This is a genomic window from Rhizobium sp. FKY42 (assembly GCF_005222835.1).
GTDB lineage: Bacteria > Pseudomonadota > Alphaproteobacteria > Rhizobiales > Rhizobiaceae > Neorhizobium.
Genome location: NZ_STGA01000006.1, coordinates 1 through 56436 on the forward strand (window position 1 = coordinate 1; position 56436 = coordinate 56436).

Annotated in this window: 57 protein-coding genes and 1 tRNA gene (1 of these 58 only partly in view); 22 read left to right on the top strand and 36 right to left on the bottom strand. The window is 58.2% G+C overall.

Annotated features, from left to right (window positions below):
* Positions 1-258: 258 nt before the first annotated feature.
* Positions 259-2199 (top strand): M23 family metallopeptidase, encoded by a 1941-nt coding sequence (locus E8M78_RS03225; RefSeq protein ID WP_137133695.1) that lies wholly within the window; start codon positions 259-261, stop codon positions 2197-2199.
* 57 nt (positions 2200-2256) lie between these two features.
* Here E8M78_RS03225 and clpB read toward each other — a convergent pair whose 3' ends face one another.
* The 7 genes from clpB to E8M78_RS03260 form a co-directional block, all read right to left on the bottom strand.
* Complete coding sequence (clpB, locus tag E8M78_RS03230; RefSeq protein WP_137133696.1) at positions 2257-4857, bottom strand: ATP-dependent chaperone ClpB; 2601 nt, start codon at positions 4855-4857, stop codon at positions 2257-2259.
* A gap of 244 nt (positions 4858-5101) precedes the next feature.
* Positions 5102-5935 carry a DUF4167 domain-containing protein gene (locus E8M78_RS03235; RefSeq protein WP_137133697.1) on the bottom strand — a complete coding sequence of 278 codons (834 nt, stop codon included), beginning with the start codon at positions 5933-5935 and terminating at the stop codon, positions 5102-5104.
* A gap of 304 nt (positions 5936-6239) precedes the next feature.
* Positions 6240-7115 carry a peptide chain release factor N(5)-glutamine methyltransferase gene (prmC, locus tag E8M78_RS03240; RefSeq protein WP_137133698.1) on the bottom strand — a complete coding sequence of 292 codons (876 nt, stop codon included), beginning with the start codon at positions 7113-7115 and terminating at the stop codon, positions 6240-6242.
* A 2-nt stretch (positions 7116-7117) separates the two neighbouring features.
* Positions 7118-8197 (bottom strand): peptide chain release factor 1, encoded by a 1080-nt coding sequence (gene prfA, locus E8M78_RS03245; protein ID WP_137133699.1) that lies wholly within the window; start codon positions 8195-8197, stop codon positions 7118-7120.
* A 27-nt stretch (positions 8198-8224) separates the two neighbouring features.
* Positions 8225-10495, bottom strand: a complete 2271-nt coding sequence (gene ptsP, locus E8M78_RS03250) for a phosphoenolpyruvate--protein phosphotransferase (RefSeq protein ID WP_137133833.1) — start codon at positions 10493-10495, stop codon at positions 8225-8227.
* Between the two features lie 88 nt (positions 10496-10583).
* Positions 10584-11858 carry an aspartate kinase gene (locus E8M78_RS03255; protein ID WP_062556004.1) on the bottom strand — a complete coding sequence of 425 codons (1275 nt, stop codon included), beginning with the start codon at positions 11856-11858 and terminating at the stop codon, positions 10584-10586.
* Positions 11859-12077: 219 nt separating this feature from the next.
* Positions 12078-12812 carry an SH3 domain-containing protein gene (locus tag E8M78_RS03260; protein ID WP_170973306.1) on the bottom strand — a complete coding sequence of 245 codons (735 nt, stop codon included), beginning with the start codon at positions 12810-12812 and terminating at the stop codon, positions 12078-12080.
* Positions 12813-13043: 231 nt separating this feature from the next.
* On the opposite strand from E8M78_RS03260, the gene ubiG reads away from it, so the two are divergent.
* Positions 13044-13793 (top strand): bifunctional 2-polyprenyl-6-hydroxyphenol methylase/3-demethylubiquinol 3-O-methyltransferase UbiG, encoded by a 750-nt coding sequence (gene ubiG, locus E8M78_RS03265; protein ID WP_137133700.1) that lies wholly within the window; start codon positions 13044-13046, stop codon positions 13791-13793.
* Between the two features lie 3 nt (positions 13794-13796).
* On the opposite strand, the gene E8M78_RS03270 is transcribed toward ubiG, so the two are convergent.
* From E8M78_RS03270 to E8M78_RS03285, 4 genes are read right to left on the bottom strand one after another with little or no spacing between them, the layout of a single operon-like run.
* A complete protein-coding gene (locus E8M78_RS03270; RefSeq protein ID WP_137133701.1) occupies positions 13797-14225 on the bottom strand; it encodes a DUF1178 family protein in 429 nt (142 codons plus the stop codon).
* Positions 14222-15073, bottom strand: coding sequence for a carbon-nitrogen hydrolase family protein (locus E8M78_RS03275; RefSeq protein ID WP_137133702.1), 852 nt, complete (start codon positions 15071-15073; stop codon positions 14222-14224). The genes E8M78_RS03270 and E8M78_RS03275 overlap by 4 nt, the downstream gene beginning before the upstream one ends.
* A gap of 11 nt (positions 15074-15084) precedes the next feature.
* Positions 15085-15342, bottom strand: a complete 258-nt coding sequence (grxC, locus tag E8M78_RS03280) for a glutaredoxin 3 (RefSeq protein WP_062556275.1) — start codon at positions 15340-15342, stop codon at positions 15085-15087.
* A 38-nt stretch (positions 15343-15380) separates the two neighbouring features.
* A complete protein-coding gene (locus tag E8M78_RS03285; protein WP_137133703.1) occupies positions 15381-16157 on the bottom strand; it encodes a ComF family protein in 777 nt (258 codons plus the stop codon).
* A gap of 193 nt (positions 16158-16350) precedes the next feature.
* Between E8M78_RS03285 and E8M78_RS03290 the strand changes: the two genes are divergently transcribed.
* Positions 16351-17220, top strand: a complete 870-nt coding sequence (locus E8M78_RS03290; RefSeq protein ID WP_137133835.1) for a methyltransferase domain-containing protein — start codon at positions 16351-16353, stop codon at positions 17218-17220.
* Positions 17221-17246: 26 nt separating this feature from the next.
* On the opposite strand, the gene E8M78_RS03295 is transcribed toward E8M78_RS03290, so the two are convergent.
* The 6 genes from E8M78_RS03295 to E8M78_RS03320 all read right to left on the bottom strand — a co-directional run bounded on the left by E8M78_RS03295 (position 17247) and on the right by E8M78_RS03320 (position 21348).
* Positions 17247-17429 (bottom strand): Flp family type IVb pilin, encoded by a 183-nt coding sequence (locus E8M78_RS03295; RefSeq protein ID WP_205910215.1) that lies wholly within the window; start codon positions 17427-17429, stop codon positions 17247-17249.
* A 75-nt stretch (positions 17430-17504) separates the two neighbouring features.
* Positions 17505-17846 (bottom strand): hypothetical protein, encoded by a 342-nt coding sequence (locus E8M78_RS03300; RefSeq protein ID WP_062556009.1) that lies wholly within the window; start codon positions 17844-17846, stop codon positions 17505-17507.
* Between the two features lie 137 nt (positions 17847-17983).
* On the bottom strand, positions 17984-18397 hold the full coding sequence (gene mutT, locus E8M78_RS03305; protein ID WP_137133704.1) for an 8-oxo-dGTP diphosphatase MutT: 414 nt from the start codon (positions 18395-18397) through the stop codon (positions 17984-17986).
* Entirely contained in the window at positions 18394-19203 is an 810-nt protein-coding gene (locus E8M78_RS03310) for a GNAT family N-acetyltransferase (RefSeq protein WP_137133705.1), read from the bottom strand. Before E8M78_RS03310 ends, mutT begins: the two co-directional genes overlap by 4 nt.
* Entirely contained in the window at positions 19184-20425 is a 1242-nt protein-coding gene (argJ, locus tag E8M78_RS03315) for a bifunctional glutamate N-acetyltransferase/amino-acid acetyltransferase ArgJ (RefSeq protein ID WP_137133706.1), read from the bottom strand. The genes E8M78_RS03310 and argJ overlap by 20 nt, the downstream gene beginning before the upstream one ends.
* A gap of 80 nt (positions 20426-20505) precedes the next feature.
* On the bottom strand, positions 20506-21348 hold the full coding sequence (locus E8M78_RS03320; protein WP_137133837.1) for a peptidylprolyl isomerase: 843 nt from the start codon (positions 21346-21348) through the stop codon (positions 20506-20508).
* 264 nt (positions 21349-21612) lie between these two features.
* Between E8M78_RS03320 and secA the strand changes: the two genes are divergently transcribed.
* From secA to E8M78_RS03335, 3 genes are all read left to right on the top strand, one after another.
* Positions 21613-24330, top strand: a complete 2718-nt coding sequence (gene secA / locus E8M78_RS03325; RefSeq protein WP_137133707.1) for a preprotein translocase subunit SecA — start codon at positions 21613-21615, stop codon at positions 24328-24330.
* A gap of 215 nt (positions 24331-24545) precedes the next feature.
* Complete coding sequence (locus E8M78_RS03330; RefSeq protein WP_137133708.1) at positions 24546-25967, top strand: lipopolysaccharide biosynthesis protein; 1422 nt, start codon at positions 24546-24548, stop codon at positions 25965-25967.
* Entirely contained in the window at positions 25960-27228 is a 1269-nt protein-coding gene (locus E8M78_RS03335; protein ID WP_137133709.1) for a GNAT family N-acetyltransferase, read from the top strand. Before E8M78_RS03330 ends, E8M78_RS03335 begins: the two co-directional genes overlap by 8 nt.
* A 100-nt stretch (positions 27229-27328) precedes the next feature.
* Here the strand turns inward: E8M78_RS03335 and E8M78_RS03340 are convergent.
* Positions 27329-27413, bottom strand: a tRNA-Leu gene (locus E8M78_RS03340).
* A gap of 197 nt (positions 27414-27610) precedes the next feature.
* Here E8M78_RS03340 and E8M78_RS03345 point away from each other — a divergent pair.
* The gene (locus E8M78_RS03345; RefSeq protein WP_137133710.1) at positions 27611-28129 is read left to right on the top strand and encodes a disulfide bond formation protein B; all 519 of its coding nucleotides are present in this window, start codon (positions 27611-27613) and stop codon (positions 28127-28129) included.
* A 16-nt stretch (positions 28130-28145) separates the two neighbouring features.
* On the opposite strand, the gene E8M78_RS03350 is transcribed toward E8M78_RS03345, so the two are convergent.
* Entirely contained in the window at positions 28146-28703 is a 558-nt protein-coding gene (locus E8M78_RS03350; RefSeq protein WP_062556015.1) for an HNH endonuclease, read from the bottom strand.
* A 99-nt stretch (positions 28704-28802) separates the two neighbouring features.
* The gene (locus E8M78_RS03355) at positions 28803-29456 is read right to left on the bottom strand and encodes a DNA-3-methyladenine glycosylase (RefSeq protein WP_137133711.1); all 654 of its coding nucleotides are present in this window, start codon (positions 29454-29456) and stop codon (positions 28803-28805) included.
* Between the two features lie 33 nt (positions 29457-29489).
* Between E8M78_RS03355 and gluQRS the strand changes: the two genes are divergently transcribed.
* Complete coding sequence (gene gluQRS / locus E8M78_RS03360) at positions 29490-30392, top strand: tRNA glutamyl-Q(34) synthetase GluQRS (RefSeq protein ID WP_137133712.1); 903 nt, start codon at positions 29490-29492, stop codon at positions 30390-30392.
* On the opposite strand, the gene E8M78_RS03365 is transcribed toward gluQRS, so the two are convergent.
* Positions 30333-31286 carry a YihY/virulence factor BrkB family protein gene (locus E8M78_RS03365; protein ID WP_137133713.1) on the bottom strand — a complete coding sequence of 318 codons (954 nt, stop codon included), beginning with the start codon at positions 31284-31286 and terminating at the stop codon, positions 30333-30335. The two genes, gluQRS and E8M78_RS03365, sit on opposite strands and share 60 nt — an antisense overlap.
* 65 nt (positions 31287-31351) lie before the next feature.
* On the opposite strand from E8M78_RS03365, the gene E8M78_RS03370 reads away from it, so the two are divergent.
* The 5 genes from E8M78_RS03370 to E8M78_RS03390 all read left to right on the top strand — a co-directional run bounded on the left by E8M78_RS03370 (position 31352) and on the right by E8M78_RS03390 (position 35005).
* On the top strand, positions 31352-32185 hold the full coding sequence (locus E8M78_RS03370) for an SDR family oxidoreductase (protein WP_137133714.1): 834 nt from the start codon (positions 31352-31354) through the stop codon (positions 32183-32185).
* A 146-nt stretch (positions 32186-32331) separates the two neighbouring features.
* Entirely contained in the window at positions 32332-32529 is a 198-nt protein-coding gene (locus tag E8M78_RS03375; RefSeq protein WP_137133715.1) for a twin transmembrane helix small protein, read from the top strand.
* A 2-nt stretch (positions 32530-32531) separates the two neighbouring features.
* On the top strand, positions 32532-33110 hold the full coding sequence (locus E8M78_RS03380) for a cob(I)yrinic acid a,c-diamide adenosyltransferase (RefSeq protein WP_137133716.1): 579 nt from the start codon (positions 32532-32534) through the stop codon (positions 33108-33110).
* A gap of 195 nt (positions 33111-33305) precedes the next feature.
* Positions 33306-34055: an electron transfer flavoprotein subunit beta/FixA family protein gene (locus tag E8M78_RS03385; RefSeq protein WP_137133717.1), complete on the top strand. Its 750-nt coding sequence runs from the start codon at positions 33306-33308 to the stop codon at positions 34053-34055.
* Positions 34056-34075: 20 nt separating this feature from the next.
* The gene (locus tag E8M78_RS03390; protein ID WP_137133718.1) at positions 34076-35005 is read left to right on the top strand and encodes an electron transfer flavoprotein subunit alpha/FixB family protein; all 930 of its coding nucleotides are present in this window, start codon (positions 34076-34078) and stop codon (positions 35003-35005) included.
* A 75-nt stretch (positions 35006-35080) separates the two neighbouring features.
* Here E8M78_RS03390 and E8M78_RS03395 read toward each other — a convergent pair whose 3' ends face one another.
* The 4 genes from E8M78_RS03395 to ftsE form a co-directional block, all read right to left on the bottom strand.
* Positions 35081-35875 (bottom strand): 1-acyl-sn-glycerol-3-phosphate acyltransferase, encoded by a 795-nt coding sequence (locus tag E8M78_RS03395; protein ID WP_137133719.1) that lies wholly within the window; start codon positions 35873-35875, stop codon positions 35081-35083.
* Between the two features lie 94 nt (positions 35876-35969).
* On the bottom strand, positions 35970-36665 hold the full coding sequence (locus E8M78_RS03400; protein ID WP_137133720.1) for a YdcF family protein: 696 nt from the start codon (positions 36663-36665) through the stop codon (positions 35970-35972).
* Between the two features lie 91 nt (positions 36666-36756).
* Positions 36757-37707 (bottom strand): ABC transporter permease, encoded by a 951-nt coding sequence (locus E8M78_RS03405; protein ID WP_137133838.1) that lies wholly within the window; start codon positions 37705-37707, stop codon positions 36757-36759.
* A gap of 100 nt (positions 37708-37807) precedes the next feature.
* Complete coding sequence (ftsE, locus tag E8M78_RS03410; RefSeq protein ID WP_062556281.1) at positions 37808-38467, bottom strand: cell division ATP-binding protein FtsE; 660 nt, start codon at positions 38465-38467, stop codon at positions 37808-37810.
* 213 nt (positions 38468-38680) lie between these two features.
* Between ftsE and E8M78_RS03415 the strand changes: the two genes are divergently transcribed.
* The 3 genes from E8M78_RS03415 (at position 38681) to E8M78_RS03425 (ending at position 40600) form a co-directional block, all read left to right on the top strand.
* Positions 38681-39412, top strand: a complete 732-nt coding sequence (locus E8M78_RS03415) for a hypothetical protein (protein ID WP_137133721.1) — start codon at positions 38681-38683, stop codon at positions 39410-39412.
* Between the two features lie 144 nt (positions 39413-39556).
* Entirely contained in the window at positions 39557-40102 is a 546-nt protein-coding gene (gene hpt / locus E8M78_RS03420; RefSeq protein WP_137133722.1) for a hypoxanthine phosphoribosyltransferase, read from the top strand.
* A gap of 123 nt (positions 40103-40225) precedes the next feature.
* Complete coding sequence (locus E8M78_RS03425) at positions 40226-40600, top strand: response regulator (RefSeq protein ID WP_062556026.1); 375 nt, start codon at positions 40226-40228, stop codon at positions 40598-40600.
* A 57-nt stretch (positions 40601-40657) separates the two neighbouring features.
* Here E8M78_RS03425 and E8M78_RS03430 read toward each other — a convergent pair whose 3' ends face one another.
* From E8M78_RS03430 to argH, 4 genes are all read right to left on the bottom strand, one after another.
* Entirely contained in the window at positions 40658-43363 is a 2706-nt protein-coding gene (locus E8M78_RS03430; protein ID WP_137133723.1) for a TIGR02302 family protein, read from the bottom strand.
* 173 nt (positions 43364-43536) lie between these two features.
* Positions 43537-44805 carry a diaminopimelate decarboxylase gene (gene lysA, locus E8M78_RS03435; protein ID WP_137133724.1) on the bottom strand — a complete coding sequence of 423 codons (1269 nt, stop codon included), beginning with the start codon at positions 44803-44805 and terminating at the stop codon, positions 43537-43539.
* A 15-nt stretch (positions 44806-44820) separates the two neighbouring features.
* The gene (locus tag E8M78_RS03440) at positions 44821-45018 is read right to left on the bottom strand and encodes a hypothetical protein (RefSeq protein WP_137133725.1); all 198 of its coding nucleotides are present in this window, start codon (positions 45016-45018) and stop codon (positions 44821-44823) included.
* 90 nt (positions 45019-45108) lie between these two features.
* Positions 45109-46512 carry an argininosuccinate lyase gene (gene argH / locus E8M78_RS03445; RefSeq protein ID WP_137133726.1) on the bottom strand — a complete coding sequence of 468 codons (1404 nt, stop codon included), beginning with the start codon at positions 46510-46512 and terminating at the stop codon, positions 45109-45111.
* A gap of 23 nt (positions 46513-46535) precedes the next feature.
* Between argH and E8M78_RS03450 the strand changes: the two genes are divergently transcribed.
* Positions 46536-47195, top strand: coding sequence for a TlpA disulfide reductase family protein (locus E8M78_RS03450; RefSeq protein ID WP_137133727.1), 660 nt, complete (start codon positions 46536-46538; stop codon positions 47193-47195).
* Between the two features lie 25 nt (positions 47196-47220).
* On the opposite strand, the gene E8M78_RS03455 is transcribed toward E8M78_RS03450, so the two are convergent.
* Together E8M78_RS03455 and E8M78_RS03460 are read right to left on the bottom strand one after the other, a co-directional pair.
* Positions 47221-48093, bottom strand: a complete 873-nt coding sequence (locus tag E8M78_RS03455; RefSeq protein WP_137133728.1) for a 3-hydroxybutyryl-CoA dehydrogenase — start codon at positions 48091-48093, stop codon at positions 47221-47223.
* Between the two features lie 176 nt (positions 48094-48269).
* On the bottom strand, positions 48270-48815 hold the full coding sequence (locus tag E8M78_RS03460) for a gamma-glutamylcyclotransferase (protein WP_137133729.1): 546 nt from the start codon (positions 48813-48815) through the stop codon (positions 48270-48272).
* Positions 48816-48865: 50 nt separating this feature from the next.
* On the opposite strand from E8M78_RS03460, the gene E8M78_RS03465 reads away from it, so the two are divergent.
* Positions 48866-49870, top strand: a complete 1005-nt coding sequence (locus E8M78_RS03465) for a DUF2125 domain-containing protein (protein ID WP_137133730.1) — start codon at positions 48866-48868, stop codon at positions 49868-49870.
* Positions 49871-49885: 15 nt separating this feature from the next.
* Here the strand turns inward: E8M78_RS03465 and E8M78_RS03470 are convergent, their stop codons facing one another.
* From E8M78_RS03470 to E8M78_RS03480, 3 genes are all read right to left on the bottom strand, one after another.
* Positions 49886-50815, bottom strand: coding sequence for a prephenate/arogenate dehydrogenase family protein (locus tag E8M78_RS03470; RefSeq protein WP_137133731.1), 930 nt, complete (start codon positions 50813-50815; stop codon positions 49886-49888).
* Positions 50812-51918 (bottom strand): histidinol-phosphate transaminase, encoded by a 1107-nt coding sequence (hisC, locus tag E8M78_RS03475; RefSeq protein WP_137133732.1) that lies wholly within the window; start codon positions 51916-51918, stop codon positions 50812-50814. Before hisC ends, E8M78_RS03470 begins: the two co-directional genes overlap by 4 nt.
* An 86-nt stretch (positions 51919-52004) precedes the next feature.
* Complete coding sequence (locus E8M78_RS03480) at positions 52005-52748, bottom strand: class I SAM-dependent methyltransferase (RefSeq protein ID WP_137133733.1); 744 nt, start codon at positions 52746-52748, stop codon at positions 52005-52007.
* A gap of 88 nt (positions 52749-52836) precedes the next feature.
* On the opposite strand from E8M78_RS03480, the gene gloB reads away from it, so the two are divergent.
* Both gloB and E8M78_RS03490 read left to right on the top strand, forming a co-directional pair.
* Complete coding sequence (gene gloB, locus E8M78_RS03485; RefSeq protein WP_137133734.1) at positions 52837-53610, top strand: hydroxyacylglutathione hydrolase; 774 nt, start codon at positions 52837-52839, stop codon at positions 53608-53610.
* Positions 53607-54029, top strand: a complete 423-nt coding sequence (locus E8M78_RS03490) for a cupin domain-containing protein (RefSeq protein ID WP_137133735.1) — start codon at positions 53607-53609, stop codon at positions 54027-54029. Before gloB ends, E8M78_RS03490 begins: the two co-directional genes overlap by 4 nt.
* A gap of 3 nt (positions 54030-54032) precedes the next feature.
* Here E8M78_RS03490 and E8M78_RS03495 read toward each other — a convergent pair whose 3' ends face one another.
* Complete coding sequence (locus E8M78_RS03495; protein WP_137133736.1) at positions 54033-54917, bottom strand: EamA family transporter; 885 nt, start codon at positions 54915-54917, stop codon at positions 54033-54035.
* A gap of 39 nt (positions 54918-54956) precedes the next feature.
* Positions 54957-55733 carry a DUF3108 domain-containing protein gene (locus tag E8M78_RS03500; protein ID WP_137133737.1) on the bottom strand — a complete coding sequence of 259 codons (777 nt, stop codon included), beginning with the start codon at positions 55731-55733 and terminating at the stop codon, positions 54957-54959.
* Positions 55734-55983: 250 nt separating this feature from the next.
* Here E8M78_RS03500 and rpmB point away from each other — a divergent pair, with 250 nt between their 5' ends.
* Both rpmB and E8M78_RS03510 read left to right on the top strand, forming a co-directional pair.
* Positions 55984-56274, top strand: a complete 291-nt coding sequence (rpmB, locus tag E8M78_RS03505) for a 50S ribosomal protein L28 (protein ID WP_062556041.1) — start codon at positions 55984-55986, stop codon at positions 56272-56274.
* Between the two features lie 116 nt (positions 56275-56390).
* Positions 56391-56436: the 5' end (the start) of a queuosine precursor transporter gene (locus E8M78_RS03510; protein WP_137133738.1), read on the top strand. 590 nt of this gene lie beyond the right edge of the window; the window shows 46 of its 636 coding nt (coding positions 1-46); the start codon lies at positions 56391-56393; the stop codon falls past the right edge of the window.

The window sequence follows — 56436 nt, forward strand, 5'->3', positions numbered from 1 at the left end:
AATATAATCAATATTTTCGCAAACCAACCAAAATACACACAAAAGGACAACGCCAAACCCTGAAAAAAGGGATACGAATAGGCCAGAGCGACCCTTCCACACCTTTAATCATCGTGTTGCCCGCGAATTTTCACAATCGATCTCTAGAGCAAGCCTTCAAGATCTGTTCCTGGGTGGTTTTGACATGCCGCCTCGAATTTGGCACACCGTAGGGAAATGACCGCGTTAGACGGTTGGAAACGGGGATGGCTTCACGACATGGTTCCGCCACGCAACATGGTCTCTTCGCTCGGCAACGAGGAACCGATACTGGCGGACGGTCGTCGTTCTCCCGACAGGCGCGAGATATCACTTCGGTGGCTCTCCGGTACGTTCCTCACCGGGATTACCTCTTCAGTACTCATGGGGGTTGCTCTGTTCGCAGCGCTGGATGGGCGTCAACGTCTGGCAATCCCGGCGGAGGCTTTCGCCTCCATTCCATCTCACCCCAACGATACGGTCTCGCGTGGCAAGCGCCTTTTCGCCGGCAATGTCATCGCCATGCCGACAGACCGCAAGGTGATGGAAGTCTCTACCATGGTGAAGGAGGGGAACCGCGAGGTGGTTCGCAGGCAACCCTTCTCACATGTGCGAATGACGCTCGCTGCGAACCATGTCACCCAGGAAAGTTACCCTAACTTTGATCCGCTAACGATCTTTTCCACAGGCGAATCCCAGACGGATCCGGGCGGACCGTCCACGGGCGTTATCTATGGCGCGCAAGTCGAGTCAGAAATCAGCCTGCAGACGGTTGCCTTTCCGACAACAAAGGCTCCTCTGGATTATGCGCCCGGAATGACCGTCGACGAAGTCGAGGAGAACGTCCGCTCCAATGGCTCCCTTCTGACGGATGGCAGCAGTCAGATCGCGGCGATGTATTATGTCGATCCGCAACGCTTCGACGGTGACGACGAAGACGATGTTCTCTCACTTGGCTCGCAGATTTCTGCGCGTATCCTCGAAGAGAACATGACTGTGTCCGTGCCGGAGCCTGTGACACCAAAAACGCGCGATTATGCAGACGACGTGATACCGATCCGCAGGAATACAACGATTACAGATGCTCTTGTGGCCGTGGGTTATCCCAAGGATAAATCCAGCGAGATCGGTCGGGAGCTCTCCTCGCGACTGGTCAGTCCCAATCTCGAACAGGGCGATGTCCTGCGCGTCGGTCTTATCCAGGAAGGAGAGATGGTGTCGGTCATTCGCGTCAGCGTCTACCGCCAGAACGGTCATCTCGCGACCATCGCACTTGATGACCGGGGTGCCTACAAGACCGGCCTCGAGCCAAGCCATCTGGATGCCGTGGACACGGCCTTCTCAAATGACAAGCCGGTCATTCTTGCCGGTCGCGACCTCCCGAGCGTCTATGATGGGATCTACAAGGCTGCGCTTTCATACGGGATGACGCAGGACATGACATCGCTGATGGTCAAGCTGCTCGCAAGCACCATAGATCTCCAGGCGCAATTGAAGCCGAGCGACACGATCGAGGCATTTTTCTCTGCCGCGAACGACAAGGGTGCCGCCGGCCCGAAGTCGGAGCTTCTCTACGTCAATGCCAGGTTCGGGGACACGACGACACGCTTCTACCGTTTCCAGAATCCCGATGACAATTCGGTGGATTATTTCGATCAGGACGGCAAGAGCATCCGGCAGTTCCTCCTTCGCAACCCCGTTCCAAACGGTCGTCTGACCTCCGGCTTCGGCATGCGGCGACACCCCATTCTCGGCTACTCGCGCATGCATACCGGGACGGACTGGGCTGCCTCTCGTGGAACGCCGATCATTGCGACGGGTAACGGCGTGGTTGAAAAGGCTGGCTGGGCTTCCGGTTACGGTAACCAGACGATCATCCGTCATGCCAACGGCTATGAGACCTCCTACAATCATCAGAGCGCTATTGCCAAGGGTGTCCGCGAGGGTGCCAGGATAACGCAAGGCCAGGTCATAGGCTATGTGGGCTCAACCGGCTCATCCACAGGTGCGCATCTGCATTACGAGCTGATCGTCAACGGGACAAAGGTGGATGCGATGAAAGTGCGCCTGCCCGGTGGCAAGTCGCTCAGCGGCACCGCGCTTGCCAAGTTCGAGGACGAACGCAAACGGATCGACGCGCTTCTGGCATCCAACACCGGCGAAATGGTCGCAAGCCGGTAAAACGTGTTTGGTTGTAGAATGTGAAATGGCGGCCGAAGCCGCCATTTCAATGTTGTATCACGCTGCTTCAGCGACGTCCTTCCTGACATAGAAGAGCAATCGGTCAGACCCTGCAGAAACCTTGACGGTCGCGCCGTCCACGATTTGCCCGCCCAGGATTTGCTCCGCCAGTGGGTCTTGGAGATACTTCTGAATGACCCGCTTCAACGGACGTGCACCGTAAACCGGATCATATCCCTTGTCGGCCAGCCATTCACGGGCATCGTCGCCAAGCTCGATTGCGATCTTGCGATCCGCCAAAAGCGACAGCAGCCGCTTCATCTGGATATCCACAATCGCGCCCATTTCGTTGCGACGCAGGCGATGGAACAGAATGATCTCGTCCACGCGGTTCAGGAACTCGGGGCGGAAGGACGCCTTGACGACATCCATCACCTGATCCCGAACGCTATCGACATCCTGATTCTCACCAAGGCTTGTGAGGTACTCGGCGCCAAGGTTCGACGTCATGATGATGATCGTGTTCTTGAAGTCGACCGTTCGGCCCTGTCCATCAGTCAGGCGGCCATCATCCAGAACCTGAAGCAGCACGTTGAACACGTCTGGATGGGCCTTCTCGATCTCATCGAACAGGACCACCTGATAGGGCTTGCGGCGAATTGCTTCCGTCAGTGCGCCGCCCTCATCATAGCCGACATAGCCGGGAGGAGCGCCAATCAGCCGGGATACGGAGTGCTTCTCCATATATTCCGACATGTCGAGGCGAACCATGGCGGTTTCGTCATCGAACAGAAAACGCGCAAGTGATTTGGTCAGTTCTGTTTTGCCCACGCCTGTCGGGCCTAAGAAGATGAACGAACCAATCGGCCTGTTTGGATCCTGAAGCCCCGCGCGCGAACGGCGAACAGCGCGGGAAACAGCCTGTACGGCATCACCCTGCCCGACGACGGATTTCGCCAGCTCATCCTCCATGCGAAGCAGCTTGTCACGCTCTCCTTCCAGCATCTTGTCGACCGGAATACCCGTCCAGCGCGACACCACATGGGCAATCGCATCCGGCGTCACGACCTCCTGAACCATGGACGTACCAGCAGAATCGCGGTCTTCCGCCTCCTTCAAAGCCTTTTCAAGGTTGGGGATGACGCCATAAGTCAGCTCTCCTGCACGCTGATATTCACCCTTGCGCTGGGCAATGGCGAGTTCATTGCGAACCTCATCCAGCTGGCGCTTCAGATCGGCCGCCAGACCAAGCTTCTGCTTTTCAGACTGCCAGCGGGCGGTCAGCGCATCGGCCTGCTCTTCCAGTGCGGTCAGTTCGGTTTCAAGCCGCTTTAGACGGTCTGCAGACGACTGGTCGGTTTCCTTCTTCAGGGCTTCCCGCTCGATCTTGAGCTGAATGATACGGCGATCAAGCTCATCAAGCTCTTCCGGCTTGGAATCAACCTGCATCCGCAGGCGTGATGCCGCCTCATCCATCAAGTCGATGGCCTTGTCCGGCAGAAAACGGTCGGTGATGTAACGGTTTGAAAGTGTCGCAGCAGACACCAGTGCCGAATCGGAGATCCGGACCTTGTGGTGCTGCTCGTATTTTTCCTTCAATCCGCGCAGAATCGAGATTGTATCTTCAACCGTCGGCTCATCGACCACGACGGGCTGGAAACGACGGGCAAGCGCCGGATCCTTTTCCACGTGCTTGCGATATTCATCAAGCGTCGTCGCACCAACACAATGCAACTCACCACGGGCCAGCGCAGGCTTCAGCAGGTTCGAGGCGTCCATGGCACCATCGGCCTTGCCGGCGCCGACAAGCGTATGCATCTCATCGATGAAAAGGATGATCTCGCCATTTTCAGCCTGAACTTCGTTCAGAACACTCTTAAGGCGCTCTTCGAACTCCCCGCGATACTTGGCGCCCGCGATCAGGGCACCCATATCGAGCGCCATCAACCGCTTGTCCTTCAGGCTTTCGGGAACATCACCGTTGATGATGCGCAACGCAAGACCTTCCGCGATCGCCGTTTTACCGACGCCCGGTTCACCGATCAGAACGGGATTGTTTTTCGTACGGCGCGACAGAACCTGGATCGTGCGACGGATTTCATCGTCGCGTCCGATCACCGGATCAAGCCGGCCATCGCGCGCCTCGGCCGTCAGGTCACGGGCGAATTTTTTCAGGGCGTCAAACCCCTGCTCCGCATTAGCCGAGTCAGCAGTGCGCCCTTTGCGTATATCATTGATGACCTGGTTGAGCGCTTGAGCAGAAACCCCAGCCTTCTTGAGGGTGGCGGAGGTCGATGCAGTACCTTCGATGGTAAGCGCAAGCAGCAGGCGCTCCACGGTCACGAAGCTGTCGCCAGCCTTCTTGGCAACATCTTCTGCTGTCGAGAAAACACGAGCAAGCGGCTGCGAGAGATAGACCTGGCCGTTACCGCCGGAAACCTTCGGCAGCTTGGCGAGCGCCGCATCATTGGCCAGCCGTGCTTCCTTCGCGTTTCCGCCAGCGCGCTCGATAAGAGAGGATGCCATGCCTTGGTCATCGTCGAGCAACACCTTGAGCACATGCTCCGGGGTGAATTGCTGATGGCCTTCCGAAAGAGCATGCGTCTGGGCTGACTGAAGAAAACCGCGAACGCGCTCGGAATATTTTTCGATATTCATATGTGAACCTCCGTAGATCGCCCTGCCCTTATAAGGCACAGGCCGATGGTTGGGTTTGAGCTCCCTCAAAGGCGAGCCTGTCCTGTGCGGTCTTGTCCGCACAGGGCTTCGATGAAGATATGGGAGGATTTTTTTCGAGTTTAAAGACGTCTCAAATGAAAAACCCCGGCTTTCGCCAGGGTTCCTCAAAAATCAAATTCCGCACGCCAATCACTTGGACAGCGACGCGTTACCGCCTGTAGCCTTATTCAGAGGCTACGTCTTCAAGCGCCGGTGCATCGGAAGCTGCAGCTTCTGCACCTTCCTCGCCTTCCGCCGTGCGGCGTGGACGACGTGGACGGGTGCCCGGGGTGCGACGACGGGTCTGGCGCTGCGGCTGAGCAGTGGCACCTTCTTCTTCCAAGGCGACCTCGGCCGGCACACCTTCGATGACTGGCTGCGGGCCAGTACCATCGACAACGGCGTTCTCATCGAGTATCGGCGCAGAAGCGGCCTGAACGGGAACACGTCTTGGTTCGCGCGGCTCTCTCTGTTCACGAGGCTCGCGAGGCTCTCTACCCTCACGCGGTTCTCTTGCCTCACGAGGCTCTCTGCCTTCGCGTGGCTCTCTTTGCTCACGCGGCTGCTGGTCACGTTGTTCGCGCTGCTCGCGAGGTTGCGGCTGAGGGGCGCTCATCTGCGGCTGGCTACCGCCGTTATCGTCAAGATCGCCGCCGTCTGTATCGTCCTGCTCACGCTCATTGTAATCGTGGCGATCATCACGCTGATAGCGTTCCTGCATCTGGGCCTGAGCCGCAGCAATGATACGATTGTAGTGTTCGGCGTGCTGCAAATAGTTTTCAGCCATGACGCGGTCGCCAGCGCTCTGGGCATCGCGAGCCAATGTCGCGTATTTTTCGGCAACATGCTGAGCCGTACCACGAATTTTTATATCTGGGCCTGAACTGTCATAGGTCCGGGTCAGTGGGTTGGAACCCTTGCGGTTGAAATTATTACCGCCGCCGCCGCCACCGCCGCCATTCTGGTTGTTATTATTACCACGCCCCCGACCACGCTTATTCTGCTGTCCTGGCCTCATCGATTTTTCACCTGAATTCTTTGTGCTTTGCTGATTAAGGGCCACGCGGCTGCCCGTTCTTTCGGTGCAGTCTTCACGTGCCGCAAGCAAGCGGATCAATCCGTCCTGCTGCTGGTGGAAGTCAGTTTATCTGATGCACGCACCAGGTCTTGTTCAACCTCGGAAGCTCTCCGAGGAGAGCAGTTTGCGGTTGAGCTCAAATTGAACGAATATCCGCTCACTCCCAGCCGCCTAATGCGTGCGTGCAAACTAGCCCGCTTCTTGTCCAATTCCAAGCCTTTTCTTTCGCGACTGCAACAACCTGCTAAACCGTGGCAGAATCATCGCTTTTCCGCACAAAAACAAGAACGCGGTCATTTCCGCCGTAGTCTCGCACGGCGCATTCCAAAGTATATCCACAGCTGATGAAGATGGCTGTCACCGTTTGCTTTTGATCATAGCCAATTTCGACCGCTATAATTCCACCATGCTCAAGGTGGTCTCCGGCCGCGTTTGCAATGTTCCGATAGGCATCAAGCCCATCTTTGCCACCATCGAGCGCGAGGTGGGGATCGAACATCCGCACCTCTGGTTCCAACTGCGGAATAACGCCTGTTTCGATATATGGCGGATTCGACACGATTATGTCGAACCGGCCAGTAACATGCTCGCACCACCAACTTTCCAGCGTCGAGAAACGTTGGCCCACCCCATTGAGGTCGGCATTGACCTTCGCTGTTTCAAGGGCGTCCGTCGATATATCGACACCCAAGCCTGTGAATTGCGGCAGTTCGTGCAGCAATGCAAGCGCAATGGCGCCCGTTCCCGTACCGAGATCCAGAAGCCGGGGAGCAGATACTCGTTGTGCGATTTCCTGACCGAATGGGAGAAGAGCCTCTACCAGAATTTCTGTATCAGGGCGCGGCTCCAGTGTGCCAGGAGACAATTTCAGCTTTATATCTCTAAACTCTCGTTCGCCCAGAATGCGATGCACAGGCTCGCGCCCTAGGCGCCGCTGGATCGCGCCTTCAATACGCGCAACGTCTTCAGCTGCAATGTCCTGATCCCCGTTGATCAGCAGATCCTTCGTTTCCAACCCCAGCAGACTGAGCACCAGCAAGCGTGCATCGAAAGCAGCGTCAGCAATTCCGGCCTCGGCTAGGCTGGCCTTGCAATGCGCTACAAGCTGCGCGAGCCGCATCGTCAACCCTGCTCGCCCAGTTGAGCCAGCTGACCTGCCTGGTAATCGGAGATCAGGGCGTCAACCATCTCGTCTATATCACCCTCGATCATCCGATCCAGCTTATAGAGCGTCAGGTTGATACGGTGATCGGTCACCCGGCCCTGCGGGAAATTATAGGTGCGGATACGCTCCGAACGGTCTCCCGATCCCACCTGGCTCTTGCGGTCTGCGGAGCGTTCGCTGTCCGCCTTCTGCCTCTCTATATCATAGAGCCGGGACCGCAGCACCTGCATGGCCTTGGCCCGGTTCTGGTGCTGTGACTTTTCGGAACTGGTCACGATCAGGCCGGTCGGCAGATGGGTGATTCGCACCGCGGAGTCGGTCGTGTTGACATGCTGTCCGCCTGCGCCGGAGGAGCGCATCGTATCAATCCGGATGTCTTCAGGCCTAATTTCGATGTCGATCTCTTCCGCTTCAGGCAAAACGGCAACCGTTGCTGCGGAGGTGTGAATTCGGCCACTGGCCTCGGTTTCAGGAACGCGCTGAACCCGATGCACACCTGATTCGAACTTCAGCTTTGCAAAGGCGCCGCGACCGGACACCGTCGCGATGATTTCCTTGTAACCACCGGCCTCGCCTTCGCTTGCAGAGAGAACTTCGACTTTCCAGCCCTTTGTGGAGGAAAAGCGCTCGTACATTCGAAAGAGATCGCCTGCAAAAAGTGCTGCTTCCGAGCCTCCGGTTCCTGCCCGAATTTCGAGGATCGCGCTCTTTTCATCCGCCGCATCTTTGGGCAGCAGCAGGATCTGCATCTGCTGCTCCAACGCCTCCACCTTTTCCTGGGCTTCCGGCAGTTCCAACTCGGCCAGTTCACGCATTTCGCGATCCGTCGCCTTGTCGGCCAGGAGAGCACGAAGATCCCCTTCTTCGGCAACGGCTTTCTGGTATTCGCGGATTTTCGTCACCACGGGCTGCAACTCGGAATATTCCGAGGCCAGCTTGACATAGACATCGGCAGCAGGGCCTTCCGCCATGCGTGCCTCAATCTCACCAAAGCGGCGCTCCAGCTCGCGCATCTTGTGGACAGGAAGCTTCGCCACCCTACTCAACTCCAGTCATGTCTGTGATCACGACAACGGAATATTGTGGGAAGCCGCAAAGCTCACCAGCAGTTCCCGTATCGACGTGTTGGAACGGTGATCGTCCAGCACATGGTTCAATTGTTCCGCCAGGAGATCGACGTCAAGCCCCAGCAGCATGGCCTTGACCGGACCGATGGAGGTCGGCGTCATGGAAACGGAGCGGAAACCGATTCCCAGAAGCGCCATGGCGGACAAAGGTTTGCCAGCCATTTCACCGCATAGGGTCAACGGCGTCTTGTTGCGATCCGCCGCCCGTACGATGTCACGCAGGATGCGCAGGAACGGCTTTCCAAGAATATCGAAGCGATCGGACACACGGGCATTGCCGCGATCCGCCGCCATCGAGAACTGGAACAGATCGTTGGAACCGACAGAAACGAAATCCACCTCTGTCATCAACTCGTCCAGCTGCCACATCAGAGCCGGCACTTCGAGCATGGCGCCGAACTGCAACTTGCGGGGCAGGCTGTGGCCAAATTTCGAGAGATGCTGGACTTCCTTCTGCATCAGGTCGCGCACAGCCCGGATTTCGGAGACTTCCGTTACCATGGGCAGCATCATCTTGAGCTCTGCGCCAGCAGACGCCCGCAGCAGCGCGCGCAACTGGGTGCGCAGAAGACCGGGTCGATCCAGCGACAACCGGATGGCGCGCCATCCCAGAGCCGGGTTCTCTTCGTCCTGCGCACGGAAATAGGAAACAACCTTGTCTCCGCCAATGTCCAGCGTCCGGAATGTGACGGGATGCCCCGCCGACTGGCGCAGCACATTGCGGTAGAAGGCTTCCTGCTCTTCCAGCTTCGGCATCTGCGAAGCGATCATGAACTGAAGTTCAGTCCGGAACAGACCGATACCATCAGCCCCTGATTCAGCCAGTTGCGGCAGGTCGACAAGCAGGCCTGCATTCATCAGGAGGCTGATGCGCTTTCCGTCACGCGTGACGGGATCCACATCGCGCAACGCCCGGAATTGCTCCTGGCGACGCGCCCGCAGACGAACCTTTTCCTCGTAGGCCTTTACGAGGTCCGTCACCGGACGCAGATGGACCTGACCTTCGTCTCCGTCGATAATGATCGAATCGCCGTTTTCCGCCAGCGCCACAACACCGGCGGCCTGACCGATAACGGGAATGCCCATCGCTCGGGCAACAATCACCACATGGCTTGTGACCGCGCCATCTTCCAGCACGAGGCCACGCAAATTGGCGCGTGGATAATCCAGAAGCTCGGCGGCTCCCATCGCGCGGGCGAAGACGATCGCATCGCTGGGGAAGCTTTGATCCATGGCGCGTCCCGAAAAGCCGGTGAGCTGACGCAGCAGACGGTTCGCGAGATCGTCGAAATCGTGCATCCGTTCGCGCAGATACGGGTCCGTCAGGCGCATCATCCGCGCCTTGGTGTCGCTCTGTACCTTTTCGACGGCTGCTTCAGCCGTCAAACCGTTGCGGATGGCTTCTTCCATCCGTCGAACCCAGCCCTGATCGTGCGCGAACATACGATAGGTCTCAAGGACCTCGCGGTGTTCACCCTCTTGCGCCACTTCGCGGCGCGACAGCATGTCATCAATGGATAGCCGGAGCGAACCGATGGCTTCCGCCAGACGGCTGATTTCCTTGTCGGCGTCCTCGTTCAGGAGATTGGTAACGACAACGCGCGGCTCATGCAGAACGACATGACCGAGACCGATACCTTCGTTGTAACCATCGGCATCGATCGTGATGGCACGGGTGAGATCCAGCTCAAGACCCGGCTGGGTGATCTTTTTCAGTTCTCCGGTCGCAATCATCTCGGCGATCACCATTGCGGTGGTTTCCATCGCCTCTACCTCGTCTTCGCGGTAGTTGCGCTGCGCCTTGTTCTGAACGACGAGAACGCCCAAAGTGCGACCGGCCCGAAGGATCGGCACACCGAGGAAAGAATGGTAGATTTCCTCTCCCGTTTCAGGGAGATAACGGAAGGCAGGATGGGCCTGCGCATCCGAAAGGTTGAGAGGCTGGGCTGATGCAGCGATGGTGCCGACAAGACCCTGCCCCATTTTCAGTTGGGCAAGGTGGACGGCATCCTTGTTGAGACCTTCCGTTGCGTACAGCTCCAGCACGCCATCGGAACGCAGCACATAGACCGAACACACTTCGGCCACCATGTTACTGGCAATCTGGCGAACAATCCGGTCGAGCCGCTCCTGCGGCTCGAGCGGTTCTGCCATCAATTCCCGCAGTCTTTTAAGCAGGACGCGCGGGCCCGCCGACAGGTCTCTCATCGGCATCTTTACTCCCGAATCTCTCATTTACTCTATCCGGAAGATCATGCGCCGCCCGCACGGACGACGCAACCGCGCCGGTTCGATATCAACTCTTATCGAGACCGTAAGCAGAATGCAAAGTGCGAACCGCAAGTTCCGAGTAGGCGCCGTCGATCAGGATCGAGATCTTGATCTCGGATGTGGTGATCGCACGGATGTTGATGCTCTTCTCGGCGAGCGCCTTGAAGGCTGTTGCGGCAACACCGGCATGGCTGCGCATGCCGATACCAACGACAGAAACCTTGCACAGGCCGGTTTCATTCTGCACGACGTCGAAGCCGATCTTGTCCTTGTTGGAATGCAGAACCTGCATTGCCTTTTCAACGTCACCAAACGGTACGGTGAAAGTCATGTCGGTCTTCGAACCGTCTTCAGAGATGTTCTGGACGATCATGTCGACATTGATGTGCGCTTCAGCCAGCGGACCAAAGATAGCGGCTGATACGCCTGGGCGGTCCGCTACGCGGCGCAACGAAATCTGCGCTTCATCCTTGGCATAGGCGATGCCGGTAACGACTTCCTGTTCCACGATCTCTTCCTCGTCGCAAATCAAAGTGCCGGGCGGATTGATGAGGTCACCCATGCCCGGCGCATCGGGATCCTCGAAACTGGAGCGAACAAAAGTGCGCACTTTATGCACCATGGCGAGCTCGACAGAGCGAACCTGCAAGACCTTTGCGCCGAGGGAGGCCATTTCCAGCATTTCCTCGAACGAAATCTTCTTCATACGCCGCGCCTTGGGCACGATGCGCGGATCCGTGGTGTAAACGCCATCGACGTCCGTGTAGATGTCGCAGCGATCAGCCTTCACGGCCGCAGCGATGGCGACGGCCGACGTATCGGACCCTCCACGGCCGAGCGTCGCGATGCGATTGTCCGGGCCGAGGCCCTGGAAGCCGGCGACCACCGCCACCTGGCCCTCGCCCATGCGGCGGATGATATCGGAACCATCGATATCGAGAATGCGGGCGGCGCCATGCGCATTATCGGTCCTGATCGGGATCTGCCAACCCTGCCAGGAGCGGGCATTGATGCCCATGGACTGGAGCGCAATCGCCAGAAGACCGGACGTCACCTGCTCGCCAGAGGCCACGACGGCGTCGTATTCGCGCGCATCGTAGAATGGCGAAGAGGCACCGGCCACCTTCGGCGTATCCTGTACCCAGCCCACAAGTTCGTTTGTCTTGCCCGACATTGCGGAGACGACGACAGCCACTTCATGGCCTGCGTCGACTTCGCGCTTTACATGGCGCGCAACGTTGTGGATGCGCTCGAGATTGGCGACCGAGGTGCCGCCGAACTTCATGACAATGCGTGCCATCGCTGATCAAAACCACCTTTGCGCGCCGTTGGGAGCGGGCGCGACTTGAACCCCGTTGGCGCTGGCCTTGGCGGCCAGAGCTTGCGGCGTCGTCTTAGCGAAAAGGTTAGTTAGGCGCAACGGAAAAGCGATTCGTTGCGGCAGGTCGCTCGCGTGCGAAAGAAATGACAAAGGTGGGGTTGTGTGGGCCGAATTTTCGTCAGCCCACACAGTCTACAATCAGTTGCCCGGAATTTCGCACGGGTTGCTCGGCGTGCAGCCTCGGAAGCCGCCGCGGAACTGACGACCGGGATCAGCCTCCTCGACCTGCGGCTGCGGCATGGGGCGAGGACGCTCGAACTCGCCTGGGCGGTTCTCACCCTGACGGTTGTCCCAACGCGGATCCCGACGTTCCGGCTCGCGATTATCCCAGCGCGGGTCACGACGATCGCCATTGTCATAGCGGTTCCGGTCTTCGTAGCGATACCGATCACGGTCACGGTTCCAGTCCGGTTCCGGCCTGCGGTCGCTCCAGCCGGGTGGCGGCGGAGGTGGCAGATCGCGGCGATAATCCCAGCTGCGCCAGCGATCCCGCTCGCGGTAGAAATCACGATCGCGATAGTAGCGTCCCCAATAGGTATCCACATCAAAGGTGATGGTAGGAATGCCCAGCGAACGATAATAGTTCGGTGCGACATAGACGCGGTTTTGACGGAACGTTGCCTGGATGTAGTTTCCGGAAACCCAGCCGCGGCCACGCGCAAACGTCACGTCGCACCAGTTGACGGTATTCAGGCAGCCATTGATGACGATAGGAGCACCGACCGGGATGACCACCACAGCCGGATAGCGCGTGCTGGGTCCGGACCGCATGTTAACATTGGCCGTGGCAAAACCATTGGTCGCGGCGGATGCGACTGCCGGAACCGCGCATAGACCCACGACTGCCAAAGCCTTAAAAATATGACGTCTCACAGGTTTCCTCCTCGGGAAATCTTGTTTTCGCTTGTTCAACGTCCCTTCTGCGCTCACAAAACCATGCCGATTCTGGTTTTTTTAAGTCGTGCAGCAAGAGAAGAGAACTCAACCGGGCTCATTCCATCATCAAGAGATGTGCCTGATCAGCCTCTGCGACAAGACGGCAGGCTTGACAAGTGAACCGCTCCAACCGACTTGACGTAAAATCAAAGATCAAGGAGCTGAACAATGTCCGATACCGCGACCACAATTGATCAAGGTGAAGTGGATCGTTTCTCCGCCATGGCGGCAGAATGGTGGAATCCTACCGGCAAGTTCAAGCCGCTCCACAAGTTCAATCCGGTTCGACTAAGCTATATTCGCGACCGCGTTTGCGAGAACTTCGGTCGCGATCCCAAAAGCAGCCGTCCCTTCGAAGGTCTCCGCTTTCTGGATATCGGGTGTGGCGGCGGCCTCCTGTCAGAACCCATGGCACGTATGGGCGCTACCGTCGTCGGAGCAGATCCCTCGGAGAAGAATGTCCGGATCGCCCAGACGCATGCAGCCGAAAGCGGGGTTTCCGTCGATTACCGTGCGGTAACCGCCGAGCAGCTGGCGGAAGCTGGCGAAAGCTTCGATGTCGTGCTCAATATGGAAGTCGTCGAGCACGTTGCGGACGTGAACCTGTTCATCAGCACTTGCGCTTCCATGGTACGTCCGGGCGGGCTAATGTTCATCGCCACCATCAACCGTACCTTCAAGGCCAATGCGCTGGCGATTTTCGCGGCGGAAAATATCCTCCGTTGGCTGCCGAAAGGTACACATTCCTACGACAAGCTGGTGAAGCCGGAAGAAATCGAACGTCCTCTCACTGCCAGCGGCATGGATGTCATCCATCGCACCGGCATCTTCTATAATGTTCTTCAAGACCGCTGGAATTTGTCGCGAGACATGGATGTGAACTATATGCTGCTCACCAAACGGTCGCCGACGGCATAAGGCCTAATTGGCATCCTCCGGCAGCACCGGTAGCGGCGCGACCTCGATGCCCTCGTCAATAAGCTCGCGCACCTCGTTCAGGCTCGCCTGACCGATGATACCGCGCTGCTCCGTCTCGCCATAATGAATCTTCCGCGCCTCCTCGGAAAAGCGCTCGCCCACATCTTCGGCGGAGGAGCGAATGGTTTGAACCGCCTCACGCAGCTTCGCAATAGCCTCCTGCCGGGCATAATCCATCGCAACCTGCTGCCGCTCTTCCTGTTTGCGCGCGGTGGAAACAGACGGAGCCATCAACGCCTTCGAGACGGAAGCGGAGTTGCAGACCGGGCACGTTAGAAAGCCGCTTTCCACCTGCTGATCGAAATCGGAACTCGAAGAGAACCAACCCTCGAAGGAGTGGGCATTGTCACAGACGAGTGTGTAGCGGATCACATTGCAATCCTCTCCGCTGTGAGACCTACCTCCTCGAGCGAAAAGTCTCTCGCATTGCGCAAATTGGGAATTTTGCGCCGCGCAGCCGCCGCCTCACCCACATCCACATCTGCCACCAGAACCGCCTCGCCTTCGCCGGGCGCTTCGGCCAGCACGCGCCCCCAGGGATCGATGATCATCGAATGACCGAAGGTCTCACGACCGTCTTCATGCTTGCCGCCCTGGGCAGCAGCGAGCAGGAAGGCGCCGTTTTCAATCGCACGGGCGCGCAGGAGGATTTCCCAATGCGCTTCGCCCGTCTGGCGTGTAAATGCAGCGGGAACAGTCAGAATTTCGGCACCGGCCAGAGCTTCGGTGCGGAACAATTGCGGAAAGCGCACGTCATAGCAGATTGCGAAGCCCAGCTTCCCGAAGGGCAGCGATGCGACGCGCGCCGCCTCACCTGCCTCATAGGCCGAGCTTTCCCGCCAGCTTTCGCCATTGTCCAGATCGACATCGAACATGTGGATCTTGTCATAGGCGCAGACTTTGGAACCATCGGGTGCTGCCAGAAAACCCCGATTGGCAATCTTGCCATCCGCACGGCCAATGGCCGTAGAACCGACATGTACGTAAACGCCCAACTCCTTGGCCAGTGACCGCGCACGGGAGATAATGAGATCGCTTTCCTCATCGCGCAGGCTGGCGCGAAGCGCAGCGCGATCCCGTTGCAGGGCTCCCGTCATTTCGGGTGTCTGGATATAGACGGCACCCTGATCAGCCGCCTCACGAACAAGTCTCTCCATGGCGTCGGCATTTTTCCCGACATCGACACCTGAGCACATTTGAACCACAGCAAGTTTTGCCATGTCACTCAACCTCACGCCGCCAGAAGTGGATCCAGCTTGCCATCGCGATCCAGCGCGTGGATATCGTCGCAACCACCAACATGCTGGCCATTGATGAAAATTTGCGGAAATGTCGTCCGGCCATTGGCCTTGCCGATCATCTCCTGGCGCAATTCCTGGGAGAATGTGGCGTCATGCTCAACAAAATCGACGCCCTTCGACTGAAGAAGCGACTTCGCCCGCGCGCAGTAACCGCACATCTGGCGCGTATAGATGACAACCTCGGCCATATCCTCATTCCCCTTATCGAACACGTCCATATGGACTGTCATATAGGCTCAGGAACCGCCATTGCAAAGCTCAAAACCGTGATATCGACTGCACCTGCGCGCCGCAAAACACGCGATGCTGCCGAAATTGTCGCACCCGTCGTATAGACGTCATCCACAAGAACGACCCGTTTTCCGAAGACATCGTTTCCGTGGCCCTTCGCCATGCCGAACGCGGCGCGGAGATTTTCCTCACGACCGGACGCTGTCAGGCCGACCTGGCGGCGGGTCCGCTTTCGACGGATCAGTGATGCCGCCATCATGGGACGGCCGGAAAGACGCGCCAGATGACGACATAGCTCCTCTGCCTGATTGAATCGGCGTGAGAAGAGCCGTGTCCAGTGCAGGGGAATCGGAATGATGACATCGCAGGCCTGCAATTCCTGCTGGGCGGCGCGCTTCATCCACGCCGCAAGCATGGGTGCAAGGTCGGTCCTGTCCTTGTACTTGAGAGAGTGAACGAGCCGTCGCGCCGGACCTTCGTGCAAAGCCACGCATCTAAGGCGATCGAAGGGGGGCGGTTCGGCAATGGCCTGCGCTGACACAATGCCCTCTCCCTGATCCCGTCGAAACGGAATGCCAAGCACTTCGCAATAGGGCCGCTCGATGAAACGCATGTCTCGCCAGCAATTGGGGCATAGCGCATAATGTCGCCTGGTCCGGATACCGCAGGCGGCACAGGCTGGCGGATAGATCGTATCGAGAACAGGTCGAACCAGCACATCCGCCCATCGCTTTACAAACTTCCTGTCGTGTCCGGGCAGAACCAGCCCCATATGAACAGATCCCCTGAAATGCTCTATCTAGTTGTTTTTACGCAGTCTGGACGACGTGCCTTAGAGAGACACTCAAACGGTCTTCATAAAAAAACAAACGAATTCAAATGAAGGCGCTATCTATCATGCTGAACCTCAACGCGATAGAAGACGCATGCCGCGCGGATCTTCGACACTATCGGTAAGTATCATCATGGACATTCTCTTCGATCTGGATCTGGTCACCGCACGACGTGAGCGCGCCGCACGCATGGCACAGCCCGGCAGTGACTTCCTGCTGAACATCGTAGCGCAAGAACTCGCGGAAAGACTGTCCGTGGTTGAGCGTCAGTTTGATGACGCCGTGGAATTGCATGGCGCCACAGGTCTTGCTGCAGCGCGTGCCATGGCAACTGGACGCATCGGAAAGCTGAAGAGGATAGAAACCGGCGGCCTGTTCGCGACACCACCGGGCGGCACAATCGAGCACGCGGGTCTTGAAGAGGTGCCGCTTGAGGATCAGTCCGTCAACCTCATTCTCTCGCCTCTCTCTCTCCATGTCACCAATGATACGCCCGGTATGCTCATCCGCATGCGCCGCGCCTTGAAGCCCGACGGCTTGCTTCTGGCAGCAATCCCCGGCGCGGGAACCTTGCAGGAATTGCGCGAAGTGTTGCTGGCAGCAGAGGCAGAAATCTATACGGGCGCCAGCCCACGCGTCATTCCGTTTGCGGATGTGCGCGATATTGGCGGACTGTTGCAGCGGGCAGGCTTTGCGCTTCCGGTAATCGACGCGGAAAACTACACCGTTCGCTATGACACGATCTTCGATCTCATGCGGGATCTGCGTGCCATGGGCATGACAAATCCGCTCAGTGGACGCAGCCGCAAACCTGTCTCACGACATTTCTTCATGCGAGCCGCGCAAATCTATGCGGAGCGGTTTTCCGATGCAGACGGACGCATACGCGCGACGTTCTCCATCGTTTATGTGTCTGGATGGGCGCCGCATGAAAGCCAGCAAAAACCGCTTGAACCCGGCTCCGCCAAAATGCGCCTCGCCGACGCACTGAAACTGAAATGAGCTGGGAAACCGCGGTCGACGACGCCTCAACCTTTGATGAGGTCACTGATCGTTGTAAACATTGCGCTGAGATTGTCTGAAAAGGCACCGATCCCAAGAATGAGCGCGCCTCCGATGATGCCGGCAATAAGCCCATATTCGACGGCTGTTGCGCCTTCTGTGTGACGGACACATCTTAGAATCCAGTACAATCCACTCTCCGTCAACACCGCATTGATTGTCGGCCGCAACGCTGGGTTTATTCCATTTGCAGCCGCTTGCGCCAGGATATTAGCCTAGGCCAGTTAACAGGGGGTGGACGCACCGTAACCTTGAACGATGCAGACAGAGCCAGGCGTATCCTGCAGAACGCTCTTGCGGATGGTGTAATGTTTGACGCCGCGGTCTGCGGGCTTGTCCGCTGGCTTCACCGATCCAGTCGTAATGAGATCAAAATCCTGCTGAACGTTGGCCAGTCGTTTACTGTCCTGCCGATTGGCAAGCATGGGCGTCACGATGAGCGACAGGGCGATGGCAGCCGTACCAAATAGGAGTGCTATATTCAGAACGCCGGTTCTACCGGTTCTGCCCGATCTGATCGAAGCCCGTTGCTGAGCACGGACCGTCTTCCAGAATTCGTCATCCATCGGAGCCTCGTCAATTTAGTTCAATAGCGCCCTATTTTGTATCGATCCCTTAAAGGATCTGTTAACGCGCGACTGATCATATGCGTGAGCGCACCATGGCTGTGGATAACTGAATCCTTATCATCTCTCTTTTCAGATCAAAGAAGATCCTGCAGAAAGGGAATGAGCGGCTCATCTGCGGGCGGCATGGGATAATCGCGAAGATTGGCCGGACGCACCCATTTGATGGCCTGTCCTTCTTTCCCAACGGGAATTCCTTCAAACCGCCGGCACACATACAGTGGCATCAGCAAGTGGAAATCCTCGTATGTGTGGCTGGCAAAGGTCAGCGGCGCCAGGCACGGCACCTTTGTGGTAATACCAAGTTCCTCGTGGAGTTCGCGCACGAGCGTTTCCTCCGGCGTCTCGCCGGCTTCGACCTTGCCACCGGGAAACTCCCAGAGACCCGCAAGGCTCTTTCCTTCCGGTCTTTGCGCCAGAAGGATGCGGCCATCCGCATCCACAAGCGCGCAGGCAGCAACCAGAAGCAGACGGCGACCGGGAGAGCTCATACAGTCGAATCCTTCTGCCGCCAGTATCGATAGTGATAGGCCTTTCGGAAACCAAACTTACGGTACAGCGCGATGGCCGCAGCATTATCGCCATTCACCTGAAGCCAACTGCTTCTCGCACCACTGATTCGCGCCCATCGAAGCGCAGCCGACAGCATCTCGGTACCAATTCCCTGACGACGGCGCCCTTCGAGCACGGCAAAGGAGAGGATGCCTGCAAGATCATTGTCCTGCACGCAAAGTGCCGCCGCCAGAGGGCCATCCGTTGCATGCTCCGAGGTGAAAAACCCCGTCGTCGGACGAATCGCCGTCAGGATCTCTGCAAGCGCGGGCTTCAGAGAGAGATCATCCCCCTGAACGGCAAGAAGTACGTCGATGAAGCGGCCCACATCATGGCTTGGAATATGATCGAGCGTGTCAGGCAACTCCAAAGCGGTCAGGTCCGCTGTCATCACCTGCACGGTCTCGAACGGCTCCCAGCCGGATTGCGCAAGCCGCCCCAGAAGCGGCTGTGGCGTCAGCGGCGTTTCACGAACAAGCAGCGGACGACCGTAATGCTCGAAGCGCTTGCGCGCCTTCTCGATCCGCATTTCGGCATCGTGATAATCCGACGGATCGAGCGGCACGACACAGTTGAGACGCTTCGACGGATGTCCGCCCGTCAGACGCACCTGCCAGCTGCCATCATAGACCACGGAAGCCGCAGGCCAGGCCCGAAAACCAACCGCCTCCAGACGGCGCACGAGCGGCAGATTGCCGTGGAAGGAAGTCGCCTGCATCAATCGATCAACTCCGGTAATCGCCATTGATCGCGACATATTCCTTGGTCAGGTCGCAGGTCCATACAGTGGCCGTACCATTGCCAAGACCGATATCGGCCCGAATTGCAATGTCTTCCTGCTGCATGACGGCAGTCGTCGCGGCTTCGGAATAGTCCGGATCGCGCTCACCATTGACCGCCACCCGGATATCCCCGAACCAGATCGCCAGCCGGTCACGGTCAGCCATTTCTCCGGACTTGCCGACCGCCATGACAACGCGTCCCCAATTGGCGTCCTCACCGGCAACCGCCGTCTTGACCAGCGGCGAGTTCGCAATGGACAGGGCAATGCGCTTTGCAGCCGCATCGCTTTCGGCACCGGTCACCGTGACCGCCACCATTTTGCGTGCGCCCTCACCATCGCGCACGACCTGCAGCGCCAGATCTTTGAGGAGGTCGTTCAGCGCATCGCGGAAGGAAACAAGGCGGGGGTCATCCGCCGTCTCCACCTTTTTCTGGCCGTCTGCTGCAGCCTTGCCGGTGGCAAACAAAAGGAGCGTGTCGGATGTGGAGGTATCGCTATCCACCGTAACAGAGTTGAAGCTCGGACCAACGCCTTGCGAAAGCAACGCCTGAAGGGCAGCGGGCGCGATATCAGCATCGGTCACCACGAAAGACAGCATCGTGGCCATGTCGGGCGCGATCATCCCGGCACCCTTGGCAATACCGTTGATGACGACAGGAACGCCGTCGATTTCGGCGGTGCGCGTGGCGACCTTCGGATAGGTATCGGTCGTCATGATGGCCTTGGCGGCTTCAAGCCAGAAGTCGCCGACCGCAGATCGGTGCATGTCTCCCAGTACACCGGCAAATTTCGTTGCATCCAGAGGCTCACCAATAACGCCGGTTGAAGCCAGATAGACTTCGTTTGTCTGGCAACCCACAGCCTTGGAGGCTGAATCTGCAGTCAACTCGGTCGCAGCCTTGCCCTTGACGCCCGTGAAGGCATTGGCATTGCCGGAATTGACAACAACGGCGCGTGCCGTGCCGTGGGGCAGGTTCGCGCGGCAGAAATCAACCGGAGCGGACGGGCATTTCGACCGGGTAAACACGCCCGCAACGGACGCGGGCTCATCGAATACCATCAGGAGAACATCGGTCCTGTTCTTGTATTTGATACCAGCGGCGGCTGTAGCAATCCGCACGCCGCGCACAACAGGCATTTCTGGATAGAATTTGGGGGCGAGAGGAGAAACAGCTGACGACATGACTCAGTTTCCAGACAATATTGGCTTCCGGACAAGAAAAGGCCCGCCAAAGCGGGCCGGTACAGGCTTGATGAGAGCTATTACTCGCTCTTGGTCAGTTCGTCATAGCCCTTACGCAGATTTTCGTCCACGATTTCCACCTTCTGGGCCTTCTTGGCCTCATCAATGATGGAGGAATACTTTTCCTGCATCACGATCTGGCGAACCTGCGGCTCAACCTGGTCGAAGGCTGGCGGCTGGGCGTTGCGCTTATCCTCGACCTTGATGACGTGATAGCCGAACTGCGACTTCACCGGGGTCTTGGTGTAGCTTCCCTTTGGAAGCGAGAAGGCTGCCTCTTCGAATTCCGGAACCATGCGGCCCTTGGTGAAGTAGCCGAGGTCACCGCCGTCGGACTTGCTGGAATCTTCCGACTTTGCCTTGGCCAGTTCGATGAAGTCCTTGCCGCCATCAAGCTGCTTGATGATGTCCTTGGCTTCGTCTTCGGTCTTCACCAGGATATGGCGCGCGTGAACTTCTTCTTCCTTCGGCATCGCTGCGATTTCCTTGTCGTAGCGGGCCTTGACCTCTTCCGGCTTCAGCTTGTCGAACTGATCGCGCAGATAGGCATTGTGCAGCTCGCGTTCCTTGAGGAACACCATGCGCTGTTTGAAATCATTGCCGTTCTGGATGCCGGCATCTTCAGCCTTCTTGGCCACAAGCTTGATATCGATGATCTGCGAAAGCGCCGCAACGGTCTTCTGTTCGTCCGGCAGCTGCTGATACTGCGCGCTTAGATTTGCGATTGCCGTATCGAGATCGGACTTGCGAATTTCCACCGTACCCACTTTCGCAACGACAGGGTTGTCCTGCGCAGCGAGAGGCGAGTGGAACGTGAACGCTGCGGCCAGGGTCGCCGCCGCGACGAATTTGGAGCGAAACATAAGGTAGGACCTTTCAAGTAAAGCACCGGTTTCAGTCTGCCCGATTCCGGCCATGGCACCTTCAGAAACACCGGATTGTGGCCATTCTGTATCGGCCAGAACCGTTGACATCATTCAACCCCCCTCTTATCTGTCACGCTACTTCGCGTCTAGAACAGTTTCCGGGCGGGTACTGTAATTTGTCTGTGAAAATTTCACGGGCTCAAGCAGTACCAGGAGCGCTCGGCAACCTGATGCCAAATCGATTCAGAAAGGACCATGTGCATGGTCAGCCTTGGTGCGATTGCACGCAAATTCTTCGGCTCCGCCAATGATCGCCGCGTGCGTGGCTATCGTTCGAGCGTGGAAGCCATCAGCGCCCTTGAAGAGAAGATGAAGGCGTTGACCGACGAGCAGCTTGCAGCAAAGTCGGTTGAGTTCCGTCAGGAGCTGGCAAATGGCAAGACCGTCGAAGACATTCTTGTGCCCGCTTTCGCTGTTGTTCGCGAAGCAGCGCGCCGTGTGCTCGGCATGCGTCCGTTCGATGTACAGTTGACCGGCGGCATGATCCTGAACCAGGGCGCTATCGCAGAAATGAAGACGGGCGAAGGCAAGACGCTTGTCGCGACCCTTCCGGTCTATCTGAATGCACTGACGGGTCGCGGTGTCCACGTCGTGACGGTCAACGACTATCTCGCCAGCCGCGACGCCGGCATCATGAGCCGTCTCTACGGCTTCCTGGGATTGACCACAGGCGTCATCGTCCACGGTCTCGATGACGACCAGCGCCGCGCGGCCTATGCCTGCGATATTACCTACGCAACGAACAACGAGCTCGGCTTCGACTATCTGCGCGACAACATGAAGTATGATCGCGGCCAGATGGTTCAGCGCGGCCACTACTTCGCCATCGTCGACGAAGTGGACTCGATCCTCGTCGATGAAGCGCGAACGCCACTCATCATTTCCGGTCCGCTGGACGATCGTTCCGAACTTTACAACACGATCGACAGCTTCATTCCGGCCCTGACGCCGGAAGATTACGAGATCGACGAGAAGCAGCGCTCCGCCAATTTCTCGGAAGTCGGCACGGAAAAACTTGAGAACCTGCTGCGTCAGGCGGGCCTTCTGAAGGGCGAGTCGCTCTACGACGTCGAGAACGTCGCGATCGTTCACCACATCAACAATGCACTGAAGGCGCACAAGCTCTTCCAGCGCGACAAGGACTACATCGTCCGTAACGGTGAGATCGTCATCATCGACGAATTCACCGGCCGCATGATGCCGGGCCGCCGCTATTCCGAAGGCCAGCACCAGGCGCTCGAAGCCAAGGAAAAGGTGCAGATCCAGCCGGAAAACCAGACGCTGGCATCCATTACCTTCCAGAACTACTTCCGCATGTATGAAAAGCTGGCCGGCATGACTGGTACGGCTGCCACGGAAGCGGAAGAGTTTTCCAACATCTATGGCCTGGATGTTGTAGAAGTTCCGACGAACCTGCCGATCCAGCGTATCGATGAAAGCGATGAGGTCTACCGGACTGCAGAAGAGAAGTTCAAGGCCATCATTGAAGAGATCAAGGCTGCCCATGAGAAGGGCCAGCCGGTTCTGGTGGGCACGACCTCCATCGAAAAGTCGGAACTTCTGGCGGCCATGCTCAAGCAGGCAGGCTTTGAGAAGTTCAACGTCCTGAACGCCCGCTATCACGAGCAGGAAGCCTACATCGTCAGCCAGGCTGGCGTTCCCGGCGCTGTCACGATCGCCACCAACATGGCTGGCCGAGGAACGGACATTCAGCTGGGCGGCAATATCGACATGCGGCTTGAGCGTGAACTGGACGGCATGGAACCGGGGCCGGAGCGTGACGCGAAGGAAGCGGCCATCCGCGCCGAGGTCAAGCAGTTGAAGGAAAAGGCGCTTGCCGCAGGCGGGCTCTACGTCCTTGCAACCGAACGCCACGAAAGCCGCCGTATCGACAACCAGCTGCGTGGCCGCTCCGGTCGTCAGGGCGACCCGGGTCGTTCGAAGTTCTATTTGTCACTTCAGGATGACCTGATGCGCATCTTCGGCTCGGATCGCATGGACAGCATGCTTCAGAAGCTGGGTCTCAAGGAGGGCGAAGCCATTGTCCATCCGTGGATCAACAAGGCGCTGGAGCGTGCGCAGAAAAAGGTCGAAGCCCGCAACTTCGATATTCGCAAGAACTTGCTGAAGTACGATGACGTGACGAATGATCAGCGCAAGGTGATCTTCGAGCAGCGCATCGAGCTGATGGACGCGACGGACCTTACGGAAACCGTCACCGACATGCGTCACGAAGTGATCGAAATCCTGGTCACCAAGCATATTCCCGAGCGGGCCTATGCCGAGCAGTGGGATGCAGTCGGCTTGAAGGAAGCGGTTCTGCAACAGTTGAACCTCGATCTGCCGATTCAGGACTGGGTGCTGGAAGAAGGCATCGCCGAAGACGATATCCGCGAACGGATCACAGCGGCTGCCGATGCTGCGGCCAAGGATCGTGCGGAGCGTTTCGGTGCGGAAATCATGACCTATGTCGAACGGTCTGTCTTGCTCCAGACGCTCGATCACCTGTGGCGCGAGCATATCGTCAATCTTGATCACCTGCGGTCTGTCGTCGGCTTCCGAGGCTACGCCCAGCGTGACCCCTTGCAAGAATACAAGGCGGAAGCCTTCGAACTCTTCCAGGCGCTCTTGGCAAACCTGCGCGAGGGTGTGACGGCGCAGCTGATGCGCGTGGAACTGATGCGCGACGAACCAGAGGCGCCTCAGCCGCCGCCAGTCATGCGGGTTCATCATCTCGACGCGACGACCGGTGAGGACGAGTTTGGCCAGAACGGCGGCGGTTTCGTGGCTGTCGCAGCGCCTGAGAACCGTGATCCCAACGACCCGCAGACCTGGGGACGCGTTGGCCGCAACGAGCCCTGCCCTTGCGGTTCCGGCAAGAAATACAAGCATTGCCACGGCGCGTTCGAGCAGGCCTAGGACTTAAAACCCAACCGAATTAGCATTACCTGAAAGGCTCCGGTTTCCGGAGCTTTTTTTGCATGGCGCGGCCCAAAGTAACTTCCAAAAGGGCGACACAGGCGAAAGATGTGTCACGATAGGTGTGTTTTTACGAAACAGGATCACGCTTCCTTAACCGTGCACGGCGCAGAATTGGCATATGTAATTGCTGCGCCAAGAGTATTGCGTTTTTCATGACAGTGATCGAAACAGCAGAGCGGCTTTTGCCGCTTGGCCTGAAGAACCGGCTGGCGCCTTTGCTGCGTCGGCTGGAACCGATCCTGCATGACGATAGTGAAACGGCGCGCGCCCAGCGTATGGCCCTGATTGCCTTTGCTATTCGCATCATCAGCGCAGCAATCGCCTTCCTCTCCCAGATCATTCTGGCCCGCCTGATGGGCGAGTTCGAATACGGCATCTTCGCCTTCGTCTGGGTTTTGGTTGTCGTCTTCGGCAATCTGTCCTGCCTCGGCTTCCATACGGCCGTCATCCGCTTCCTGCCACAGCATCAAAACCGCGGCGAAAGTGAACTGGTGCGCGGTCTGAACTGGACGGCACGCATTGTCGCCATGCTCTCAGCCACCGCGCTTGCCATATCCGGCCTCGTCTTCATGCAGGTGTTTGACCACATCATCCCGGATTACTGGATAATACCGGTCTTCCTGGGCCTGTTCACACTGCCGATGATCGCGCTGGGTGACGTGCTGGACGGAACGGCCCGGGCAAACGGTTGGGCCGTCACCGCACTCAGTCCTACCTACATCATCCGTCCGTTGCTGATCCTGTTTCTCATGCTTCTGGCCGTGTGGAGTGGTCAGCCGCAGTCCGCTCACACGGCGATGGAAGCCGCCCTTGCTGCGACCTACATCACTACATTGTTCCAGTTCGTCCGGATGACCTACCGTCTGCGCCGCCAGCTCGGCAAAGGCTCACTTTCGTTTGCACTCATGCCGTGGTTCCGCTTCTCGCTGCCATTGTTCCTCGTCGATGGCATCGGCTTCCTGTTGACCAATGCGGATGTCGTCGTTGTCGGCTTCTTCCTGCCGCCGGATCAGGTCGCAGTTTATTACGCCGCCGCAAAGACGATCGCACTGGTGCAGTTCGTCTACTTCTCGGTCAAGGCAGCGGCCGCACCGCGCTTTGCCGGCATACTGGCGGAACAGGATCGGTCAGCGCTGGCGCAATTTGCGGCACAGGCAGCCCGCTGGTCCTTCTGGCCGGCTCTGATGGTCGGCCTTTCCGTTCTAGCGATGGGAGAAATCCTTCTCGGCCTTTTCGGCCCCGCCTTCGCCAGCGGCTATCCGCTGATGGCCATCCTGTTCGCGGGTATCCTTGCAAAGGCACTCGTTGGTCCGGGCGAAGTTCTGCTGAATATGGCCGGACGACAGTCTCTCTGCGTCGCCATCTATGCAGTGGTGCTTGCCTATGCGGTCATCGTAAACATCGTCGTCGTCCCGCGTTTCGGCCTCTACGGTGCAGCCTCGGCGACTGCAAGCACCATGATGCTGGAGGCAGTCCTCCTCCACATAGCCGTTCGCAAAAAGCTCGGGATCATCCTGTTCGCCTTCGCCCGCGCGGTCAAAAACCCAAATACGGAAGGAGCATCCCATGGTTGAGCTTCCGCCCCGCGGTCCTTTTCGTCTTGATCTGGACGTAGCACCACAAAAGCCGAAGCTGTCCATTCCCGAGGCTCCGATCAGGGCATCGGTCGGCAGACCGGGCCGAACCTTGTCGATCTACCCGGCATCCATGGGCTATGATCTGCAGGATGAACTGGATTTTCTGTCCAACCGCGCCATGGAGCCGAATGTCTTCTTTACCGGACGCATGTTGGCGCCCGCCATGCCACGTGTGGAGGATCGTCAGGTCCAGTTCGCCCTCATTCGCGATGACAGCGAGACCCGTAGCCGTATGCGACTGCTAATGCCCTTCTCACAGGAGAAGCCAGGCTTTTCGCTGGGTGCTTCGATCATCCGGGCATGGGCCAACCCGTTCGGCCCATTGGGAACACCTTTGCTTGATGCGGAAGACGCAGCAGAAACCCTGGACAATCTGCTCGATGCACTGAGCCAGAAGCAGTTGCGCCTGCCTGACGTTCTCGTCCTTCCTGACCTGCGTCTCAATGGCCGCTTCGCCCAGTTGATGCGCGCGGTGGCAGTGGCACGAAATCTGCCGGTCAGCATCACCAACACGTTCCAGCGCCCATTCCTGCAGAGCACGGAAGATCCCGAACTTTATCTTCGTAAGGCAATTTCGTCTCATCACCTGCGGGAAATGCGCCGTCAATGGCGCCTCCTGGAGCGACTGGGAACCGTAACCTACGATGTTGCCCGTCAGCCCGATGAAATCCGCCGCCGGACGGAGGAGTTTCTGGCGCTGGAAGGCAAAGGCTGGAAGGGTCGCAAGCGGTCGGCCCTGATCAATGACCGATTCCGCGCAGCCTTCGCCCGGGAGGCCATCGGAAACCTTTCCGATATTGACGCCGTCCGTATTCATACGGTCAACCTGAACGGTCGCGCAATCGCCTCGCTCGTCGTCTTCGTCATGGCTGGAGAAGCCTATACCTGGAAGACCGCCTATGATGAGAACTTTGCCGCCTACTCGCCGGGCAAGCTTCTCATGATGAAACTGACGGAATGGCATCTGGATGACCTCAACATCCAGCGTAGCGATTCCTGTGCCGTGCCGGATCATCCCATCATGAGCCGCTTCTGGACGGAACGGGAGGAGATGGGAAGCCTCGTCATCGGCCTGAAGGAAAATAGCGACCGCGATGTCCGCCAGGTCGCCGCACAACTTCATCTCTATAGAAACACGCGGAACATGGCACGAATCCTGCGCGAGAAAATCCTCGGACTTGCCGGTCGGGACGGGTAGGAAAATCTACCACTAGCATACGCCGATCCGCCCGCCACGTGGCAAGCCGAAGTGCAAACAGTCATCGAAAAACAAAATGAAAACCTGCAATAGATCTCGATGGTGCCCCGTGCCGGAATCGAACCAGCACTCCTCTCGGAACCTGATTTTGAGTCAGGCGCGTCTACCAATTCCGCCAACGGGGCATCGAAACAGGTGATTTGCGTCTAGCATAGCCAAAAGGCACGGCGCAAGCCGTTGCCGGAATGTTTCCGTGCTGATTTGCGAGAAAGTCGCTCACGATCTTTTGCCGTCCTTCGGATCTCCCTGAGGCACCAGAAACATTTACAGCGGCTTTCGACTTGCCTATCAGAACGTCAGCCTATCCATCCGGAGCTTTTCGATGTCCGCCACCCAATCTCCAGATCTTCGCCGCAGCCTGATGGGCCACTCACTTGCGCTCGCTGTCGGTATGGCTGCAACGGTTGGCACGGCGCTCGGCTTCCAGCACCTTGGCGGATACATTCCCTGCGCGCTCTGCCTGTTGCAGCGCGAACCCTACTACTGGGCCATTCCCGTTGCGCTCGGGGCGCTCGCCACGGCCGTGTTTCGGCTTCCCGCCAACGTAACGCGTGGCCTTTTGGGTATCGTCGTGATCATGATGCTGGTGGGTGCGGGCATGGGTGTTTATCACTCAGGCGTCGAATGGGGCTTCTGGGCGGGGCCGGCGACCTGCTCCACCACCGCCAACGGGCTCACCACCAATGCCGGTAATCTGTTGAGTGACCTGAACTCGGTTCATGGTCCCTCATGCACGGAAGCGGCCCTGCGCGTTTTGGGTCTTTCCTTCGCAGGGTGGAATGTTCTTGCCAGCATAGCACTCGCGGCAATCGGCATCCGGGCCATCGTAAATAAGGCCTGATCCAGGTCAGGCGACTTTACGGCTGAAGCTCCGAATCCCAGTAAAGGTAATCCATCCAGCTTTCATGCAGATAGTTCGGCGGGAAAAGTCGCCCGTTATTGTGGAGATCCTGCACGGTGGGGGGATAGGGCTTCTGCGCCGGAAACATGCCTGCCTGCTTGGGAAGTTTGCTACCCTTGCGTAAGTTGCAGGGTGAGCAGGCGGCGACAACATTTTCCCAGGTTGTTTCCCCGCCATGGGCTCGGGGTATCACGTGATCGAAGGTAAGGTCTTCGCGCGAGCCACAATACTGGCATTCGAATTTGTCGCGAAGGAAAACGTTGAAACGGGTAAAGGCAGGATTTCGTGTTGGCTGAATGTAGGTCTTGAGACTGACGACGCTTGGTAATCGCATCGAGAAGGTGGGAGAAGAAACCGAGTGGTCGTATTCGGCTATGATATTCACACGGTCAAGGAAGACTGCCTTGATCGCGTCCTGCCAGGACCAGAGCGACAAGGGGTAATAACTCAGCGGCCGGTAGTCAGCGTTCAATACGAGCGCCGGCAGGGCCTGCGGGGAGACTGCTATCGTCAACGAACGCTCCTCACCGATTCGGCTTATGTCTATTCTATATTAGGTCCGTTGTTACAGGAATGTGAAGCCCTTTTGATGTCGCAGTCTCAGATTAGCGAATCAGTTGATGGGGATAGCGTTTCGGCCCATGCACCTTGCGTAATAGGCCCAGAACAGACGCGCCGCGACGGAGCGATAGGGTTTCCACCGGCTGGCAATGCTCTCCAACTCTGCGATAGATGGTCGCACCTCGTGGCCCAGTGCATGACCCAGAGCATGCCCGACAGCTGCACGCAGCGCCACGTCACCCGCCGGAAACACATCGCGCTCGCCTAGACAGAACATAAGATAGACCTCGGCGGTCCACCGCCCGATGCCCTTCAGCGCCGTCAGCGTACGGATCGCCTCGGCCGCAGAAAGTTCGCTTAGGCTATCAAGGTCCAGATCTCCGTTGATAATCGACCGAGCTACACCTTCAAGCGTTGAGGCCTTGGCGCGCGACAGTCCGAAAGTCGCCACAAGCTCCGGCGAGCAGGCAAGATAGCCTATGGCGGAATGCGCTCCCTTATCCACCATGCGCGCCCAGATCGCATTGGCAGCGGTTTTCGAGATCATCTGCGAAACGATGATATAGGCTAATCCCTCGAAGCCGGGTTCATGCAGCCGAAGCGGCACCGGACCAGCCACGGCAATGACGGGCGCCAGAAGCGGATCAATCTCCACCAGACGGGCAAGGCCCACATCTATGTCGGCTTCGTTTCGTATCAAATTCATCGTCAGTCTCATCGTTTTCTGTCACAAGGAAGCATGTCTGCGCCTGATCGTCATTCCGTTTTTCGTTTCGCACCCAGCCCGAATGGCCTGCTCCATCTGGGCCATGCCCTCTCGGCATTGCTGAACCGGCAGATGGCGAAGTCCTGCGGCGGACGAGTTTTGCTACGAATTGAGGATATCGATCAGACCCGCTGCCGCCCTGAACTGGAGCAAGCCATTTATGATGATCTTCGATGGATCGGCTTCGAATGGGAAGAGCCGGTTCGACGCCAGACCGAACACATAGCCTCCTACGAGGCCGCTCTGCGAAAGCTTAAGGATCGTGGCCTCATCTATCCTGCCTTCATGACGCGCGGAGAGGTCAAGGCCCGCGTCGCGGCGGCTGAGGCGTCGGGCGAAAGCTGGCCGCGAGATCCGGATGGCGCACCCCACTACCCCTTAGATGACAGAACCCGAAGCAGATCCGAACGTAACGCTCTCATGAAGCAGCAGCCCCGCTTTGCCTATCGGCTGGATATGGCGCGGGCGATGAACGAGATTTCGACGCCGCTTGTCTGGCAGGAAACAGGCGATAGCCAGACCGGAACCATCGCGGCCGATCCATCGCAGTGGGGGGATGTTATCCTGTCGCGCTCGGATGCGCCCTCAAGCTACCACCTTTCCGTTGTGGTAGACGATGCGGCGCAGGGCGTGACGCAAGTTGTTCGAGGCCTGGACCTGTATCACGCTACGTCTGTGCACCGACTGTTGCAGGAATTGCTCGGTCTGCCGCAGCCAGTCTACCATCACCACAGGCTTGTGCTTGGAGAGAATGGGCGCAAGCTTTCCAAAAGCGAGCAGGCAACCGGCCTTGGCAGCCTGCGCCAGGCGGGGCTTTTACCGGCGGATATCCGCCGTCTTGTGGGCCTCGTCGAACCGGGGCTGATCCAAGTCTGAAGCGATAACCTTCTGATAGTCTCGAGCGTGTTTGAGCGTCGAGTAGACGCGGTACTTCATCAGGGCTGCATTCACCTCCGCGCCCAGCATGAAGATGACGCCGACCATATAGAGGAAAACGAGCACGATCATCACCGAGGCGAGACCGGCATAGGTTGCGGCATAATTCGCGAATGTCGAAAGATAGGAGGCAAACGCGAGCGCGAAACCGGTCCAGCACATCAAGGTCAGCAGGATCCCCGGCAGGATATCGATCACCCTGCGGCTCCCGGCGGGCAGGAACTTATGGCAAACGATCAGGCCTATGAAGAGCACGATCACAGTTCCAAGCACGCCAAAGTTCGAGATGGCGGAAAGCTCGTCCTGAAGCCAGGGCAAACGGGTTCCGGCAAAACGAATGGCGATCGGGATAGCGACCAGAACGATGCTGATCGCGGCAAAAATCACAACCGCCACGATCACGTAGCCAAGGCTGGTAAGACGTGTGATGTACCATGGCCGGCTTTCCGCCACGCGATAGGCACGGTTCAGCGAAATGCGCAGTGCCTCCACCCCGTTAGAGGCAAAATAGGCTGCGGCAAGAACGGAGATCGTCAGCAATCCGCCGCGTGGAATATCCAGCACACGTTTGATTTCCGCTGCCAGCGGCTCGGCAATATCGGACGGCCAGGTATCGAACAGCAGATGGACAGCCGTGACGGAGAATGTATTCGCGCCCAGAAATCCGGCAAGCGCCGTACCAAAGATCAGGAATGGAAACAGCGCAAGCAGACCCGACAAGGCCACATGGCTTGCCATGGCCCAGCCGTCATCGTCGTTGAAATGGCAATAGGCATCATAGAAAACCTTGAAGGCAAGGCGATGCCACCGGATCTTTGCCGTTTCGTCTGCCAAGAGGAACTCCGTTGTCACTGCAGGCGAAATATGGGAAACGCAAAGGAAAATGTAAGGGAGAAACCATGCCGGAGCGCAAAAGCATCATCATTACCGGATGTTCTTCCGGCATTGGCGCCTTTTGCGCCCGCGCCCTGAAACAGGAAGGCTGGCGGGTTTTCGCGACCGTCAGAAATCCGGCTCACCTCGCCGCCCTGGAAGCTGATGGCATCGAGGCACTGCTCATGGATTACACCGATCACACATCCATTTCTGCGATGGTGGCAGAAGTGGTCAGCCGAACCAGTGGTCGTATCGATGCACTGTTCAACAACGGTGCCTACGGCCAGCCGGGCGCCGTAGAGGACCTCACGACCGATGTGCTGCGGCTACAGTTCGAAACCAATGTTTTCGGCTGGCATGAACTGACGCGGCAGGTCATTCCCTACATGCGAGCGCAAGGATCCGGTCGCATTGTCCAGTGCTCATCGATTCTCGGCCTTGTCCCCTTTCGGTATCGTGGAGCCTACAACGCCTCGAAGCACGCCATCGAGGGTTTGAGCGTGACATTGCGCATGGAACTGGATGGAACCGGCATCTTCGTTAGCCTCATCGAGCCGGGACCAATCGAGTCGCGCTTCACGGCCAATGCGCTTGCGGCCGTTCAGGCCCATATCGATGTGGAAACTTCGGCCCATGCAGAGGAATACAAGCGCCAGCTTGCGCGGCTGGATGGGTCAGGCCCGGTGAACAAACACAAGCTGGGCCCGGATGCCGTGTATAAGGTGCTGCGCCATGCCTTGACCGCCCCGCGTCCAAAACCACATTACGTTGTTACGAAGCCTGCGAAGAAAGGCGTTTTGGCCAAGCGCCTGCTGCCAGCAGATCTGCTGTACCGGCTTCTTCGTAGAATGGACTGACAAAAGCAATTCAAAGCAAGACTGTAAAACTGGTTTTGCCTCCACAATTGCCCGAAGACAAATGAGAAATCCGGATCGAAAACGCGCCACAGATCTCACGGGCGCGTTTCAGCAGCGACACCTTTCAGGGGGAAGGCTTTAGTACCATGTCGAGTTTCACCACTGTTCTGGCTCTGATCGTCATGGGCCTTGTGGTCCTTGTTCTGATCAAGGGCCTGATGAATATGGTCAAGGGTCAGGACGTAAACCGTTCGAACAAGCTCATGCAGATGCGCGTCATGCTGCAGGCTCTTGCCATCATCCTCATCATGCTGACCCTGTGGCTGACCGGTGGGGGGCGCTGATCATGGTGAAACTGAACAAGATCTACACCCGCACCGGCGACGATGGAACGACAGGGCTGGTGACCGGCCCGCGGCGATTGAAGCATGATCTGCGCGTCGAGGCCTATGGCACAGTGGATGAAACCAACTCACTGATCGGCGTGGCACGCCTGCACACGGCAACTCACGCTGATCTGGATGCCATGCTATTTCGCATCCAGAACGATCTTTTCGATCTGGGCGCAGATCTCGCCACGCCAGACACGGGCGAAAAAGTGGAGTGGGAGCCGCTTCGTATCGTACAGTCACAGGTAGATCGCATCGAGGCTGAAATTGACCAGCTGAACGCCTCGCTCGATCCCCTCACCTCCTTCGTTCTTCCCGGTGGGTCTGCCGCTGCCGCCCATCTGCATGTGGCGCGCACGGTCTCGCGGCGCGCGGAGCGGTTGATGGTGGAGCTATCGAAGACCGATGGTGAAATTGTCAGTCCCGCAGCCCTCAAATACATCAATCGACTGTCGGATTTTCTCTTCGTTGCATCGCGTTTCGTCAACGAAGGCGGCAAGGCTGATATCCTCTGGGTACCCGGCAAAAACCGGTAGTCACCGAGAGCATCGTCACCACACAATTTGTGGGGGCGTGTCGCTCTTGGAATGGGGGCATGACAATTCCACATCTATGAAAAGCCGAAAACTCTTTGTGTTCGGTGTAAAAATGCGTATCCATGTCGCCCATTGACAATCAGCGGTTCGGGAGAGGCCGCATTTTCCCCATCAGTCGAATTGAGGAAGGAAGTCATGAAGATTCTGGTGCCTGTAAAGCGGGTAGTTGATTACAACGTGAAGATCCGTGTGAAGGCGGATGGTACGGGCGTCGAGCTTGCAAACGTCAAGATGTCGATGAACCCGTTCGACGAGATCTCGGTGGAGGAAGCCCTGCGGCTGAAGGAAGCCGGCAAGGCTGAAGAGATCGTCATCGTCTCCATCGGCCCGGCCAAGGCGGAAGAAACGATCCGCACGGCACTCGCCATGGGCGCCGATCGCGGCATCCTGATCGAGACGGATGAAGCCGTGGAGCCGCTGGCCGTTGCCAAGCTTCTGAAGGGCGTGGTCGAGGCGGAAAATCCCGGTCTCGTCATTCTTGGAAAACAAGCCATCGATGACGACTCGAACCAGACCGGCCAAATGCTGGCAGCCCTCTTGAAGTGGGGTCAGGCAACCTTCGCATCGAAGGTCGAGATCGGTGATGGCTCTGCAAAAGTTACCCGCGAAGTCGATGGTGGCCTCCAGACGATCGACGTGAAGCTGCCCGCAATCGTCACGACGGACCTGCGCCTCAACGAGCCACGCTATGCTTCACTGCCGAACATCATGAAGGCGAAGAAGAAGCCGCTCGACAAGAAAGCCCCGGCTGACTTCGGCGTCGATCTGGCACCGCGCCTGAAGGTTCTCAAGACGGAAGAGCCGGGTGGCCGCAAGGCTGGCATCAAGGTCAAGAGCGTGGCCGAACTGGTCGAAAAGCTGAAAACCGAAGCTGGCGTCCTCTAAGGTTAAGGAGAACATCGAAAATGGCTATTCTTCTTCTCGCAGAACATGATGGCGCAAGCGTCTCCGATCAGACCGCAAAAGCGCTGACTGCCGCTGCCAAGATCGGTGGCGATGTGCATGTGCTGGTGGCCGGCTCGGGCGCCAAGGGCGCGGCGGATGCCGCTACGAAACTCTCCGGCGTATCGAAGGTGCTGCTGGCCGACGATGCCGCCTATGCAAACAACCTGGCGGAACCGCTCGCCGATCTCGTCGTATCGCTCTCCGGCGCATACGATGTCATCATCGCTGCAGCGACAGCATCCGCCAAGAACGTCATGCCGCGCGTGGCGGCTCTGCTTGACGTGATGCAGATTTCGGAAATCATCGAAGTCGTGTCTGCAGACACCTACAAGCGTCCGATCTATGCCGGTAACGCCATCCAGACGGTACAGTCCACCGACGCCAAAAAGGTGATCACGGTACGCACGGCAGCTTTCGCTGCAACAGCTGATGGCGGCTCAGCTTCGGTGGAAGCCATTTCGGCGGCGGGTAATCCGGGTGTGTCGACATTCGTGGAAGATGCTTTGTCGTCGTCCGATCGCCCTGAATTGACCTCCGCCAAGATCATCGTGTCCGGCGGCCGCGCGCTTGGTTCGTCCGAGAAGTTTCAGGAAGTCATCCTGCCGCTCGCAGACAAGCTGGGTGCAGCCGTTGGCGCATCGCGCGCAGCAGTCGACGCCGGCTATGCGCCGAACGACTGGCAGGTTGGCCAGACCGGTAAGGTCGTTGCCCCGGATCTCTACATCGCCTGCGGCATTTCCGGTGCAATTCAGCACCTTGCAGGCATGAAGGATTCGAAGGTCATCGTCGCTATCAACAAGGACGAGGAAGCCCCGATCTTCCAGGTGGCCGACTACGGCCTCGTCGGAGATCTGTTCGAACTTCTGCCGGAACTGCAGAAGTCGCTCTGATCCTGCATTAGGCGAAACAAAAATGCCGCGTCACCGACGCGGCATTTTTTTATGCACTCCTGCATCTTTGAAATGTCACAGCGCGCCAGTTTTCTGTCGCAATTCCGCAACGCGCTTGGCGGCGGTCGGCGGTAGCGGTAGATCGGGATTGCGCTCTACGGCATCCAGAAGCACCTCATCGCTGGCCTTTTCAAGCACCTCGATCAGATGTTCGAAAAACGCATCCGGGTCCATGCCGGGCTGAATGGCAGGCAAAATGCGAACCTTGAAACGACCGGGATATCGCATCGTGCTGCGGCGAGGCCAGAAGAGGCCCGGCTGCATGGCAATCGGCACGACCGGCACCTCCACATCGCGGTAGATACGGGCAATGCCATAGCGGTAGGCGGGCTCGGCACCGGGCGGCCGACGTGTTCCTTCTGGATAGATGATCAACTGACGTCCTTTTTCCATCTCAAGCTTGGTGCGCCGCATCACATCGACCATGACCTTGCCGCGCGCACCGCGATTGACCGCAATCATCCGCTGTTTCTTAAGATACCAGCCGAATAGCGGAATCCAGGTCAGCTCCCTTTTCAGAATATAGACCGGGTCACTCATCCATGGCAGCAGAGCATAGGTGTCCCAGAAGCTTTGATGCTTTGGCGCGAAAATGCAGCCGGTCTCGGGGATATTTTCAAGCCCCTCGATCTCGAAGGTCGTACCGACGATCTTTTCCATCAGCCAGTGGTTCGATCGTGCCCAGGCTCTTGGCACGGAATAGGCCTTCTTTCGCGGCAGCAGAAAATACACCGGCGTCAGGACGATCATGCGGACAATCAAGTTTGCGTAGAACAGGATGTTGAAGATTTGCGAACGCAGAGCAAGCATCAGGCGCTTCCGAATGGCAGAATGGCCCGTCCCTACACCATGAACTGCCAAAGCGAAAGCAGATCCGATAAACCGCATGGGATAATCAGATTACTCAGCGCCGCGGCGGGGCGCTTTCAGTCTCGATCTGCTGCTCGGTCCGCAACCCATCACTTTGGCTGTAGCCGATCACCGCCCGCATGCTGGCCGCTGCCATCTTGGCATATTCGGCAAGCATCAGGCGCAGGGCATCCGGCTCCGTGAACCATGCCTTTCGCGAAAGATCGGCATTGATGACAGGATAGGGAATGAATTCCGTTCGATGATCGCGCCGTCGCAGTTCCAGCAAGGTGCGCGGCATGTGGTAGTTGTTCGTCACCACCAGGACGGACCGATAGTCATGATCGCTGATCCAGCGGGTGATCTCATTGGCATTGCCGATGGTATCCAGCGCCTCGTAGCCGATATCGACACAGCACCTGAACAGATCGGGCGAGGCCTGTGTCGCACGACGGATCGATCCGGGAGAAGCAGCCGGATGTGCACCCGAGATCAGCAATCTTTGCCCCGCCTTGTCCCGAAGCAGACCGACCGCCTGATCAACCCGCTGATATCCTCCGGTGAGCACCACGATGGCATCCGCCTTCACGCCATCCGGCGTCTTCAACGAGGTTACCGTATCGGCAAACCACAGAAACCCACCAAACAACAGCGCAATGACCAGAAGCAGAAAAATGCCGATATAGCGCAGCATACGCCGCAAGGGCCCATGTCGACGAAACCATCCGCGCTGTCCCGGTTGCATTAACATCTGTGGAATCCCGGTACTCTGCTTTGCGTCGTCACCTCTTATTTTCCGTAGATAGCCCGAGTTGAATCAGGAAAACAGAGGTAATCATCCATCAGGATGACGGTAAACCATCGGAACGACCCGGATCGGACCGGATAAGGTCAATTTCGTCGATCGTCCGCATCACCGTAAAGCGCGCCGTCAGCGTGGTCAAAAGCGCAATCACGATCATGGTTGCGACAATCCCAAGATAACCGAAAAAATCTATCGTAAAGGTTCCAAACAAGGCCGTTGCCTGATCGCTCTGCGGCGTGGCCAGCGAATTGCTCTGCCAAAGACTTGCCGACGCAAACAGAAGCGCGGCAAGCGCGCCACCTGCGGCAGATCCCTTCAGGCTGATCTTGAGAAAATGTTTCTGGAACTCACTGGCGACGAATCCGCTCTCGGCGCCAACGAAATGCAGAACCTCCACGATATGGCGATTGCCGGAAAGAGCACCACGCGTCGCGAAGATCACAGTCAGGATCATGGCTGTGAAAACCAGGATCAGAATGCTCATTCCAATCAGAACCGTCGTATGCGCCATGGAAACGAGCCGGCCCACCCAGGTGCGGTGATCGTCGAGAAAGGCCTGCGGCACTTCTGCCTTGAGTAAGTCGCGCATTCCCGCGAAATCCGGCGGATTTGCCTCGTCGATGGTGATGATGACGAGGCGCGGGACCGGCAGTTCCTTCAGATCCAGCCCTGTGCCCAGCCACGGCTCCAGCAGACGCGCGGTCGCGGCATCGTCCATGATGGTGCCCTGCTTGGTGCCGACAAAGGTGAGCGCAAGATCCCGCGCCTTCTTGAGCGCCGCATCCATGTCCAGCCCGTCCTGCGGCTTGATCTGGATGGTGATTTCACGCGAAATCTGGCTCTCCCAGCTTGAGGCGGTTGCCCGCACCATGCTGACCCCGCCGAACGTGAGGCAGGCGAGAAACGACATGATGGCGATGACAACCATCAGCGCATTGCCCTGAATATTCGACGGCGGCAAGATTGGACCGGTTGGGCGAACCCGCATCTCCGTTCTGCGCCCGCCTGAGCTCGAACCGCTCGGCGTGGCCGATGTCTTTTCCGGTTTTGAACCGGATTTCTTCAGCGCGTTTTTCAGGCGGTTGAGGTCATTCATAAATGTCTAGCCGCCCTTCGGTCAAAATCATCCGCCGCGCATCTACCTGATCCATCAACCCGAGATCATGGGTGGCGATAACCACGGCCGTGCCCAGCCGGTTCAGCTCCAGAAACAGGTTCAAGAGACGCCGTGCCATCGGTGGATCCACGTTGCCGGTCGGCTCGTCGGCTAGCAGGATCTCCGGCCTGTCCATCAACGCTCTGGCAATGGCCGCGCGCTGCTTCTCCCCGCCTGAGAGAACCGGAGGCAACACATTGATGCGCTCGCCCAACCCCACCCATTTCAGAAGCTCTATGACATCTGTCCGGTAGCTCGCCTCATCCTTGCCCCGGACTCGGAGGGGCAGCGCGACGTTTTCGTAGGTCGTCAGATGATCCAGAAGGCGGAAATCCTGGAACACAATGCCCACCCGCCGGCGCAACATCGGTAATTCAGCACGCGGAATCTGTGAAAGATCCCGGTCAAACATGCGAATCAGCCCGCGCGTCGGCTGTAGAGACATGAACAGAAGCCGGAGCAGTGTCGTCTTGCCTGCCCCGGATGGCCCCGTGAGAAACTGGAACGATCGACGCGGGATATCGAAGGTCAGGTCCCGCAGGATTTCCGGTCCCATGCCATAGCGCAGGCCGACATTTTCGAAATGAATCAATGCGACATCCAGTGTGAGGGTGTTCGTGTTCGGGTGACGATGACTCGACCGTTCGTAAACGGCAAGGGTTGACGGATCCTTTCTCGCCGATGGCAAAGCCTGCCGCCGCCTGATCCGTTTGCAAAGCATTAACCATATAATTTTACGACTGTCAGGATGAGGTTTCAATGCCTGCGGTTCACAAGGCCGTGGATCGAGAGCACGGAGAAAGCCATGGATGCATTCCGCTCACGGCGTGCGAAGTCCGAAAACAGCTACGATATCCTGCCTCCTGATTCGCTGGGATCGAAGTCAGTCCGTCGTGCCTTGAGCCGCGGCGTCGTGGAAGATGCGGAGTTTGTGACTGTTCGCGACAGCGCCAAACAAACATCGCGGGAGCAGGAAAATCGTCGCACGCCGAACGGCTTCCATAATGACAATGCAACCAGAACAGAGCCCGTCCGCCCGAGGCCCGCCAGACGCCCCCACGTCGCCTCAGGGAACCAGATCTCTCCCTCCTCCTCCGGCGCAAGCCTGATCGAGCGGATCGAGCAGAAACTGATGCGGATGTCGGCGGACTTTTTCTCCGCCGTCGTCGCCTTCATTTTCGTGATGGTCTTCGGCTTCTCCGGCGGCTTTTCGCTGATTTCGGCAGACGCCCCCAAGGCTACGCAAGGCTTGGACATCACCAATGTCTCGCTCGCCAATCACGATAGCGGCGGAATGCAGATCCTGCAGATCTACGGCATCATTGAAAATCGCGGAACCGTCAGCCGGAAGGTCCAGCCCCTGCGAGCCGACCTGATGGTGGGAGACAAGGTGGTCTTCACCACGGTCATCCAGCCTCCAGCACCGGAGATCGGCCAGCACCAAAGCCGCGGCTTTACGGCCCGAATCCCCCATCCCGGTGGAAAAAACCCGCAATTAAAGCTTTCCTTTATAGAAGCGGGTGCCACAGCCTCCTGATTGTGCTATCCGGTGCCTTGAACGGAGCAGGAAAGGCGCAAGATAGCGCCGCCCCACCTGCTCCGATTTTCGTTTTGGAGATGCGCGCCCCTTGACCGCGAGCAGATCCTGAAAAAACCGCACCGGAAGTCCAAGGAGACGCTGATGCCTGTCGTTCGTGGCAAGACTATCGAGCCGCTATTTACCGCCGAAATGATTGCCGAGCGCAACCGCAGCATGGCAAAGCAGATTTCCGAAGGCCCAACCAAAGACCTGCTGGTCATTGCCGTTCTGAAGGGCTCATTCATCTTTGCAGCCGACCTGCTGCGTGCCCTGCATGATACCGGTCTTGCGCCTGAAGTCGAGTTTATCACCCTCTCCAGCTATGGCGCGGGCACCGTTTCGCAAGGCGTTCGGATCGTCAAGGATATCGATTCCGACGTCAAGGACCGCGACGTTCTGCTGATCGATGATATTCTGGAGTCGGGCCGCACCCTGCTGTTTGCGAAGGAACTGCTCTATGAACGCGGCGCCCGTAACGTGACGATCGCTGTGCTTCTCGACAAGAGCGTCAAGCGTAAGGAAAAGCTGGAAGCGGATTATGTGGGCTTCGAATGCCCGGATTACTTCGTTGTCGGCTATGGGATGGATGTCGCCTACGCCTTCCGCGAACTGCCTTTCGTTGGCGTCGTGACCGGTGACGCAGAATAGAACAGAGGCCCTCAAAGACACGGGGTGTTAACCATCAGCGCCCCGTGCCTCAAAATCTTTACTCCTCGAAAAGGAAAAACAGGTCATCTGGGTCCCGAATTGATGCACGGAGTAACCCAAGCCATGGCCAAGATCCTGATCACCGAAGACGAAGATTCGCTGCGCTCTTTCGTTGCTCGCGCGCTCCGTCTCGACGGCCATGAAACCTATGAAGCTGCCGATGGCGCCGAAGGGCTGGAACGTCTGAACGAGGACAGTTTCGATCTGCTTTTGTCGGATATTCGCATGCCGGTCATGGATGGCATCGAGCTGGCACACCGCGCCGCAGATCAGTTTCCACAGCTCAAAATCCTTCTGATGACCGGTTATGCCGAACAACGCGAACGCGCCGACGACCTGATGGCCAAGATCATCGATGTCGTCGACAAGCCCTTTGCACTTCCAGACATCCGCCGCGCCGTCGCGCAGGCATTGGCAACGGCCTCCCGCGCTGCGTGAGAAAAGCAGATCATTGTGGGTAGAAAAAAGCCGCGGCCCGTCCGCGGCTTTCTTGTATCAGCGCGTCTCCAGCAAACGCTCCAGATAACGGCGTTCCATATCGTTAAACATCGGGTTGCCGATCGTGCCCTGAAGCGTATCGTTCAGCTTTTCTCGAATGGCATCGAGAATGCGTCGCGCCTGCTGCGCATCGATTTCATCCGGTACCCGCAACCGCGTATCGGGCAAACCATCCGTGCTTCCCGTTTCACGGCCAAGGGGATCGCGACCCTGCTGGTTGCCCTGGCCAGTCTGTCCCGGACCTTGTCCTTGCCCCTGGCCTTCGCCGGGCTGCTGGCCTCGCATGGCCTGCATCATCTGGTTCATCATGTTCTGAGCGCCCTGCCGCAAGGCGTTCAAAGCATTACCCTGGCCTTCCACGGCCTGATCACCCTCGGCATTGCCAAGTGCCTTACCGGCATTGCCCATCTCTTTTTGAGCCTGACCGAAGTTCTGGCCCGGATCCATGCCCAGTTCTTTCAGGCCCTTCTGCAACTGATCCAGCTTCTGGCCGAGCCCTTCCTGCTGCGCCCGCAACTGCTTCAATGCCTCACGCAATTGCTGCTCGGTCATTTGCTCAGGCTGCTGCTGCCCATTCTGGCCCTGTTGTCCCTGCTGCTGGCCCTGCTGGTTTTGGCCTTGTTGATTTTGCCCTTGATTGTAAGGCTGGTCCGGGTTGCCGCGCTGCATACGATCCCGCAGCGCCTCGTTCAGACGATGCGTCTGGTCCATCAGCCGCTGCTGCTCCTGCATGATCTCACCGAGCCGGTCGATCTGCTCACGCATCGGATTGCTTTGCTGCTGTTGACCCTGCTGCGGACGCTGCATCCGCCCAGCCTGTAGATTGTTCATCATCCGCTGCAATTCGGAAAGCATCTGCTGCGCGGCGTCGCGGTTGCCGGAACGGGCGAGATTTTCGATCTGGTCCATCATCCGCTGCAAATCCCGCTGGCGGATCGTGTTCTGCGCCTGCATGTTCTGCTGCGACTGCGGCATGTTCTGCATACGCTGGGCAAGCTCGTTCATGAAATTCTGCATGGCCTGACGCAGTTCCTGCATCAGCTTTGCGATTTCCTGTTCCGAAGCATTGTTCTGCAACGCGTCCTGAAGCGCCTGCTGCGCATCGCGCAACCTGCGTTCCGCCTGCGAGAGATCGCCATCCTCGATACCAAGCGCGATTTCCCACAGATAGGCTGCGGTATCCTTCAACTGCTCCTCCGTTCGGGCAAGCTTCATGCGCTCGCGGGCCGACCGGATCAGCAGATAGTGGCTTAGGTTCGGTATCGTTTCGTCCGGACGCAGCGAAAGCGCCTGGTTGAGCGCCAATGCGCGCGGCATCTGTCGCGTATCGAGCGCGAAGACCTGCCTTTGCTCTGCCACGGCTGCGGCCAGAGGCTCCACAAAGCGCTTGCCCGGCATCATCATTTCAACGGACGCACTGCGCCCTTCCTGCCCTGCGCCGTCCGTTGCAACGAGCGTAATGCGAACCCGCTTGCCTGCGAGCGGATGTTCTGTCAGGTCGCGGCTCGTGGTGCTGCGGATCTCCGGCTCCTTGCCGCGTCGGGGCAGCGTCAGCCGGAATTCAGGTGCGGGAAACAATGGCTTCGCGCCTTCTGCGGGCGGTTCGACTGGTTCAATCTTGGCCTCGGCCTTGACGATCCCGTAATCGTCCTTTGCGACCGCCATCACCTCCAGCGCACCATTGACTGCGCGCCTCGGCGGCTTGTCGAAAGCAATTTCCGGCACGTTGTCCGGAATGACGTCGAACAGCCACTGCTGACCGTTGACAGAGAGATCACCGCTTTCATTGATCTTCATGGCATAGGTGCGCGGCGCATTCACGGGGCTAGCGGGCGCGGGGGTCGCCTGTGCTGTCGACTGCGGTTGCGAACCGGGTGCAGTCTGCCCCGGCTTAGCCTGCTCATCCTGCAAGGGAACCGGACGCTGTGCGCCACCTTCGACGGGCAGGAAGTTCACCGACTCTGCACCTTCGCCACCAGTCACTCGAACGGTCAGCTGCGAAAATTGCGGCACCATGATCTTGTCCAGCGCTGGCGATTGGTTGCCGGTCAGGAAGATCGGGGCGCGACCGGTGTAGGACGGCGGCGTCAGCCACGCATCGATACGCAGACCCGGATCCGTCTTGGCGGGCGGAGCAGACGGACTGACAATGTCCGCAACGGAACCGCCGCCGTTCGAATAGGAATAGGCAAACGCCACGAAGACCAGAAGCGCCGGAATGGCGCGCAGCGCATAGCGATCATGGCTTGCAATATCGGGCTGAGGCAGTCCGGCATCCAGATCCGCAATCCGCTGCGCCATGCGGATCTGGTGTTCTTTCCAGAGCGCCCGGGCGAAAGGGGAATCAAAGGCAGGCTCATCCTCCTGCACACCAACAGGCTGATGCGGCAGGTGATTACGCTTTTCCAGCAGGCGGTCGGCATCTGCGGCGGCGGGCCAGCGAAGGCGTGAGAGCGGCAGAAGAGAAGTCAGGAAGGCAAAAATGAAGATGAAGAAGACGGCCCAGCGTGCAAGATCTGGCATAAGCCGGAACAGCCCAAACCACGCCACAGACAGCGCCAAGGCCAGAATGGAAAGCGGGGCGAGAAGCTTGGGGGCTAGCCGTTCGAGAAAGAGAACGAGCCGCGCAAAGAAGCGCTTGGTTGCGACTCGGCGCGCCAAGGCCGGATGCTTTTCAAAGGCGCCCTTGCGGGAAAGGCTCATGCGGTCCGTCTCCTGAAGCTGGCGGCGTCAACCGACGATTGGCGACGCAACCAGAGCGCCGCCACTTGGCCAGAAGATACCAGCCTTTGTGGCGAAGACGAGGGGAAGCGCCAAACTTGATGCCGCTTTCCCGCCATTTCTCTGAAATGTGAACGGCTGGCTAGAAAAACCGCTCAGGCAAGCCAGGCCGGAACGCTATCCAGACCGATCAATTCCTCATAGGTTCCACGCGGACGAATGACGTGGAACTGATCACCCTTGACCAGAACCTCTGGCACCAGCAGGCGCGAATTATAGGTACCAGCCTGAACGGCGCCATAGGCCCCGGCAGAACCGATGGCAAAGAGATCGCCCGGCTGCGGCTGCGCCATATCGCGGTCAAGCGCCAGATAATCGCCGGTTTCACACACAGGACCAACGACATCGGCCTTGATATGCTCCACATCGGCGGCAGGAAGCACGACCGGGCGAATGCCGTGATAGGCTTCATAAAGCGTCGGACGGATCAGATCGTTCATCGCGCCGTCAACGATGACAAATGTCTTTTCTCCGGCTTCCTTCACGAAGATGACTTCCGTGACCAGAATACCTGCATTGCCCACGATCAGGCGACCGGGCTCGGTCACGATCCTGCAATTCAGGCTCTTCAACTGCGCCTTGACGATATCGGCGTAAGCATCCGGCAGCGGTGGTGGCGAATTGTCTTCGCGATAGGGAATACCAAGGCCGCCGCCAATATCGACGTGCTCAATGACGTGACCGTCCGTGCGCAGCGTCTCGACGAGTTCGCGCAAGAGACGGAACGCATCCTCGAAGGGCTGGAGCTCGGTGATCTGGCTACCGATATGCATGTCGATGCCGCTGACATGAATGCCGGAAAGCGTCGCCGCATGGGCATAAACCGCACGCGCACGCTCATAGGAAATGCCGAACTTGTTTTCCTTTTTGCCAGTCGAGATCTTGGCATGGGTGCGCGCATCGACATCCGGGTTGATGCGGAAGGAAACATGCGCCTTGCGGCCCATTTTCTGCGCCCGGACATTCAGGATTTCGAGTTCCGGCTCCGATTCCACATTGAAGCAGTAGATGCCCGCTTCCAGCGCCAGATCCATCTCGGCAGGCGTCTTGCCCACGCCGGAGAACATGATGCGGCTCGCCGGAATTCCAGCGGCCAGAGCGCGCCGCAATTCACCGCCGGAGACCACGTCGACACCCGCCCCCAGCCGACCGAGCGTCTTCAAGACCGCCTGGTTGGAATTGGCCTTCATGGCATAGCACACCATGGCATCCACATCGGCGAAGGCTTTCGAAAACACCTTGTAATGCCGCTCCAGCGTTGCCGTGGAATAGCAATAGAAGGGCGTGCCAACGGCCTTGGCGATTTCCGGAATGGCAACGCCTTCGGCGTGCAGCACGCCGTCGATATACTGAAAATGGTTCACGGCAATAACTCGGACTTAGAGAAGCGGATCAAGCAGGAATGGACGATCCGGAACCGTATTCTGCTGCGGCTGGCTGCTGTTTTTACGCAGGTTCTGCTGCTCGATTGGCGTGCTGGGTTTGTCCAGGTTGCCCTTTCGGCCACAACCGGTCACGACGATACCAGCAATGCACATCACAGTGGTGATGCGGACAATTACGCGCAAGGTGGACATTCCAAATCCTTCAAAACAGCAGTTCCAGCCTGTTCATAGCGAAGTTCTTGCCGCTTGTGCAGTCACTTCTTGGACCAAATCGGCGCGCGATCAGTTACGACCGCGCCACCATGCGATCTGCTTGCGAACTTCAGAAGGCGCCGTTCCGCCAAAGCTTGTGCGGCTGGCAACCGAGGCATCGACCGTCAGGACATCGAAAACCTTCTCGGTGATCGCATCATGAATGGACTTCAGGTCATCCAAGCTGAGATCTGCCAGATCGCATGCCTTCTGCTCCGCCAGTGCCACGGCGCGACCGGTCACATGGTGCGCATCGCGGAAAGGCAGGCCCGCCTCGCGCACCAGCCAGTCAGCGAGATCCGTTGCCGTCGAAAAACCCGAACCGGCAGCCGCCCGCATACGATCGACCCGCACAGTCATGTCGCGCACCATGCCTGCCATGGCAGCAATGGCCAATTCCAGGTTCTCGGCGGCGTCGAACACCTGCTCCTTGTCTTCCTGCATATCCTTCGAATAGGCGAGCGGAAGCCCCTTCATGATGGTCAGAAGCGCCACCAGCGAACCGTTGATACGGCCCGTCTTGGCGCGCACGAGTTCGGCGGCATCCGGGTTCTTCTTCTGCGGCATGATGGAGGAACCGGTCGAAAACGCATCCGACAGGCGGATGAAGCCAAACTGCGGTGTGGACCAGATGACGATTTCCTCGGCAAAGCGAGACAGATGAACCGCGCAGATGGAGGCAACCGACAGGAACTCCAGCGCGAAATCGCGATCCGAAACAGTGTCGATGGAGTTGCGGGTCGGTGAGCGGAAGCCAAGCGCTTCCGCCGTCATGTGCCTGTCTATCCTGAAGCCGGTGCCTGCCAGAGCGGCAGCCCCGATCGGGCATTCATCCATGTGGTCGATGGCGTGGCGTACACGCGAGCGGTCGCGACCGAACATCTCCACATAGGCCATGCAGTGATGACCGAAGGTGACCGGCTGAGCCGTCTGCAGATGGGTGAAGCCCGGCATCACCGTATCGGCATGTTCTTGCGCCTTGTCGAGCAGCGCCGCAATCAGGTCCGTTAGTGCAGCATCGGTCCTGACCAGCTCTTCTTTGACCCAGAGGCGGAAATCCAAAGCCACCTGATCGTTACGCGAGCGCGCGGTGTGCAAACGTCCGGCGGCAGGGCCAATCAAGGTCGCCAGCCTCGCCTCGATGTTCATGTGAATGTCTTCGAGCTTGCGGGAGAACTCGAAACGGCCCGCCTCGATCTCTGACAGGATCGTGTTCAGGCCCTGGACAATCTTGTCTTTATCTTCGGCGGAAATGATGCCTTGTTTCGCCAGCATGGTGGCATGTGCGATTGAGCCGCGGATATCCTGGGCGTAGAGCTTCTTGTCGAAGCCGATGGAGGCGTTTATCTCCTCCATGATGGCATCCGGACCGGAGGCAAAGCGCCCGCCCCACATCTGGTTGGAGGAACCCGCATCCTTCGTGCCGTCAGCCATGATTATCCGTCCTGGAGTCGTAAATGTCGAACAAGAGACCTTTGGGTCTGCCATCCGCCCGCTTGATTATCGTCGCAGCCATCGCCGGAATCCTGGCGGGTGCGGTTGCGGTATACGTGAAGCATGACCCTTCTGGCAATGCCACAGAAATAGCAGGTGGCCAATGCGAAGGCGCGGTGCAACAGGCAAAGCTGGTCTCTGATCTGGCGACCGGCGAAATAGCGGCCATGAAAGGTGTCGACAGTCCAAGGCCGCTGCAGTCGCTCGCATTCAAAGGGCCGACAGGGCAGGATCTGAAACTGCCGGATTTCGAGGGCAAAACGGTTCTGGTAAACCTCTGGGCAACCTGGTGCGTGCCCTGCCGGGAAGAAATGCCGGCACTCAACAATCTTCAGAAGGCCAAGGGTAGCGATCGGTTCGAAGTCGTTGCCATCAACATCGATACCGGCAGTGATGAAAAGCCGAAGGCCTTTCTTCAGGAAACAGGCGTGCACGATCTGGCCTATTACCGGGATAGTTCCATGGGTGTTTTCAATGCGCTGAAGAAGGAAGGGCTTGCTTTCGGCCTGCCTGTCACACTCATCGTCAACAGGAAGGGCTGCCTGATCGGCGCCATGAATGGCCCCGCCCACTGGGATAGCGAGCGGGCCAAGGACATGATCGCAAAAGTGTCGGCGCTCTGAAGCGCCGACACTTTTTGCTCAGAAATCAGCGCGTTGGAACCGGCACTTCGCCACGGTAATCGTAGAAGCCGCGACCAGACTTGCGACCGAGCCAGCCAGCCTCGACATATTTGACCAGAAGCGGACACGGACGGTACTTGCTATCGGCAAGGCCGTCGTAGAGAACCTGCATGATGGAGAGACAGGTATCGAGACCGATGAAGTCTGCCAGTTGCAGCGGCCCCATGGGATGGTTCGCGCCCAGCTTCATGGCGGTATCGATCGCTTCGACCGAACCGACACCTTCATAAAGCGTATAAATAGCCTCGTTGATCATCGGCAAAAGTATACGGTTGACGATGAAGGCCGGGAAATCTTCCGCGACGGTGACTGTCTTGTCGAGAGAGGCTACGAATTCCTTGGCCTTGGTGAAGGTCGCCTCTTCGGTCGCGATACCGCGCACCAGTTCGACCAGCTTCATCACCGGCACCGGATTCATGAAATGAATCCCCATGAAGCGCTCGGGACGATCGGTTGCCGAGGCAAGCCGCGTGATGGACAGCGACGATGTATTGGTTGCCAGCAGGGCCTCGGGCTTTAGAACCGGGCAGACTTGCGCAAAGATCTTGCGCTTTACACTCTCGTTTTCTGTTGCCGCCTCGATGACCAGATCGGCAGAGGCGAAGTCGTGCACATCGCCAGTCCCGCGAATCCGGGAAAGGGTAGCACGGCGATCCTCGTCGGAAAGCTTTCCATTGCTGACCTGCCGCGCCAGGTTCCCGTTGATGGTGGCAAGACCTGCCTCGATCCGCTCGGCGGAAAGGTCATAAAGCGTGACTTTGTAGCCTGCCAGAGCGCAGACATGCGCAATGCCACACCCCATCTGTCCCGCGCCGACGATTCCTACATTCGTGATCATGATGCCCCATTCTCATTGAAAGCGGTTTTGAAGAGACCGGCATTGATGCGCAGCCGTACAACTTGCATGCACAGATAAGCTCTTGGCCCCTGTACAAGTGATAATGCCCGAACCAGCAATTTACCAGCCCTGTTGCAACGCCGCATGAACAACAAGTCGTATTGTTGGCGCCATGATTAAGATGACAAAAAGTCACCTTCAATGTTCCGGGCCACACACTGCGCGACGCCTTCCAGCCAGGCATCGCGAATCCCCATGTCACGCATGTGCTCAACAGTATTCGTAACATAGGCGTGGTTCGGGCCGGATTTGCCTGTCGCCCCTGCGATAATGCGGGCAGCCTCTTCGATTTCGAGCGAACCGGCATATTGGGGATGAGTTCTGTCAATCACATAACCCGTGGCGCGAACCTTTCGTCCATCGAGTAATACGAGCGGCAGTGACTTTTCGAGATAGACGTTGGTCACCAGCTCCCGCTCGCGCAGATAGGCCAGCACCTCTGGCCAATCGCCCTCCGTCACCCGGAAGGCCACTCCCTTGCAGGAACCACCCCGATCAAGACCAAGCACCAGCCCCGGCTGCTCGGGCGTTCCCCGGTGAACATAGGAGCGAACGCAGAGCGAGCGGCGATAGCCGAAGGTCAATGCATTGATCCGCTCTTGAAAGGCAAAGCCGGGGTTCCACATGAGGGAGCCGTAGCCAAAGACCCAAAATTCGTCCATATCGCACGCCACACGCATAATTATTTTGCAAAGCACCATTGGAGATCATCATGGCAGCGTCAAGCCGAAGCAACGTGAGTGCAAAGATTTGGGCACTCACAGCCGGCATTCTCCTGGTGATCGGGCTCTACACGGCCGGATGGTTCTATGCGGCCTCGATGCTGAAGGAGAAGACGCTTGCACTGCTTGGCGATCAGCAGCGCCATGGCGTCACCGCTGTCTGCCAGGATGCAGAATATCGCGGCTATCCATTCCGCATAGGTCTGTTCTGCTCCAAAATGTCCATAGATGACAAGACCAATGGTGTTGCTGCCACTTTTGGTGCATTGCGCTCCGCAGCGCAGATCTATCAGCCAAGCCACATCGTCTGGGAACTGGATGGTCCGGCGGAAACACGCACCGGCACCGGCATTGCGGCTTCTTCGCAATGGGAAAGCCTGCAGTCCAGCCTCAATACCTCTCTGGGCGGCGTCGACCGCAGTTCCACCGTCATCAAAGGTCTGATGACCAGCATCATTTCAACCCAGACCAGTCAGGCATTCGACGTCAAGATCGGACACACCGAAGCCCATCTGCGTCAGAACGGAAACGACCTTGATGCAGCGATCACACTGCAGGATACGGATGTGACCGCGAAGGGTGCACCGCAGATCGTACCCCGCTTCACGGCAGTGGGTGATGTGACGCTTGCCGGAAAAGCCGCCTTGCTCGCCGGTCAGGATCCGGGTCGGGGTATCTATGGCACAAAGGGCGAAATGCGCCGCCTGGCTATCGACCTCGGCAATGGTCAGGCGCTGTCGATCAGCGGGCCGTTCTCGGTTGGAGACGATGGCCGCATTTCCGGAAAACTGCGGGTGGAAGTCGACAGACTGAGTGCCTGGCGCGATCAGATCAAGGCAAGCGCCCCGCAACTTGCCAAGACCGTCGATACGGCCACCAAGATGCTGTCCGCCATGACGGGCGGCGGTGACAGGGCTGCCATTGATCTAACGCTCAACAATGGCAAGGTCATCCTTGGCGGGTTCATCGCGATTGGCGAGATCCCGCCGCTGTAACGGCGCAGTGTCTTGTCAGGCCTTCGGATCCAGCGCGTGGCGGCCAAAGTCCGGGGCATCCACGTCCTGTCCCGCCTGAACGATGGAGCGGCGAATGGTGCGGGTGCGCGAGAAGAGTTCGAATAGCTTGTCGCCCTCGCCCCAGCGGATCGCCCGCTGCAGATAGGCGAGATCCTCCGAGAACCGCGCCAGCATTTCAAGGATGGCATCCTTGTTGTGCAGGCACACATCCCGCCACATGGTGGGGTCCGAAGCCGCCAGACGGGTGAAGTCGCGGAAACCGGACGCAGAATATTTGATGACTTCCGATTCCGTTACGGTCTCCAGATCATCCGCCGTACCGACAATATTGTAGGCGATGATGTGCGGCAGGTGAGAGACGATCGCCAGCACCTTGTCGTGATGCTGCGGGTCCATCTCGTCGATCTTGGAGCCCAGCGCGATCCAGAATTCACGCAGACGTCCCAGCGCCGCCTCATCCGTATTGGGCAGCGGCGTGAAAATGCACCAGCGCCCGCGAAACAGCCCTTCGAAACCGGCATCAGGGCCGGATTTCTCTGTGCCCGCCAGCGGGTGACCCGGAATGAAATGAACGCCTTGCGGCACATGCGGTGCCATCTGCGCAATGACGGAGGCCTTTGTCGAGCCAACATCGGTGAGGATCGCACCGGGCTTCAGGTTCGGCGCGATCTGCTCCGCCACAAGGCCGGATGAACCGACCGGAACCGATACAATAATCAAATCCGCGTCGCAAACCGCCTCCGCCGCTGAGGTCGTGTAGCGATCGCCGAGTACAAGCTCTTCAGCACGCTTCAGCGTTTCGGGGCTACGGGTGGAGATCACCACTTCGCCTGCCAGACCGAGCGCCTTGATGTCGCGTGCAATGGATGAGCCGATCAGACCGATGCCGATCAGCGCGATCCGGTCAAACAGAATGCCGCTCATGCCTTGCCCAGAAATTCGCGCATTGCGGCAATCACGCCGAGATTGGCTTCTTCCGAACCTACCGTCATGCGCAGCGCATTGGGGAAACCATAGCCCTTTACGGCGCGCAGGATGTAGCCGCGGCTGGTGAGGAACTCATCGGCATCCGGTGCACGCTTGCCGTCGACATCCGGGAAATGGATGAGAACGAAATTGGTGACCGACGGCGTAACCGTCAGCCCCATTTCCTCAAAGGCCTTGGTGAGCTTGGCCAACCATTCATCGTTGTGAGCCACGGCCTTGGCGATGAAAGCCTGATCGCGCATGGCAGCGGACCCTGCGGCAATGGCAGGCGCATTCATGTTGAACGGCCCGCGAATACGGTTCAGTGCATCGAGGATATCGGCAGGGCCATACATCCAGCCCACGCGCAGTGCGGCCAGACCGTAAGCCTTGGAGAAGGTGCGGGTCATCACAACATTCTGGCTGGACGAAACGAGCTCGATACCCGCTTCGTAGTCATGCTCGTGCACATATTCAGCATAGGCGGCATCAAGAACCAGGATCACATTCTTCGGAAGGCCCGCATGCAGACGGCGCACTTCCGCAGCAGGAACATAGGTACCGGTCGGGTTGCCAGGATTAGCAATGAAGACCATTTTCGTCTTCGGCGTGACGGCTGCGAGGATGGCGTCCACGTCAACGCGGGCCTCTTTCTCCTTCACCGTGATCGGCGTGGCACCGGCACCCATGATCTGGATCTTGTAGACGAGGAAGCCGTGCTCGGTGATGATGGCCTCATCGCCCTGGCCGAGATAGACATGGCACAGCAGACCCAAAAGCTCGTCCGAGCCGTTGCCGCACATCAGGTTTGCCGGGTTCAATCCGTGCGTCTCGGCAATCGCTGCACGAAGCTGGTTCGCCTGACCGTCCGGATAGATTTCCAGATGTCCGGCGGACTGACGGAAGGCATCGATCGCGCTTGGGCTTGCACCCAACGGCGTCTCGTTGGAGGAAAGCTTGAAGACGCGGGCAACACCCGGCGCATGTTCCTTACCCGGCACATAAGCGGCGATATCCATGATTCCGGGACGGGGAACGGGCTTCAGCACGGCTGTATCCATGGGACAGGAACCTTCCATAAATTCGACCCTTCGCCCTTAATCCCGTCAGCCGCTTTTGTCGAGGCCAGACGAGGCCCGGCCCGACCTCAACTGCGGCTTCTGGTCGTGGGAACCCCTTGCGCACCCAGCACCGGCACGAAGACGCGGCGTGAGGCGCGTGCCGCGACGGGTAGCCCCTGATAGAGCCGCTTTTGCGCTTCCAGAATAAGAACGCCGGAGAAGGCAGGCCACAATCGGCGTCCAATCCGCTCCAGCCCGTGACGCAGCTTGAGAACGGCGCGCACTTTCGAAGGTGGAAAGAACAGCGCTTCCGCACTGGCGGCGGGGGTGAAGTTCGTTTCTCTCAGCAAGTTCGTCAGCTGTCGGCGTGAATAGGGCCGACCCGAACCGAAGGGTGTATGCTCCATACGCGCCCAGACGCCGCGACGGTTCGGCACGACGATGACCAGCCGACCGCCGGGCGCCAGAACCCGCCACATCTCCTTCAGGGTCTCGCGCGGATTTTCGGCAAATTCCAGCGAATGCACCATCAGGATGCGATCGATAGAGGAATCCGGCAGCGGCAGCTCTTCCTCGAACACCAGCGCCGTTGAAGAGAGATCGCCCACCGGCCAGTTCACCGCCCCCTGCCCTGCCGGCATGAAGGCGAATGTGCGCTCTGTGTCGGCCTTGAAGCGCTCGATGTAAGGCACCGCATAGCCCAACCCCACCAGCCGCTCTTCCGGCAGGCGCGCCCACAGCGAACTCAGCGCCATGCCGATGGAATGCTCGGCAAAGGCACCCAGCGGCGAATGATAGAATTCTCTGAGATCGACAATATCGGCGTGCATTTGCGAAACCTGACCGATGGGAGGTTGGACTTCAAGTCGTCTCTCTCTACATTGTGTCGCAAACAGTGCAGCGCAACGGGTCTGGCGAATGAAACCTCTGGAAATCGAAGTCTTTACATGCCGAAGCGATAATTATGGTGTTCTGGTCCACGATCCCGAAAGCGGATTGACGGCCTGCATTGATGCTCCCGAGGAAGGACCAATCGTCAGCGCGGCGGAAAAACGCGGCTGGAAGATCACCCATATTTTCACCACCCATCACCATACCGATCACGTCGAGGCCAATCTGGCGCTGAAAGGACGCTATGGCTGCGAAATCATTGGCCCGATCAACGAAGCAGTTGCCATTCCGGGCCTCGATCGCACCGTGGGGGATGGCGATGAGTTCCAGTTTGGAGAACACCCGGTGCGAGTGTTCGAAACGCCGGGGCACACAGCCGGCCACATCTGCTTCCATTTCCCTGAAGACAAGATCCTGTTCGCCGCCGATACGCTCTTTGCGCTGGGTTGCGGACGCCTGTTCGAACGTACGGCCGCCGATATGTGGCACTCCTTCCAGAAGCTGGCGGTCCTGCCGGATGAAACGGCCATCTACTTCGGCCACGAATACACCCAGTCCAATGCCCGCTTTGCGCTGAGCGTGGACGCTGGCAACAAGAATTTGCAGCGCCGCGCCCGCCAGATTGATGAATTGCGCGCCGAGGGCAAGTTCACGATCCCAACCATGATGGGGCTGGAGAAGGAAACCAACCCCTTCCTGCGCGTAGCAGATCCCGATATCCGTCGCCATCTGGTGATGGAAGGCGCCACCAATGAGGATGTTTTCGCCGAACTGCGCAAGCGCAAGGACAATTTCAAATGACGGCTACCGAGATCATCCAGACGCTTGGCATGCAGCGTCACCCGGAAGGTGGCTGGTATGTCGAAACCTTCCGCGATGAAAACGGCGGTGAGCGCGGTCACTCCACGGCAATCTACTACCTGCTGGAACAGGGCGAGCGCTCCCATTGGCACCGGGTGAAGGATGCTGCCGAGGTCTGGCACTTCTATGCCGGAAGCCCGCTGAAGCTTCGGCTGGCGAAGGATGGCGAAAGCCCGCGAGAAGCCATTCTCGGTCCTGATCTGCAACAGGGCCAAAGACCGCAAGTCATCGTCAAGGCCGATGAGTGGCAATCGGCAGAACCGCTCGGTGCCTTCACCCTCGTCGGCTGCACGGTCGCTCCCGGCTTCGAATTCTCGAAATTCGAGATGGCCGCACCCGGCTGGGAACCGGGCAGATAAGTTTTATTCGGCGGGGGCGGGATTCGGCTTCCGCCGGATCATCTCCTTTGCCGCCAGCATGGCGCCACCGGTAATCAGCAGGCAGGCGAGACCGATCCTGAGACTTGGCTCCGCAAAGCCGAACAGCGTGAGGATGAGGGTCGAGAGCAGTGGTGCGGCATAGCTGGCGGCACCCAGAATCTGGATATCGCCGTTTTTCACGCCGTAATCCCACGCGTAAAACGCAGCCCCGACCGGCAAGAGACCAAGGCCGATGACGGCGGCCCATTCGCTGCCATTGGCGGGCCAGACGGTCGTTTCCAGGGCCAGATGGCAGAGGAAGGAAAGCGCCGAGGTGGCGAGGCAGAAGCCGGTCACCACATCCGTCGATACCGCCTCGAAACGCCGGGTCAGAAGTGAATAACCGGACCAGGTGAAGGCGCAAAGGAAAGCGGCACCATAGCCGACCAGATAGGCCGGATCGAAATTCAACCCTGAGCGCGAAATGATGGCGAAGGTTCCGGCAAGACCTGCAACGGCACCTGCGACATGAAACCATCGTAACCGTTCACCCGGCAAAAGGGCGGAACCGACGACAATCAAAAGCGGCCAGAGATAGGCGATCAATCCCGCCTCGACAGCCGGTGCGTTTCTCAGCGCCGTGAAATACAGTGCGTGATAGCCGAAAAGACCGCCAATGCCGATGAGCCAGACCTTTGGCGGCTGCCTGAGAAGCTTGATTCGCTCCGGCTTCACCGCCAGCAGCAGGACGCCCGGCAGACTGCCGATGGCAAAGGTGATGGCCGCCAGCTGGAACGGAGGCATGGTGCCAGAGGCGGCAGTCATCAACGCCAGCAGCGACCACATGAGGATGGCTGTGAAGCCGATCAGCGTCCCGCGAAGCTTCAAGATCCACCCCCCTTGAGACGGAAGGCGTGAACACTTGCCTCAACCGCCGTATTTCGTTGCCGTCACATAGACATCACCGACCTTGGTCGGAATGCGTGCATAGACGGGAGCATATACATTAGCGCCCTCAGCCTTGGCAAACCACACTTCCATGCGCTGCTTCTTGAGGAACTCGATATCGCTGCGCCCCTTGCGATAGCCCGACTTCGGCTCATAGCGCACTTCGCAGACCAGCGCCTCTCCTTTGAAGCCATTGGTCGAAAATGGCTTCGAACCCTTGGGCGAAAGCACGAGATCCATGCGCGACTCACCGTCGTAAACCGGCATGCGACTGGAGCAGACAGAGGCACCATCGGGGAAAATCAGCCCGGAAATCGGGTCCATCACAGAGCGAAGATCCTCCTGCGTAACCGGCACCCAGCTTGCCGGTCGCGCCCCCGGTTCAGGTGAAATGGAGGTGGAGACCACGTCTCCGTTCCGGTAGCCCACATTGTAAATGCGGGTTTTCTTGCCGCGCGTATAGGTCAGCTTATAGCTGCCGGTCTGCAGCCTCTTGCCCTGCACGACCCCGGTTACATCCGTCTCGGCAGAAATGCGAGTAAACAGGGTGACCAATCCCGCAGACTTGAAAGACCCGGCGATCTTGTAGTCTTTCGCGTTGAATTCACTGGCAAAAGATGCAGTCGCAATCGGCAGCAGGCCAAGCGAGATGTCGTATTCGCTGACATGGCGGATGGAGGCGGGCACCGCCGGTTGCGCGGCCAGAGCCAAGGCAGCGACAGTCAGGATGAGAATGCTTCGGCCTTGCTTGAGCATGGTCTACTCTTCAGAAACGGATGATGTTAACAATTCTATAACCTTTGCACTGTGGCAACAAAATAGCGAAGCGAAGCGCCCAAGTGCCGGATTTCTGAGTCATTTAAGGATGTTTGTGCCGAGGAATGACTTGACGGCACCGCCCCCACTGACTATAGAACCGCAACTTTCCAATCAGGACCAGTTGGATCGGCAGGCCGGACTTTGTCCGAAACCCCATTCAATTGCAAAGAAGAACAAAGGTGTACCCATGTCCCGTGTTTGCGAATTGACCGGTAAGGGCGTCCAGTCGGGCAACAATGTCAGCCACGCCAACAACAAGACGAAGCGTCGGTTCCTGCCGAACCTGTGCCACGTTACGCTGATTTCCGATGCTCTCGGCCAGCGTTACCGTCTGCGCGTTTCTGCTCATGCCCTGCGCTCTGTTGAGCATCGTGGCGGCCTCGATGCTTTCCTTTTGAAGGCTGACGAGACAGAGCTGTCCATGCGCGCTCGCCTGCTGCGCCGCCAGATCGTGAAGAAGACGGCAGAAGCCGCTTAATTCACGTCGCGTCCAGCGTCTGAGTTTCAGAAAGGCTTGGCGGTTAGCCCGCTCAAGCCTTTTCTGTTGTTTATTATTGTTCGTCTCCAGCTGGTGGCATCACCCAGGGTAAAAAAATGCAGTATCTGCGCGCGACCTCCATCTATATCGCCCTGATGACGC

Excerpts from the sequence above, each read along its gene's own strand:
- E8M78_RS03470 (WP_137133731.1), bottom strand. The coding sequence starts at position 50,815 with ATGAGCGGCATTCTGTTTGACCGGATCGCGCTGATCGGCATCGGTCTG.
- rpmB (WP_062556041.1), top strand. The coding sequence starts at position 55,984 with ATGTCCCGTGTTTGCGAATTGACCGGTAAGGGCGTCCAGTCGGGCAAC.
- E8M78_RS03335 (WP_137133709.1), top strand. The coding sequence starts at position 25,960 with ATGGTTGAGCTTCCGCCCCGCGGTCCTTTTCGTCTTGATCTGGACGTA.
- E8M78_RS03460 (WP_137133729.1), bottom strand. The coding sequence starts at position 48,815 with ATGGACGAATTTTGGGTCTTTGGCTACGGCTCCCTCATGTGGAACCCC.
- E8M78_RS03500 (WP_137133737.1), bottom strand. The coding sequence starts at position 55,733 with ATGCTCAAGCAAGGCCGAAGCATTCTCATCCTGACTGTCGCTGCCTTG.
- E8M78_RS03395 (WP_137133719.1), bottom strand. The coding sequence starts at position 35,875 with ATGCTTGCTCTGCGTTCGCAAATCTTCAACATCCTGTTCTACGCAAAC.
- E8M78_RS03285 (WP_137133703.1), bottom strand. The coding sequence starts at position 16,157 with ATGGGGCTGGTTCTGCCCGGACACGACAGGAAGTTTGTAAAGCGATGG.
- gloB (WP_137133734.1), top strand. The coding sequence starts at position 52,837 with ATGAAACCTCTGGAAATCGAAGTCTTTACATGCCGAAGCGATAATTAT.
- E8M78_RS03300 (WP_062556009.1), bottom strand. The coding sequence starts at position 17,846 with ATGGATGACGAATTCTGGAAGACGGTCCGTGCTCAGCAACGGGCTTCG.
- secA (WP_137133707.1), top strand. The coding sequence starts at position 21,613 with ATGGTCAGCCTTGGTGCGATTGCACGCAAATTCTTCGGCTCCGCCAAT.
- E8M78_RS03415 (WP_137133721.1), top strand. The coding sequence starts at position 38,681 with ATGGATGCATTCCGCTCACGGCGTGCGAAGTCCGAAAACAGCTACGAT.
- E8M78_RS03385 (WP_137133717.1), top strand. The coding sequence starts at position 33,306 with ATGAAGATTCTGGTGCCTGTAAAGCGGGTAGTTGATTACAACGTGAAG.
- E8M78_RS03425 (WP_062556026.1), top strand. The coding sequence starts at position 40,226 with ATGGCCAAGATCCTGATCACCGAAGACGAAGATTCGCTGCGCTCTTTC.
- E8M78_RS03450 (WP_137133727.1), top strand. The coding sequence starts at position 46,536 with ATGTCGAACAAGAGACCTTTGGGTCTGCCATCCGCCCGCTTGATTATC.
- prmC (WP_137133698.1), bottom strand. The coding sequence starts at position 7,115 with ATGCGGCTCGCGCAGCTTGTAGCGCATTGCAAGGCCAGCCTAGCCGAG.
- E8M78_RS03330 (WP_137133708.1), top strand. The coding sequence starts at position 24,546 with ATGACAGTGATCGAAACAGCAGAGCGGCTTTTGCCGCTTGGCCTGAAG.
- E8M78_RS03390 (WP_137133718.1), top strand. The coding sequence starts at position 34,076 with ATGGCTATTCTTCTTCTCGCAGAACATGATGGCGCAAGCGTCTCCGAT.
- E8M78_RS03235 (WP_137133697.1), bottom strand. The coding sequence starts at position 5,935 with ATGAGGCCAGGACAGCAGAATAAGCGTGGTCGGGGGCGTGGTAATAAT.
- E8M78_RS03345 (WP_137133710.1), top strand. The coding sequence starts at position 27,611 with ATGTCCGCCACCCAATCTCCAGATCTTCGCCGCAGCCTGATGGGCCAC.
- E8M78_RS03405 (WP_137133838.1), bottom strand. The coding sequence starts at position 37,707 with ATGCGGGTTCGCCCAACCGGTCCAATCTTGCCGCCGTCGAATATTCAG.
- E8M78_RS03275 (WP_137133702.1), bottom strand. The coding sequence starts at position 15,073 with ATGGCAAAACTTGCTGTGGTTCAAATGTGCTCAGGTGTCGATGTCGGG.
- hpt (WP_137133722.1), top strand. The coding sequence starts at position 39,557 with ATGCCTGTCGTTCGTGGCAAGACTATCGAGCCGCTATTTACCGCCGAA.
- E8M78_RS03225 (WP_137133695.1), top strand. The coding sequence starts at position 259 with ATGGTTCCGCCACGCAACATGGTCTCTTCGCTCGGCAACGAGGAACCG.
- ptsP (WP_137133833.1), bottom strand. The coding sequence starts at position 10,495 with ATGAGAGACCTGTCGGCGGGCCCGCGCGTCCTGCTTAAAAGACTGCGG.
- gluQRS (WP_137133712.1), top strand. The coding sequence starts at position 29,490 with ATGTCTGCGCCTGATCGTCATTCCGTTTTTCGTTTCGCACCCAGCCCG.
- E8M78_RS03490 (WP_137133735.1), top strand. The coding sequence starts at position 53,607 with ATGACGGCTACCGAGATCATCCAGACGCTTGGCATGCAGCGTCACCCG.
- argH (WP_137133726.1), bottom strand. The coding sequence starts at position 46,512 with ATGGCTGACGGCACGAAGGATGCGGGTTCCTCCAACCAGATGTGGGGC.
- E8M78_RS03465 (WP_137133730.1), top strand. The coding sequence starts at position 48,866 with ATGGCAGCGTCAAGCCGAAGCAACGTGAGTGCAAAGATTTGGGCACTC.
- E8M78_RS03370 (WP_137133714.1), top strand. The coding sequence starts at position 31,352 with ATGCCGGAGCGCAAAAGCATCATCATTACCGGATGTTCTTCCGGCATT.
- E8M78_RS03375 (WP_137133715.1), top strand. The coding sequence starts at position 32,332 with ATGTCGAGTTTCACCACTGTTCTGGCTCTGATCGTCATGGGCCTTGTG.
- mutT (WP_137133704.1), bottom strand. The coding sequence starts at position 18,397 with ATGAGCTCTCCCGGTCGCCGTCTGCTTCTGGTTGCTGCCTGCGCGCTT.
- clpB (WP_137133696.1), bottom strand. The coding sequence starts at position 4,857 with ATGAATATCGAAAAATATTCCGAGCGCGTTCGCGGTTTTCTTCAGTCA.
- E8M78_RS03430 (WP_137133723.1), bottom strand. The coding sequence starts at position 43,363 with ATGAGCCTTTCCCGCAAGGGCGCCTTTGAAAAGCATCCGGCCTTGGCG.
- E8M78_RS03400 (WP_137133720.1), bottom strand. The coding sequence starts at position 36,665 with ATGTTAATGCAACCGGGACAGCGCGGATGGTTTCGTCGACATGGGCCC.
- E8M78_RS03320 (WP_137133837.1), bottom strand. The coding sequence starts at position 21,348 with ATGTTTCGCTCCAAATTCGTCGCGGCGGCGACCCTGGCCGCAGCGTTC.
- grxC (WP_062556275.1), bottom strand. The coding sequence starts at position 15,342 with ATGGCCGAGGTTGTCATCTATACGCGCCAGATGTGCGGTTACTGCGCG.
- E8M78_RS03480 (WP_137133733.1), bottom strand. The coding sequence starts at position 52,748 with ATGCACGCCGATATTGTCGATCTCAGAGAATTCTATCATTCGCCGCTG.
- argJ (WP_137133706.1), bottom strand. The coding sequence starts at position 20,425 with ATGTCGTCAGCTGTTTCTCCTCTCGCCCCCAAATTCTATCCAGAAATG.
- ubiG (WP_137133700.1), top strand. The coding sequence starts at position 13,044 with ATGTCCGATACCGCGACCACAATTGATCAAGGTGAAGTGGATCGTTTC.
- hisC (WP_137133732.1), bottom strand. The coding sequence starts at position 51,918 with ATGGATACAGCCGTGCTGAAGCCCGTTCCCCGTCCCGGAATCATGGAT.
- E8M78_RS03440 (WP_137133725.1), bottom strand. The coding sequence starts at position 45,018 with ATGTCCACCTTGCGCGTAATTGTCCGCATCACCACTGTGATGTGCATT.
- E8M78_RS03455 (WP_137133728.1), bottom strand. The coding sequence starts at position 48,093 with ATGATCACGAATGTAGGAATCGTCGGCGCGGGACAGATGGGGTGTGGC.
- E8M78_RS03380 (WP_137133716.1), top strand. The coding sequence starts at position 32,532 with ATGGTGAAACTGAACAAGATCTACACCCGCACCGGCGACGATGGAACG.
- E8M78_RS03290 (WP_137133835.1), top strand. The coding sequence starts at position 16,351 with ATGGACATTCTCTTCGATCTGGATCTGGTCACCGCACGACGTGAGCGC.
- E8M78_RS03310 (WP_137133705.1), bottom strand. The coding sequence starts at position 19,203 with ATGGCGATTACCGGAGTTGATCGATTGATGCAGGCGACTTCCTTCCAC.
- E8M78_RS03355 (WP_137133711.1), bottom strand. The coding sequence starts at position 29,456 with ATGAATTTGATACGAAACGAAGCCGACATAGATGTGGGCCTTGCCCGT.
- E8M78_RS03255 (WP_062556004.1), bottom strand. The coding sequence starts at position 11,858 with ATGGCACGCATTGTCATGAAGTTCGGCGGCACCTCGGTCGCCAATCTC.